The following is a 56,778-nucleotide window of genomic DNA, read 5'->3' as shown; positions in this document are numbered from 1 at the left end:
CGGAAAAGCGGGCTATATAATGTGGGGAAGCTCGCATGTTGAAAAGTTTGGATCGCCAAAATACGTATCCAAAAACGACAGATCTCTCTCTATTATTCTAAACGGAGGGAGATATGATCCAGACCTTTCATTTGACAAAGTTATAAGGGATATGGGGCTAGAAGACCAAATGTTCGCATGGATACTGCCTTCCGGCACAAGAGACGCGGATGTAATAATTCATCTTCCCATAAACGGATCGGACCCCATAAATGCGGAACCGCCCCCTTCGTTTTTAGAACCGAAGGGGGCGATCACTTATTTGAGATAATAAATATTACCAGACTATAGGCGGTTCTGAATTAAGTTTTTCGAGCATCATTGCTTCAGCTTTTGCTTCAGGATCATTCAATCCATTTCTATTAATTTCACTAGGCACATTTTTACCTTTAACTCCATTATTATTATTTAGATATTGCTTGCCAACTTCTCCGCCAGCAGTTGAATTCCCGGGTTCACTCTTTTTACCGCCAAAAATCGCGTCTGCAGCTGCCTGTGCCAGTTCAGCTTCTTCTTTCACGGCTCTTGTATATGCTTCCTTCCAATCTTTTGGCGCATTTGGTCCGGGCTTATCCCTTAATAAGGCGGTCCTGACATCTGCGGGCATATATCCGGGTTTCCCGTTCCACTCGGCATGATGCACAAATACTGGATCTGCGGACGGTTTTGCGCGCAATGCACCATTCTCAATTGCCTTTCTAACAAATGGATTAGATTTTTTCGGTCCTTGTACTGCTCCTGGTTCTGACATATTTATTACCTCCATATTGTGGGCATTGATGCCTCACACTTATTAATCGGAATGGCGGCCGAAAAACTTGCATAAGAAATATTGAAAAAAATATAATGAAATTTCCTTATTTTCCATCCGATAACAATTCAAGAGGTAAACCACTATGTCATGTTGGGCAATGCGGGCGAGAGAAGCAATTGGGCAGGCGATAGTTAAGAATTATTCCGATAGGACAAGAACAGATGGCCTGCGCAAGTTAGTTGGCCAAACAAAATTCGTTTCACCTTCGGCAAATACATCTTCGCGCCATGCTCTTTCTTTCGTAAAAAGTGAGCAAAGAACTGAAGGAGCAATACTGATCGGAAGAATTGACAGCGCCTTATCAAACCTGAGCGTTTCGCTCACACGTCCTCTTGATGATTTTGTCGATGAAGGATTGAAAAATTTAATAGGGATATCAACAGATATAACCACGGCCTTCCAAAGTGAAGCGCGACTAAATTCCGATATCCAAACTGCCGTCATCAATTCTCATGATTTCGGCGAAGGGGTAGTTTTCGGGTTTTTGGAAGTTGTCGACGGGACGGCAAGGGATTGGGATTTTACGGCCGGAATGCCGGTGCTTAAAAGATCGATCGTTGACGGCCTTTTTACGCGCGAAGTTTTTCTCGATGAAGACAGGCAAGAAGTCGAAAAAATGCTCGGTACGGTCAGGGTAAATGGACGGTCCGTCCTGGAAATACTTGAAACCTGGTGGAGAAAATATTCCACGATCGACGAAATATTGACTGGAACTGAAGCCCCGGAACAACAGCCAACTTTTGTTCCGATACAGGCGCCGGAAATTACAATACAAGGAAGAAAATAATTGTTAGACGGTTTGCATTCTGAATTTAGAAGAGTAACAGGGCAACCTCGAATATTTTCGGGGAGGCACGCAATTTGGAACCATGTAATAAGCCAGGCCAATCCCGGAGGAGGATCAACCGACCGCCCAAATTTTTTAAAAAACCTGCGCGCAACAATTGCGGATATCCCATACACTTCGGCAATAGAACGCGAACCTGAACTAGCAAAGATCGTCAATATCCTCGGGCGACCGGACAAGAACAGCGTTGTCCTTGTGGGGCCGCCAGGGGTTGGAAAATCATCGCTCATGTACGAACTGGCAAGGCGGATCACAAGGGGAGATTTCCCCCAATTTGCCAACCGCGAACTTCTTTTATTGGATATACCGGCGCTGACTACAGGACTAGGGCCGATCGAAGAAAAAATAATAAAGCTCAAAGCTTACCTTTCGTCTTCGCCGAATAAAGCGATAATTTTTGTCGATGAGATCCAGCGGTTATTCACCCTTCAAGGCGTCGCGGGAAGAGTATTGGATTCCTTAAAAGAAGACCTGGCGACTGACCGACTGACATTGTTCGGCACAACGACAAAAAAGGATTTCTTGAAGTCTACCCAAGCGGATTCCGCCCTCCAGCGGCGCACAAATATTGTCGATGTCGAGGAAATGTCCGAAGGCTCATCTATTGTGGCGCTTTCAAGCATTTGCCCGTCATTTGAAAAAGACTTTTCCGCAAAAGCGGAAAAGCAAGTGATAATACCCGAAGCATTATTCGCCCTTGCCGTTAAACTGGCGGCTGAATATTTAAAGAACAAAGCTTTTCCCGACAAAGCGCTTGATGTAATAAAGCAGGCTTGTTCTATGCGGGTCATGGCCCTCCAAAACGCAAAAGGGGAACTTTTGGCGCTCCAAAACAAGATCAGGGTCGAAGTAAATATGGCATTAAGGGTTTTGAGGGACCAGGACGACAAAGGGATAGTAGGGTCAAAAAAGAGCTTGGTCGACCTTTGCGCGCAATACGCGGCGCTCCAGTCAAAAATAAAAGAGCTTGCCGCGAAAAAAGAGATAAAAATTTCAAAAGACGATATTTATGCTTCAATATCGGAACTCGCGAAAGTCCCCGCGGCAAAATTAAAGGAAGATGAAGCATCCAAGCTGCAAAGGTTGGAACAGCTTTTAGGCGAGAGGGTCATCGGCCAAGACGAGGCAAAATCAAGGATCGCTTCGACTGTCAGGCAAAGCAGGATTTTGCGCAGGCCGGGAAAGCCCCAAGGCGTTTTTTTTTTCGCGGGGCCGACAGGATGCGGAAAAACAGAGATCGCAAAAGCGCTTGCTGAAGCTCTTGGCGGGGACGAAAAAGGCCTTGTCAGGATAGATATGGCCGAATACGCTGAACCGCACAGCGTCGCACGGCTTATCGGATCCCCTCCAGGATATGTAGGCTATGATGAAGGAGGACAACTCACAAAAGCTATCGCCGACAGGCCTAACTCGATTATTTTGCTTGATGAATTCGAGAAATCAAACCCCGCCGTTTGGCAGGTTTTTTTAAATATCTTCGACGACGGGAGATTGACCGACGGCAAAGGAAAAACTACCGATTTTTCCAGTACTATCATTATTATGACCTCAAACCTTGCAGCCCTGCATATACGCGAAGCTACAAGGGATCTCGAGCCAGAAGAAAAAAGAAAGAGCGCGCACAGGATATTTGAAGCCGCCTTGCGCGAAGCATTCTCCCCGGAATTTATTGCGCGCATAAACGATATACTTTTCTTTGACGCCCTAAATCCGGACCAACTTCGCCAAGTCTTTGATATACAAATAAAGAAACTTTCCGCGCAGATAAGCGACAAGGGCTACGAGATCCAAGTTGATGATTCCGCAAAAGACCTTATAATTGAAAAAGGATACAGCGACGAATTCGGCGCGAGGCCGCTATCAAATACTTTAAATAGATTGCTGATCAACCCTATGGTAAATTTGATCATAGCGGAAACATTTCCGGAAAGGTCCGTAATTTCCGCCACAAGGAATGGGGACGAACTGGCCTTTGAGAAAACAGGCGATATCCCCCGCCCTACCTTTGATATCCCGAATATTGGAGGGCATGTCGGCTTGCTTGTTCTCCGCTTATTGTCTTTTGTAGACTTGCAGGCTGGACAAAGCAAAACACAAGTCCCGCAAGATGAGATTGACGGGGTACTTATGCCAAACGACGAAAAGATCATGGAGGCTTTGAATAAGGTCGTTGCGGAAGGGCTTTTGCCTACGGGAAGAGAAACATTAAGGATGCAGGACCCCAAAAAAAAGGACCCTGCAGTTGCGGCATGGGCGGAAAAAGTTTCACAATTGTCCAACACTGCGGGATATAATTTTAAAGTCCAGGAGACCGTGTCTGATTTTATATTTTTTATGAGCTCGCATGCCAGGACAGCATCCTTGGAATCGGGCACCGATTTGCTGCCGGTATTAACTTGGAATTTTAACGGGGAGGCTTTGACGCTCTCGTTTACCATGCCGATCATCCCCCAAAAATCGAAACTCCGTGAAAAGATCGAAAAGAATTTCGTAAAAGCCGAACCTGCAAGTAAAGATGAAGCCCAAACTATATTTGAAAGCTTGGGAGAGCTTGGCGATTCCACCTTTCTTGAGTTAAAAAGAAAAGCAAAAGAGGCGAATGTACAGGTCGGAATGGACGATTCGAACGGATCGACAGTGATGTACCTGCGCGTTAAGCTTTTTGCCGATACAAAAAATCCATCTCCTCCAGAACCGTCGCCGGCAGCCGCATATCTCTACGCCCCGCATCCGCTCTATGCCAATTTACGCAATGACGCCCATTTGACCGATGCTGAAGAAATATCATTGGTCGAACATATCAATAAAGACCCGTCAAGGGCCTGGTATCTGAATGATCTTGTGAAGATCATCGATTCAGATGAGATCGGGTTTTCAATAAAAATCTATGCCGCCGCAATATTTGCCGCACTTATAGGCGCCAAGGATGCGGTCCCGCAGATAAAAAAATTACTTAGAATGTTCCCGATCGACGGGAATTTCCCAAGATTCATCGGTAGAATGGTCATAGCCCGTGAAGCAAGGACCGAATTCGGAAAGGCGGTAATTATAGCCATTTTTTCAATGATAAATGAAGTTCCGGAAATGTTCAAAGGCGCGCTTTATGCCTGCCGCGACTCCAAGCTTTTCGGGCTCATCTTGAATTTATTCTCGGATGGGGCCGATGTATTCCCGACTTTTGCGTATGACGCGCTTGAGGCTGCAGCGGAAAATATTATATCCGAAAATGAGCCGCTTCCGCTAAAAAGGCTTATCCTATGGGCTTATGCGGTGCCCGCAAAAACCGCCAGGATGGAACTTATAAAAAAAAGGATCAAAGATAAGCTGGATTATAATTTCTTGACATTGGATACACTTAAAGAACTTGCGGCATCGCAGGGATATTGGAAAGGAGACAATGCTCCAATAAATCTAATGCCATTTGTGATAAATGGGACGAAAATCACCGGAGACAATTTGCTTGCGGAGCCGAAAAGGAGCAGTATCCGGAAAAAGTTATCCGATCCTATTTCGGATTTCCGCAGATATATCCAATTATTCAGCTATATAATCGATGCGAGAGGGACTTTACATTTCGCCTATACATTAAACGACATTGAAAGAGCTTTCTCTTATATTGAAACCCTGGCTAAAGAAATAGAAAATGAAATCGACAAAAGAGATTGCGAGAGAGAAACACAAGCCCTCCTTGATAAGATGGTAGATCACCTTAAAATTGCGTCAGAAATACCCGCCGAAACATATATCAATCTTTTCAATATACTGCTCGATGTGAAGATCAAGCTTTTAGGGCCGGAACGTGCTGGAAAAAAATTTGCCGATCTTATGGCCATGTTAAAAGCGATCCAATACAAACCCTCTCTAATAACAGAAGTGGGAAATGAACTTATGGATTCATTAAGGTTTCGAAGGGATCTGGCAGTCAGGCAAGCGAAACAATAAAAAAATAATCCCAATCTGATATAATAGCTTCAAATGCCAAACCTGTTTCAAGCATTAAAAAAACGCATCCTCATCATGGACGGCGCCATGGGGACACTTCTCATGGACGCTGGCGTTAAGCCCGAAGAAGGTTTCGACCTCCAAAACCTTAAACACCCTGATATCGTAAAATCCATCCACAAAAAATATATCGACGCGGGCGCCGATATAATAGAAACAAATACTTTTGGCGCGAACAAGATCAAGCTTGAGGATTATAAATCCCAAGATAAAATATTTGAAATAAACAAAGCCGCAGTAACAATTGCGCGCCAAGCCGCGGGTCCTGGTCGTTTTGTCGCAGGATCTATTGGCCCTCTTGGAAAATTCATACAACCTTTAGGCGCTCTACCCTTCAATACCGCAGTTTCAGTTTATGCAGAACAAGCTGAAGCTTTGGAACTAGCCGGTGCTGATGTTTTAAGTATTGAAACAATATCTGATCTCCAAGAAATGAGAGCGGCCATTATTGGCACCAGATCGAAAGTGAAAATTCCAATAATTGCCAGCATGACATATGATGAAAACGGATTGACCGTATTTGGCACCTCCCCCGAAGCAGCAGTTGTTGTACTCGAAGCTTTGGGCGCCGATATAATTTCTGCGAACTGCTCAACCGGTCCTGAAGGCGTCTTAAAGACAGCCAAAAGGCTGTTAGCTGTTAGCCGTTTGCCTATCATGGTAATGCCAAACGCCGGGATGCCTGTTATGGAAAATGATGTGCCGGTCTATAAAATGACACCGGAGAAATTTGCGGGATACGCCAAAAAATTCGCTGCGATCGGGGTTTCTATTATAGGGGGTTGCTGTGGAACGTCGCCACAGCACATAAGTGCTGTGAAATCCGGAATCCGACCCCCACTGTCCTCCGGACATCTCCCCCTTGCTAAGGGGGAGAAAGAGAGGGGGTTAAAATTCGCCTCAAGAACTAGAGTTGTTGAAGTGAAGAAGGGAAAGTTTTTTGCGGTTGGGGAGAGAATAAATCCTACGGGCAGAAAAGCGCTTAGAGACGAAATAAAAGCTGGGATTTTTAGCATTGTGCGCGATGAAGCGGTCAACCAGAAAAATGCGGACTTATTGGATGTGAATGTTTCCGTTGTTGAGGGAAACGATGTCCTAAATATGACAACAGCTGTACACCTGATCGAAAAAGCAACAGACATTCCACTTTGCATCGATTCACCAAAAGTTGAAGCGCTTGAAGCCGGGCTTGCCGAGTTCTGCGGAAGAGCTTTGGTTAATTCAGTAAATGGAAAACAAACAACTCTAGACAAGATACTCCCAATTGCCAAAAAATATGGCGCGGCAGTCATTGGACTTACTCTTGATGAAGTAGGCATACCAAAGACGGCCGAAGAACGCGCAAAAATCGCCGAAAAGATAATCATAGCCGCGAAAAAAGCCGGCATCCCTGAAGAAGAAATATTTATCGATAATTTGGTAATGACAGCGGGCGTAAGCCTGACCGACCCCCTTGAAGCGCTGAAAGCGATCGAGATCATAAAAAAGTCCGCCTTTGGCGGAAAAGTTAAAACCATCCTTGGTGTCAGCAATGTTTCGCATGGCCTGCCGAATAGATCTAAAATAAACGCTATTTATCTTCAGCTTGCGATCTTGCACGGCTTGGATGCGGGAATTGTGGATTCAACGGATACTGAAACCATAAAAGCGCTAAAATCCATATCTAAGATCAAGAATACAAAAGCCGAGAAAAACAAGCTGATTGAAAAATTAAAACTTGAAGTCGACAAGTCTAGAACGGCTGGGCCGCAAGTTGAAATAGTTAAGAGATCAAAGCAAATAATTTTCAAAGATCTTCCCGATATAAAAAACGCGGTCATCGACGGCGATACAAATAGGACAAGATCATTCGTTGCCGCCGCATTGGAACAAGGGTTTAAACCACAGAATATAATAGATCAGGCACTAACTCCTGGAATGGAAATTGTAGGCGCAAGATTCAGCAAAAAACAAATTTTCCTTCCACAAGTTCTATCTTCGGCCGAATCGATGACTGCCGGGTTTGAACTTTGCAAAGCCCGTATTCCTAAAGAAGAAATAGTTACTATTGGAAAGATCCTTGTCGCGACAGTTTTTGGCGACATTCATGATATTGGAAAGAATATTGTTAAGATGATGCTTGAAAATCATGGTTTTGAGGTTATTGATTTGGGCAAAGATGTCCCAGCCGACAATATTATAGAAGCCGCAAAGAAACACAAGCCCGATGCGATCGCCCTATCCGCACTGCTCACTACTACAATGCTTGAAATGAGATATGTGAAAGAAAGCCTAAAAGCAGTTGGCCTTGATATACCTATTATAGTAGGCGGAGCCGTTGTCACCGCCGAATACGCCGATAAGATCGATGCATCTTATGGCGCCGATGCCGCATGCGCCGTAAACCTCGCAAAACAAATCCTTAAAGCTTCGAAATCAAAAGGTTGATTTTCTTCCCGATTTTCTATAGAATAGAGTTCTCACCCACCGTGGATGATGATAGAAAGGTTAACTAATGCTTGAGCTTGTAATTTTTTTCCTTGTAGGCGTAGGGTTTGTATTAGGCGGGTTTGCCATGGCCTTCTTTTTTGCCCCCCATCACCCATCAGCCAAAAAACTTTCCTGCTACGAATGCGGAGAAGAACCAATATCAGGATCTCACATTCAGTATAATGTTAGATATTACCTATTCGGTCTCGCGTTTGTTATTTTTGACGTTGAAGTCGTATTTTTAGCCCCTTGTGTCTTGGTCCTCAAATATTTTGGAATGACAGGTTTTATTGAGATATTGATCTTTGTATTCATCTTATTAATGGGCCTGGCTTATGCATGGAAGAAAGGGGATCTAGAATGGATCTAGCTCGCGACGTATTTGAATATGTAGAAAAGATCCCCGGCGGGAACATTATCATTACATCAACCGACAAACTTTTTAACTGGGGCAGAGCCAATTCACTATGGTATCTCCTATTCGGGCTAAAATGCTGCGCGATCGAGATGATGGCGGCGGGTGCTTCGAGATTCGATCTGGATCGATTAGGCCTAATATTCCGAGCTTCCCCTCGCCAAACAGATCTAATGATAGTAGCCGGTACTGTTACCGAAAAAATGGCGCCTCGCATAAAAACACTCTGGGAGCAAATGGCTGAACCTCGCTATGTAATCGCAATGGGAAGCTGTGCGATAACGGGCGGAGCTTTCTTTTATGATTCGTACACAACAATCAAAGGCGTAGACGAAATAATTCCTGTCGATGTTTATGTCCCAGGCTGTCCTCCAAGGCCGGAAGCCCTTTATGACGGAATAATTAAACTCCAAGAAAAGATCGCTAAAGAAAGCATCTTAAAACGATGAAAGAGGCCATGTCTGCCGACAGGCAGGAAAAATTCATATCTAAAGAAGAGCTGGTTTCTTTTTGCGAAAAGATCAAAGACACTTATAACTACCTCTTATTTGTTACAGCAGTTGATTATCCCGAAAAAAATCAGCTTCAAATGGTCTATTACATCCAGTCTTTTGAAAACAAAGATGTTCTAATATTAAAAATAGACATATCACGTGAAAAACCGGAGATCGCATCTGTTGTTCCTTTTTGGCCGGCGGCCGATTGGCACGAGAGAGAAGCCTATGATATGTTCGGTATCAATTTTATAGGCCACCCGGATCTAAGACGAATACTTCTTCCACCTGAATGGGTTGGAGCTCCACTACTTAAAGATTATGTAAAGGCGTCGGTTGTAAAAAAACCGGAAACCGTCAAATGAGCAATTTAAAAACCGAAGAATATTTTTTGAGCATGGGTCCCCAGCATCCGTCAACGCACGGAGTGCTAAGGCTGATACTTAAGCTTGACGGCGAAGTCGTAACGCAAGCTGTTGCCGATATGGGTTATATCCATCGAGGACTTGAGAAGATGGCCGAAAACAGGCTTTACATCCAGATATATCCTTTCACGGACCGCATGGATTATCTGTCTTCGATGACAAATAATTTATCACTGGCTCTATCAGTTGAAAAGTTAGCGGGCATCACCCCACCGCCTCGTGCCGATTATTTAAGAGTAATCATGGCTGAACTTAACCGTTTGGCTTCCCACCTTATTGCAATTGGAACTTTTTCGTTAGACATTGGTGCGTTTACGCCTTTCCTTTATTGCTTCCGCGAGCGCGAAAGGATAATCGATCTTTTTGAATCGGCCTCCGGGTCGCGCTTAACATATAATTATATAAGGCACGGCGGAGTTGCCAGAGATATCCCAGAAAATTTCATCAAAGACACAAAAGCCTTCCTAAAATATTTCAAGCCATGCATCGACGAATATGAAGCATTGCTTACAGAAAATCCTATATTCCTTGAAAGAACAAAAAATGTCGGGATCATCACAAAAGAACAATGCATCAAATACTCTCTAAGCGGCCCGGTCCTTCGAGGCTCGAGTATCAAATACGATCTTAGAAAAGAAAATCCTTATTCCGGATACGATAAGTTTGATTTTGATATTCCAGTAGGGGCCGTTGGCGACAGCTGGGATAGATATATAGTCCGCGTGCAAGAAATGAGGGAATCGGTCAAGATATTGGAACAAGCTTTGGATCAGATACCTGCAGGCGATATAAAAGTCAAAGTTCCATTAAACCTAAAACCCGCGGCCGGCGAATCTTATGTAGGGATCGAAACGCCAAGAGGCGAACTGGGATTTTATCTTGTGAGCCAAGGCTTGAATAGGCCATATAGAATGAAGATTCGTCCCCCATCCTTCTGCAACTTAAGCATAATAGGCGAAATATTAAAAGGCTGGAAGATGGCAGATGTTGTAGTAATTTTGGGAACAATAGATGTCGTACTTGGAGAAATTGATCGATGAACATGTACCTAATAATCTCACTCATAATATTTCTAATCAAATCCGCGGTTGTACTCGGCTTTATCGCTATAACTTGCATGTTCCTTGTTTATCTTGAAAGAAAAGTTTCCGCACATATTCAATCGCGTTACGGCCCAATGAAAGTTGGATATCACGGAAGCTTACAGCTAATAGCCGACGCGCTAAAGCTTATGATGAAAGAAGATATTATCCCTACAGGCACCGATAAAATAGTTTTTTTCTTGGCGCCGGTCCTTGTATTTGTTTCGGCTTTTCTTGCATATTTAACGATACCTTTCGCTCCGGGGATCGTCGTCAAGAACTTAAACGTTGGATTGCTTTATGTTTTTGGCGTAACAAGTCTTACAGTTTTGGCTATTCTTATGGCCGGATGGTCATCGAACAATAAATATGCGCTTTTGGGCGGATTCAGATCGGTTGCTCAAATTATTAGTTATGAAATCCCATTGCTTATATCCATCCTTCCAATACTTATGATCACTGGGTCTCTAAACATTGTAAAGATAGTTGAAGCTCAAAGCGCGATCCCATTCTTTCTTATTCAACCAATTGGCTTTTTAATTTATTTTATTGCGGCAACCGCGGAAGTAAATAGAACACCATTCGATATTCCTGAAGCCGAATCGGAACTTGTAGCCGGATACAACGTTGAATATTCCGGAATGAAATTCGTCATGTTTTTCTTTGCCGAATATGTGAATATGTATACAGTTTGCGCGTTGGCCACGCTTCTTTTCTTGGGCGGATGGAATGGCCCTATCCTTCCACCGATAATTTGGTTCTTGATCAAATCTTATATAATGGTACTGGTGCTTATGTGGTTTAGATGGACATTCCCAAGATTGCGAGTTGACCAATTGATGGCATTTTCATGGAAGTTCTTACTTCCGCTTTCTTTTATTAATTTACTCGCAACAGCATTATGGATGGCGGTTATAAAATGACAAATGACAAATTAAAAATGTCAAATTGCAAGAGATTGTTCGAACCAGCGGCTAAACGCCGCGGTTATGATATTGTTAACCGCGAGCCGTGCCTGCCGGCAGGCAGGGTTTACTCGCAGGTTAACACAATAATGGTGAGGAAATGACATATAACAAAATAGAAATGAAAAACGGTTATCAAGAACAAAACTTATTCACCAAAACATTCTTGGGTATTTATAATTTATTAATAGGCCTCAAAGTTACCCTGCTTGAATCATTCAAAAAACCGATAACGATCCAATATCCCGATGAAAAAAGGACTCCATCGGAGAGATTTCGAGGAAATCTTAAACTGCACCGCGAAAAATGCACATCATGTATGATCTGCGCAAACTATTGCCCTAATTATTGCATTTATATCAATTACGAGATCGGCGAAGACAAAAAACGAAAGCTCAAAGATTATACTGTCGATATGGGACTTTGCATGTACTGCAATATTTGCGTTGAAGTATGCCCATTCCAAGCTAATTATTGGGATCAGACATACGAGAGAAGCGTATACGATCGCAAGAAACTGATCGAAAGGAAAGACGAAGCATAATGTTTTACTTTTTGGCTGGAATTTTAATAATATCGGCAATAATGACAGTAACTCTAAAGAACCTGTTCCATTGCGCATTGTCGCTAATAACAGCTCTACTGGCTATATCGGCGTTATATTTCACGCTAGGCGCGCCTTTTGTCGGAGTATTTCAACTCATAATATATGTAGGCGCAATAATGATACTTATGATATTCGCTATCATGTTAACCACAAGATTATCCGATAAAATGTTGAAAACAGAGAATAAGCAAGTTCTTCCATCTGTTCTTACGATCTTAGTCTTCTTGTTCTTTACAATAACAGCTATCTTGCAGACAGAATTTATTGAGCATATCGGCAACGGATTTGATCCGCTTTTAGATCTTGGCCGAGCACTACTTACAACATATATTCTTCCATTCGAAGTAATATCGCTTGTGCTTCTCGCGGCTTTGATCGGCGCTATCGTCATCGGGAGGGATAACTAAATGGAATATATAATTTTAAGCATTATATTGTTCTCGATCGGGTTATTCGGCGTTCTCACAAGAAAGAATGTTATCGCAATACTTATGTCAATCGAACTCATGCTTAATTCGATCAATCTTAATTTCGTTTATTTTTCAAGAAATCTTGTGGATATCTCGGGACAAATATTTTCATTGTTCGTAATTGCTATGGCCGCAGCCGAGGTTACTATCGGTTTGGCAATTGTTATCAATATTTATCGTGAATTTAAAAATGTCGATATAGAAGGGATAAATTTACTGAAATGGTAGCATTAATTCCATTATTGCCGGTCCTTGGTTTTGTAATATTGATTTTCTTTGGGTTCAAATTAAAAGAAAAAGCACCTATCATCTCGGCATCAGCTTTAGGCATTTCTTTTATTTTATCAGTTATAACTGCGACTCATGTATTTTCAGGACAAATTGTAGAAATAAGCTACCCGTGGCTGCCGATCGCCGCATTTAATCTTAGAGCCGATCTAATTACTGCTTGGATGTTGTTACTAGTATCTGGCGTAGGATTCCTAATTCAAATATACTCGATCGGCTACATGAAAGGCGATCCTAGATTTTCAAGGTTCTTCGCCTACTTATCGCTTTTCTGCGCCGCAATGCTCGGATTAGTCCTTTCAAACAATCTATTATTAATGTATATCTGCTGGGAGCTAGTCGGTCTCTGCTCTTATTTCTTGATCGGTTTCTGGTTTGAAAAGCCGTCGGCAGCTGCCGCCGCGAAAAAAGCCTTTATATTTACAAGGGCTGGCGACATCGGGTTCTTTTTAGGATTACTCTTAATATTCTTTTCTGTCGGCTCTATCGATTTTGCTACGATATTTAGCAAGGCGCCAAGTTTAACGCCACAGATATTGACTGCATGCACTTTACTATTGTTTTGCGGAGCGATCGGTAAATCGGCGCAATTCCCATTGCATGTTTGGCTTCCCGACGCTATGGAAGGGCCAACACCAGTTTCTGCTTTGATCCATGCCGCAACCATGGTTACAGCCGGCGTCTATATGGTAGCCAGAATGTTCCCATTATTTTTATTAGCCCCATATACTTTGACAATTATCGGATATCTTGGAGTATTTACGGCGCTTATGGCCGGGCTTATCGCAGTTACTCAAAGCGATATTAAAAAAGTCCTAGCCTATTCAACCATCTCGCAACTTGGTTTCATGATGCTAGGCCTTGGAAGCCGAAGTTATGAAGCAGGCGTCTTCCATTTATTAAGCCACGGATTTTTTAAAGCATTATTATTCTTGGGTGCCGGCTCAATTATTCATGCGGTTCATTCAAACGAAATAGCTGACATGGGCGGCATATTAAAAGCTATGCCTATAACAGCAATAACTTTTATATTGGGGACTTTAGCTCTTGCAGGAATTCCTCCACTATCCGGATTCTTTAGTAAAGATGAAATATTAGTTGCAGCTTATCATCATTTGCCGATAGCTTATTATTTGTCAATAATTGCCGTATTCTTAACGGCATTTTACATGTTCAGATTAATTTTCAAAGTATTCCCCGGGACTGTTAAGGGCCATCCTCATGAATCGCCATATGTAATGACTGTGCCGCTAATCATACTTTCTGTCATGGCGGTATGTTTTGGCTTCTTCAATCCTTTTGTTCACGGCGAACACGAACCTTTAAATCTTGTTGTTGCGGGATCGTCCCTTGGGGTCGCCCTATTTGGAATTTTGTGCGCATGGATTGTTTATGGGTTGAAAGCTGTTAACCTCCAAGGCCTGAAAAATACATTTATTTATAAATTTATCGCCGCCAAATTCTATTTGGACGAGTTCTATACCTATGTTATCGGGGTTCCGGTAACTTTCGTAAGCAATATGATTTCTATATTCGACGGCAAATTTATCGACGCGATAGTCAATTTCGCGGGAACATTCACATTGTGGTTCTCGTATGTGAACAAATTATTCGATGTCTACATAGTCGACGGCTTGGTCAATTTGTCAGGGATCACGATGGCCTTTTTTGGAAACCTGTTCAAAAAAGCCCAAACAGGTCTCGTTCAGAATTATTTATTGTTCGTGGTGCTCGGAATAATTGTTTTGGCTCTATTACACAGACAGTAATCCTACAAAGCTCCGAAGGAGCGAAGTGGGAAGGAGGTAAGAAATGTTATCCAGTATTATTTTTGCGCCGATCATAGGGATCTTGGTCTTACTTTTTACGCCAAAGGATAAAGTCAATTTTATTAAAATATTCGCGACGATAATATCGCTTATACCGTTCGCAATCTTGGGATATCTTGCGCTTAATTTCAATAATGCGCTACATGGCTTCCAATTCCAAGAAGTTTACCAATGGATACCATCTCTTGGCATTAAATACCACATAGGCATCGATGGATTAAGCTTGCCTTTGCTCCTATTGACCGCCCTGCTCACAACATTATCGCTTATTTATTCTTGGATCATAAAAGATCGGACAAAAGAATATTTCATTCTTTTCTTGCTCCTTGAAGTCGGCATGCTTGGCGTTTTCTCATCGCTCGACCTATTCTTGTTCTATATGTTCTGGGAAATAAGCTTGGTTCCTATGTACTTCTTGATCGGAATTTGGGGTGGCGCTAGGCGCGAATATGCGGCAATTAAGTTCTTCCTATATACTTTGATCGGAAGCTTGGCAATGTTACTTTCAATATTAGTTCTTTATTTCAATTCCAATCCTCACACTTTTGATATTTTGGAACTAGCTAGGATCGCCGATCCACGTCTTGCGGCTTTGGTTTTTATCGGCTTCTTTTTGGCTTTTGCGATCAAGGTCCCGATGTTCCCGTTCCACACGTGGCTGCCTGACGCGCACGTTGAAGCGCCAACCGCGGGATCAGTTATCCTTGCAGGAGTCCTTCTTAAAATGGGAAGCTACGGATTTTTAAGGTTCTCTCTCCCATTACTTCCTGAATCATGTAAATTCTTCGCTGTTCCGATCGCGATCCTTGCACTTATTAGTATAATTTACGGGGCATTGGTCGCTATGGCGCAAACAGACCTTAAAAAATTGATCGCGTATAGTTCTGTAAACCATATGGGTTATGTAATGCTAGGGATCTCTGTTGCCATGCTTGGCACTTTTGATACGGCCGCAAAAGCAGCCGCAATAAACGGCGCCATGCTTCAGATGGTAAGCCACGGTTTGATCACAGGCGGCTTGTTCTTGCTCGTAGGTGTAATATATGAAAGGACCCACACAAGACAACTTGCCGACTTCGGAGGACTTGGAGCCAAGATCCCTATTTTTGCGGGACTCTTCACATTCTTCGCGTTCGGATCATTGGGCCTTCCTGGCCTATCCGGCTTCATATCCGAATTCTTGATATTTGTCGGAGCTTTCCCGATATTCCCGGTTATTACCGCCATGTCATTGATAGGAGTACTTGCAACTGCGGCCCTATTCCTGATGGCTATAGAGAAAATGCTTTTTGGGAAATTGCTGCCGAAGAACAATCTTTTGGCTGACGCGGACGGCCGTGAAATATTCTGCTTGTCTGTATTGGGAATACTAACTTTATTTTTTGGCTTATACCCAATTCCTTTACTTGCAGTTATGGAGACTACTGTCAAAGCGCTGGTTGGAGGAATATAAGTGCGTCTTTTTCTCCCGGAATTAATATTACTGGCTACAGCTTTTTTGGTGCTGATATTTGACCTTATAAAGATCGGTCCAAAAAGGAAAAGCCTTCTTATTATATCTTTAGCCGGGATCACCTTGAGCTTTGTATCTCTTTTTGTCCCCTATTTTTCAACTGTAACGCTCCCAATGGTTCTATTTTCTTCATTTTGTGTTGTTGATATATTCTCGATATTCTTTAAAGGCTTATTTTTAGTCATTGGATCCCTTGTTCTCCTTATGAATTTTGATTTCTTCGCGAGTCAGGTCAAGAAGAACGAAGGGGAATTCTACTTCTTATTAATATCCTCCCTTTTAGGCTTGATGATAACAGCAAGCTCCACAAACCTCTTGCAGATCTATTTGGGGCTTGAGCTTATTGGACTTACATCATACGCATTGGCCGGGTTCCAAAAAACAGTCAAAAGATCGGCGGAAGCATCTATCAAATATTTTCTTTTTGGCGCTGTATCATCCGCGATCTTTCTATATGGCGTATCACTATTTTATGGTTTAACAGGATCTATTAATTTAATCCATCTTTTTGAACTAAGTTCCGCTCAACCATTGACATTTCTTGCGATAATATTCATGTTCTTGGGATTTGGTTTTAAGATCGCGATGTTCCCTGTGCAGTTCTGGTGCCCGGATGTTTACGAAGGCGCTCCCGCGTCAGTTACCACATATCTATCTGTAGGTCCTAAAGCCGCAGGGTTCGCGGTTCTTGTTCGTTTCGCGTCTATGCTTAATATGGATTTTATCCAAATTTTTGCGATTATGTCAGTCTTTACCATGACATGGGGAAACCTTGTCGCACTTAAACAGAAAAACGTCAAAAGGCTTATGGCTTATTCAAGCATCGCCCAAGCCGGTTACATATTAATCGGTTTGGTCTCAAGAGAATTAGGATATGGAGCTATAGCGTTTTATCTATTGGCCTATTCTTTTGCTAATATCGGAGTATTTGCCGTGATCACATATCTGTCAGATGCGATCGGGACTGAAACGATCGATAATTATAAGGGCTTTGCAAAACGCTCGCCCGCAATTGCCGCGGCCTTATCTATTCTCTTGCTCTCTCTCATAGGAATTCCGCCTCTTGCTGGTTTTATAGGAAAGTTCTTACTATTTAAAGCCGCGATCGATGCCGGATTCTTATGGCTAGCTTTAGTCGCCGTGGTAAACAGCGTTGTCTCGGTGTTCTATTATCTGGGCTTTGTCCGCGCGATGTACTTCGAAGGTGCAGAAGATGAATCACAAATTAAGGTGTCTCTTCTTATCTCATTGGTAGTTCTTGTATGCGTTGGAATGACTTTGCTGTTTGGAATACTTCCAAATATAGCGAATGGTTTCTTCTTGGGGATTTGACCCAGCTCTTATTGATTTCGCTTGACACCCTATTTTTATGAGTGCTAATATTAGCTGAATGAAAAAGCTAAAAGCAATATAATTAAAGGCTTTGTCGGATTTTGCAAATATGGTTTCCGCTGCATGGTTTACGGCGGGCATAATTTCTCCTTTTTTCACAAAACCATCATCACTTGTTGAATTACTGACTTTTGTTTTCACCGGATTACTCATGACTTGGGCGACTCTTAGATGGTCTTTGTTCCTTTTGGAGGACAATTAAATGATCGAATGGAACTTTGCGAATACATATTATTTTGCCGCGATAATAACCAGTTTGCTTATTATTTTTTTGTTTTTATACGGAAGGAGATTGAAATGACACAGATATTGGCAACTGTAGCTATTATTTTAGCGTTGATTTCGATTGGCATCAGCTATTCTTTTGGCCATCGATAATATTCATCTTCTTGGAGATATAATTTTATAAATAAACCATTTCCCATCCATTTGATTTCATATAAGCTTCTATTGATAATAATTCGAGTGAATTTCATGATTTTTTGATGTAAAATAATCAATATGGATAAGGTTCGTTTTGGTGTGAAATTTGTTATTTCTTTGTATCTTGTATCTTGTATCTTGTGTCTTGCCGTCAACGGCTTAACCCTTAAAGAAAGCATAAATATAGCCCTAAAAAACAATCCTGCCGTAATTGCAATGGACAAGAAGAACGAAGCCGCGAAAGCAAAATTGGCACAAGCGGTAGGCGCATTTTTCCCGACGTTAAAGATCGACGGCAACATTAGCCGGGACTATTCACAGCCCGCAACAGCGCAAATAACATCGCAGACATCTACAGGCGCCGTAACCCAAACTTTGTCGTTCGGCACCGATGCAACGGCCCAAACAAAAGCGATATCGGTAGCTCTGTCCCAGCCTATTTTTGTCCCTGCCCTTTTCCCGGGCTATAAGATCGCCCAAAGGAATGCTGATATCTCGAATGAAGAGTTAAAAAAGACAATACAAGCAACTTCATATGATGTAACTGTCGCTTATTACGGCATAATATCCGCGAAAAAACTTGTAGCGCTATCGGAAGATTCGCTTACTATGGCGAGGTCGCATTTGGACCAGGTAAAAACCATGCTTAGCACCGGCTCCGCAACGAGGACAGACACTTTGCGATCCGAGGTCCAGCTTGCAAATGCGGAGGCAGCCCTTACAAAAGCAAAGAACACCTATGAGGTAGCAAAAGCCTCTTTCAACAATGTATTGGGCAAGAGTTTGGACGAAACGATCGAGCTTACGGAGGATACTTTGGCCTTCACCGGGAATATCCCCGATTATAATTCATTATTAAAGGCAGGGTTTGTCAACAAGCCAGAATATAAACAGTTCTTATTTTCAAAAGATATTGCGGAATCAACCCTTCAAGCTGCACAAACCGGATATCTGCCGACAGTCTTTTTATCGGGAAATTCAGCGAACCGAATAACCGATTATCCGACATTTACGACCGACGTTAGGTCATGGCAAATCGTTGGAGCGGCATCGTGGACCTTGTTTGACGGATTAGGACTGCAAAATAGGATCCGTGAAGCCGCCGCTAATTTGGATTCGCAGAAAGCCTCCGAAGAACAGATAAAGAACGGGATCGCCCTTGAGGTCAGATCCGCATATTTAAACCTAAAAAGCGATATGGAGCTTATAGTTTCTGCCAAGAAAGCGGTCGACTACGCCGAAGAGAACTATAAATTGTCGAACTTCCGATACACATCGGGCGTTGGAACAAATCTAGAAGTTTTGGACGCGCAAGTAGCTCTTACACAAGCTAAGACAAATTATCTTAAGGCGACTTTTGACCTTGAGATCGACAGGGCAAAATTAAATAAAATATTAGGAACGGAGGTTTTATGAAAATCCAAAATTTGGGGAGGCCATGGATCATTGCAGCGATCGTAATTACGCTGGTCTCCGGCTTTATATTTATCAGATGGTGGAACCGGGATATTGTTCCTATCAAGACTGCGGTCATTGCCATAGGCCCTATCGAATCGGTAGTTTCCGCAAGCGGCGTTGTAGATGCCCCGGTTTACGATCTTGGGCCAAAACTTGGGGGGAAAATAGTATCTTTGTATGTCAAAGAAGGAAGCCGCGTATTTTCGGGCATGACCCTTGCGGAATTTGACGATACAACAAGGCTTGTCGCCCCGAACAACGGCATAGTCGCAAAAATAAATTTTCTTGAAGGCGAAACAGTTGTCCCCGGGTCTCCTGCGATAGTAGTTGTAAACTATGATAAATCGTGGGTCGAAGCGCAAATAGACGAGATCGATATCGGCAGCGTCAAAGTCGGCGAAAAAGTAAAAATAACAACGGATGTTTATCCCGATAAAGTTTTTGAAGGTGAAATATATTGGATATCGCCTCTCGCCGAATTAAGGAAAGTCGGAGGAAGGATCAAGCTCGATGAAGAATCTTATGTATTCCCATGCAAAATAAAGTTTTTGGGCGACCATAAGGACTTAAAAGTGAATATGTCGGTCAACGTCGATATTGTTACCAAAACAAGCATGGAAGCATTGCTTGTGCCGCGCGAAGCGCTTGTAAGCCGGGATGATTCAACCTACGTTTTTGCCGTAAAAGAAAACAGGGTTTACGAAAAAAAGATCGATGTCGGGATCCGGTCCTTTGGCAGTGTCGAAGCAATATCCGGATTGACGCATGGAGATGCCATTGCAATTACAAATATCTCAAAGCTAAAGAACAAAGGCAGGGTAAAAATTGAACAATAACGCGGTCGTACGCGTAAACGAAGTAAAGAAGATATACCGCATGGGCGCGGTGGAGGTCCAAGCGCTTAAAGGGATAAGCCTTACTGTCTCAAAAGGCGAGTTTTTGTCGATAATGGGCCCTTCCGGATGCGGAAAATCGACCCTTATGCATATTTTAGGATGCCTGGACAAGCCAACTTCTGGCCATGTTCTTTTAGATGGCGTTAATATCGACGAATTGAACGACAATAATTTGGCGGAAATACGAAATAAAAAAGTGGGATTTGTTTTCCAGACGTTCAACCTCCTGCCAAAGCTCAACGCGATCGAAAATGTCGAGCTCCCGCTCATTTATGCGGGAGTAGGTTTTGACGAAAGAAGGAAAAAGGCTCTCGACCTTCTCCAAATTGTAGGCCTTAAAGACAGGGCAGAACATAAGCCAACGGAATTATCCGGCGGCCAAAGCCAAAGGGTAGCTATTGCGCGCGCACTGATAAACAACCCCTCAATAGTATTGGCCGATGAACCGACGGGAAACCTCGATTCCAAGAGCGGAGAAGAAATTATCGATCTTTTTTCTGAATTAAACGGCAGGGGGATCACTCTTATCATCGTCACCCACGACCAGGAAATAGCCGACCACAGCAAAAGGATATTAAGATTAAAGGACGGCTTGGTTATATCTGATGAGCAAGTAAGAAAATGAACCTTGCCGAACCATTTAAGCTTGCGGTATTTTCACTCCTTTCAAACAAGCTTCGATCGATCTTAACTACTCTAGGGGTCATAATCGGCGTCGCAACAGTTATAACGTTAGTATCTATGGGTGAAGGTGCAAAAAGCTATATCCTCTCCCAAATAAGTGGCTGGGGTGTCGGGGCAAACACTTTGATGATACATCCCGGCGATGGGGATATGGGCGTGCCCACCCTTTCCATAACATATCAAGATTCGATAGCACTTCGCGAAAAACTTAAGAATTTGGATTATCTGATGCCGGAGTTCGTCGGGCGCGGAAAAATAAAATACGGGAAAAAAGAATATACGCCGTCTTTCACAATGGGGGTCTCCGCCGATTATCCCTTTGCCTACAAGCAGAAAGCAACCGAAGGCAGATTTTTTTCTAAGGCTGACGAAAACGGAAGAAAACCATACGTGGTCATTGGCAAAACTATAGCCAGAAAATTATTTGGCGGATCGACCCCGATCAATGAAAGAATAAAGATCAATGGAATAGGTTTTATTGTAGTAGGAGTTCTCGAAGAAAAAGGAGCCATGATGACGTTTGATATGGATGACATGGCACTCATCCCAACAACTCTCTCCGAATCAACGCTTGGGATCTCAAAGATCTGGGAAATATTTCTGGTCTTCAATTCGGAAAAAGATATCCTGCCCGCGATAAAAGATGTAAACAAGATATTGTTTGCGCGGCACAAAAGAATTGATTTCCATGCGCATACCCAGGCGGGAGTTATAGATATATACAACAACGTCTTAAATGCGCTAACCGGGATCATAAGCGCTATCGCCGGAATATCCCTTCTTGTTGGCGGAATTGGGATCATGAATATAATGCTCGTGTCGGTAACTGAACGAACGCGAGAAATAGGCATAAGAAAAGCGATCGGCGCCAAACAAAACGACATCTTCCTGCAATTTCTTATAGAATCGATAATAATTACAATGACAGGTGCGTTAATTGGCGTGAGCCTTGGAACTCTTGCTTCATGGGGAATAATGAGCGCACTTCGCCTTCAGGCCGTTATAGCTTATGGAGCGGGGCTTATAGCATGTTTTGGAGCCCTGCTTGTCGGCATATTTTTTGGAGTATACCCCGCGATGATGGCGGCTAGACTTGATCCTGTAGAGGCTTTGAGGCATGAAGCATGAGTGAGATAATGACCCTCACCCTATTATCCCTCTCCCGGAGGGAGAGGGATGAGAAAATTATTAATATAATTGGAAATAATTAGATGAGAATATTTTATTTATTAAGTTAAAAAGCATGCTTTCCCCTCTCCCCCTGGGAGAGGGGAATAAAAGGGGTGAGGGCCAATGACCTTCTTCATTTATGAGAGCTTAAAGCAAGCACTCAGAGCTCTTGCATCAAATAAAGTCAGGTCGTTTCTTACGATGTTAGGCGTTGTAATTGGAATATTCTCGGTCATTACTTTAGTCACGATCGGCGAAGGGGCAAAATCGTATATAACAGACCAGATTCAAAATCTTGGCGCGGGGTATGATTCATTTATTATAACAGCCGGCAAAGACAATGCATCACCCCCAAATCCAAAATTCCTGTATTCCGATATAAATTATTTAAAAAGCAGGATCCCGGAAATAAAAGATATAGTGCCTTTTAATCCCGCATCGGGCGACATATACTACGGGAAGAAAAAATATAAAGCGCCCCTCATCCTTGGAACGACCCCGAACGTATCGGAACTCATGAGCAGGAAGATCCAATCGGGGAGATATTTTACTTGGGCCGAAGTAGATTCCAGGCGAAAAGTGGCATTGATAGGTCCAAAGATCGCGAGGCAAATATTCGGAGAAGCAACACCTCTTGGCGAAAAAATAAAGATCCGCGGGAATAACTACTTGATAATAGGGATCACCTACGCGGTCGGAAGTATTGGCCCTATGGATATGGATAGGCGAGTAATTGTTCCGATAACTACCGCTCAAAATATGATGGGAACGAATAACATTTTGAGGTTCAATATTTTTCCAAAAGATATAAAGAAATTGGACGAAGTCCAAGAAAAAGTCAGGCTAGCTTTTATAAAACGTCTTGGAAACGATGATTTTAGGTTCATTACATCAAAAGGATTATTAAATATTGTAGATGGGATCCTTAATGCTCTGACCGGTTTTGTTGCTGGCATTGCCGCAATATCACTTGTGGTTGGCGGAATAGGGATCATGAACATCATGCTTGTGGCGGTTAACGAAAGAGTTCGCGAGATAGGGATCAGAAAGGCCATTGGCGCTAAAAACCGCAATATAGTTCTACAGTTCCTTGTTGAATCAATGCTTATTAGTTTTATCGGTGGGATAATCGGGATATTGCTGGGAATAACCGGCGCGTTCTTAATAATGTATTTCATTAAGGGAACTCTTGTCATTGCCTATTGGGCAATAATCCTTGCGACAACTGTTTCCGCGATTGTAGGTATTTTTTTTGGGGTATACCCAGCTGTCAGGGCCGCGAGATTGGATCCTGTGGTTGCTTTGAGATATGAGTGAGTCCCCAAGCCCTCACTCATCATTATAGTTTTCAAAAAAGCAAAAGATGGATGAGGGCTATTTACTTACTTCCAAAGATACAAACTTTCTGATAGCCTGATCGACATTTTCATCAAAATCGACGAAAATATCGGCTATGAGCCCATTTTTGCCAATAACGATGGTTGTTGGAAGTATCAAGATAGCGTATTTATCGATCGACTTGAGCTTCCTGTCAAGCAACAGGCTGAATTCTATCTTGTTCTCGTAAGAAAAACTCTCAAGGTCATTGATATTCTTATCGAAAGAAACCCCAAGAATATTGATACCCGATGCTTTATTTTCTTTAATTATCTCATTTAAGGCCTTGATCTGATGTTTGCAGGATTTGCTCCACGACGCGAAGAAGGCCAAAATCGTGGGTTTTCCGCGGAAATCAGATAAATTCACCGTTTTATTTTGCAGGTTTGGCAAAGACAATGCCGGCGGGGGCGCACCAATAGATGGCGCTGCGGCCGCAATACATGGATTGGCGACCATAAGCATGATCGCCATTGCAACCAAACAAGGGAACCTCATTACAATATTTAGTATATTATGGGGCAAAAATAAAGTCAAGAAAAGATTAAGCTGTCTAGGTGTTCGGGAACAACAGATTTTGCTTGATAGACTTAATATCGATATTGTCTTCACCGAGGTTTATTGCATGTGTGACCGCCGCGTCGCAGAATTTTATTCATTCCCCCATGACCAAGAATCAATCCCAAGGATCTTGCTCAATCGCATTAAAGTCCCAAGTGTGATGTTTTTTGTCCCAAGCTCGATATCCGAAATATCCGGCTGTTTCATCCCCGCACGCCTCGCCAGGTCTGACTGGCTCCAGCCCAATCTTATCCTTTTGTCTTTTAATATTTTCCCCAGCTTTATAAGGTTTTCTGAAGATCTCCCTAACGGCCGGGTTTTTCCGGACAATTGCTCATAAACGGTTTCCCACCACGCCCTAAAATCAGGTGACTGTTTTTTCTTTATCCAATATTGCCGTATTTTGGGCCAAGCTCTGACAAATCGTTCCTTGCCGACCAGGGCAAATAATTCTTTCGGCGAATCGCATCTGGAGAGCAAAACAAATATTCGTTCAACATATTTTGGATGCTCGGGATCCTTGATTATTTTGGCGATTTCTTTGAGCGCTTGCGGATTCAATCCCCAGAAATATTTTTTTATGTTCATTTATACTACCTCCGCCATGAACGACCTGATCTCTTTATCTAAATAATCGATCATCTTCGCGGCATCAAAATGCTTGTCATAAATCGCAAGATCCAAAACACCCAGCTTAGTTTCCTGCCTCGAATAACTGCGGAACCATTGGATCATTCCTCTCTGGTAATTTTTATACAGCTTTCTTAAGAATTTATGCAAGGGGAGGATATTTTTTGAAAGGTAATAAATATCAAAAACATCCCTTGCTTCCATCCTGCCGGCAACAGCTTCCCTCCCTATTTCATCGGCCAAAAGCCTCGTTCCCGTTAAAGCGACAACTTTTTGGAAATATATCTCTTTTACGGCATAAACTGGGACTTTTTTAAAGAGTTCGATCTGCGGTTTGGAAAACAATACGTCTTCTACAAAATCTATTTTTAACGGGACCGCCGTTCCCTTTATTTTAACAGTATAAAAACGGACTCTTGCCCGGCCGGCTGCGGCAAAATCATTTTCAAGCTTTACCCGCGAGCCGACAGTTTTGCTGAATTCGGCAATTATTTCGTCGATCTCTTTTAGTCCGTATTTTGGTGAGAAAAAATCCAGGTCGCGAGAGAATCTATGCTTGAGATAAAACAATTCTAAAGCTGTCCCGCCAGCCAGCGCGAAGGTTTTTGACGTTTTGGCAAAGGAACGCAGCAACTTCAGCTGCGCATCGCGAATCTGCGTATCGATCTCCATTATGCCTTCCTTTGCTTATAGCTTTTAACCTATAATTAATATAGATTATAAGCTATATAGACGCGATGTCAAGTGCAGAATATTATGCGAAAAGCTTAGCCTGCTCGGCGAGCCTTTTTGTCGCGGCTTTCACATATTCACGGAAGACCGGATGCGGCAGATTGGGGCGGGACTTGAATTCCGGATGGTATTGGGTCGCTAAAAAGAATGGATGCGAGGGTATCTCTATTACCTCGACCAAATCGCATTTTTCATAAATTCCGGAAAATACCATTCCCTTCTTTTCAAATTCGTTCTTGTACTTGTTATTGAACTCATAACGGTGCCTGTGGCGTTCGGAAATCAATTCCTCGCCATATATCTTATAGAGCAATGTATCTTTTATTATTTTGCATGGATAAGCTCCAAGCCTCATCGTCCCCCCCTTCTCGGAAACGCCGACCTGGCCTTCCATCAAGTCAATTATAGGATATTTGTTCTCGAGGTCGAATTCGGAAGAATTCGCATTCTCCATTTTGCATACGTTACGCGCGAATTCGATGACCGAGGCCTGCATCCCGAGGCAAAGGCCTAAATAGGGGATGTTATTTTCCCTGGCATATTGGATGGCTTTTATTTTTCCTTCTATCCCGCGTATCCCGAACCCGCCGGGGACCAATATGCCGTGAACATCGCGGAAAAGCGGCTCCATATTCACTTCATGTTCTATCTCTTCGGCATTTATCCATTTGATCTCAATAGCCGCTTTGTTGCTTATCCCCCCATGTTTCAATGATTCAACAATACTGATATACGAATCCCTTAATTGGGTATATTTTCCGACGATCGCGATGTTTACGGTATGCTCGGGCGACTTGTAATCATTGGCCATTTTTTCCCATTCTTCAAGATCTGCGCGTTCCGACATCAGATCGAGATATTTAACCACTATCTCATCGAGCCTTTCTTTTTCGAGCGCGAGAGGGACATCGTAGAGCGACCCGATATCCGGAAGGCCGATCACAGCGTCGCGGGCAACGTCGCAGAATAGGGATATTTTATCTTTTAATTCCTGCGTCAAAGGCTCTTTCGACCTGCAGATAATAATATCAGGATGGATGCCTATTGCCCTCAATTCTTTGACAGAATGCTGTGTGGGCTTTGTCTTGAACTCTTCGGTAGTGTCTAGGAATGGGACAAGCGTCACATGGATGTTGATGCAGTTATCGCGGCCGACATCTTTCCGAAACTGCCTTATCGCTTCTAGGAACGGAAGCCCTTCGATGTCACCGACTGTCCCGCCTATTTCGCAAATTACCACGTCAAAATGTTCGTCGCGCGTTACGCGTTTTATGCGTTCTTTGATCTCATTTGTAATATGCGGGACAACCTGCACTGTCCCACCCAAATAATCGCCTCGGCGCTCTTTTGAAAGGACCGACCAATAAACCATTCCGGTCGTGATATTGTTCGCTTTTCCCAAATTTTCGTCGATAAATCTTTCGTAGTGGCCGAGGTCAAGGTCTGTTTCGGCCCCGTCTTCGGTCACAAATACCTCTCCATGCTGATATGGGTTCATAGTTCCCGGATCGACATTAATATAAGGATCAAGTTTTTGGATAGTGACGGTTATCCCTCTGGATTTCAAGAGGCGGCCTAGCGATGCCGCGGTTATCCCCTTCCCAAGAGACGAAACAACGCCTCCGGTTATGAAAATATATTTTGGATGCTTAGTTTCCTGCAAAATTCATCCTCCCACCGCATTTTCGTCCAGATTTTTTTCAAGCTTGATAATTTTGAGCCGCGTTATCCTGCGGCGCAAAACTTTTTCAACGCTTATCTCGACGTCGTCATATTTTATCACATCTCCGACCGATGGCATCTTATCCAATGTTTCAAAAACAAAACCGGCGATCCTGTCGTACTTTTCCGAAACAGGAATATCGATCGAAAGTTCCGAGTTGACGTCCTCGATCAGCATTTTACCGTCGATAAGATAAGTGTTTTCGGAGATCTTTTCAAGGTTCTTTTCGGCCCTTTCGAACTCGTCGTGTATCTCGCCGACGATCTCCTCGATCAAGTCTTCCATTGTAACGATCCCCGATGTAACCCCGTACTCGTCGACAACAACAGCGATATGCGTCCTATTGGCCTGCATCTGATGGAGCAGTTCATGTATCATCTTGCCTTCGGGAATAAAAATAACGGACCTCATAAAATCGCGCAAGGATTGGTCTCTCGATATCTCGAGCAGGTCTTTTGAATATATAACACCAACGATGTTATCAATATTATTTTCGTAGACCGGGATCCTGGAGTGGCCCGTTTCTTTTATTTTTTTGAAAACATCCTCTATCGGGACCGAATCTTCGACAGCCGCGATATCGGGTCTTGGGGTCATCACCTCTTTGACGCTTGTCTCTCCGAATTCAAAGATCGACGAGATCATTTCGCGCTCTTCCCGCTCGATGACTCCTTCTTTTTCGGAAGCGGATATCATAAACCTAAGGTCCTCTTCGGTTATAAATGCCCCATACTCGGGCATTTTGCCGCCCAAAATACGCACAAAAGGAAAGGCTATCCATTTAAGGATTATTTCGAGAGGGGTTAATATGATAGAAATAATATATATCGGCCATGAAAATACGAGCACAAGGGTTTCCGCCCTGCGGATCGCAACTGTTTTAGGGACAACATCGCAGAACATCAAAAGGATCAAAGTTAGTATCGCCGTTGCAGCCCCCAACACCAGCCCAACATTTTTTGCGCCCGCGTCCTCAAAGAGCCTGATCACAATATCTGCTCCAAGGACCGTTGCCCCGGTATTTACAATATTATTTCCAACAAGGATTATGGATATCAGCTTGCTTGGTTCGTTTTTTAACTTTTGGGCGAGCTTTGCTGCCGGTAGATTTCTTTCGACAAACTGCGAGAACTTGATCCGGGGGAGCGAAATGAAAGCAGTTTCAGTCGCCGAAAAGAAAGCCGACGCCAGGACACAAACAAAAAACATTAATATTTCAATTACCATATATTCCCATTTCCTTATGAGTATAACCTAAAACGTGCAAAGCGCCATGCATAGCAAGCCTTATCAATTCATTTTCTATTGGGACATTATACTCTTTCGCCTGTCTTAAAGCATCCGGGATCGATATATAAATATCACCAACGATTTTTTTATCATCTCCGAACTCGAAAGATAATACATCGGTCGATTCATTTTTATGCCTGTACCTATTATTTATTTTTTTCATATATTTATCATCGCAAAAAGTGATGCTTAATTCTCCTTGCGGAACCTGCGAGTAAACCCTGCCTGCCGGCAGGCACGGCTCGCGGTTCCGTGGTTTAGAGAATAATTGTTTAACTTTTCTCTTAATAACCCTGCCAATCCTTACTAATCCCTCTTGTCCCTCTTGATCCTTCCCTTCCCTGTAATTAAGATATATCTTCATCGTACTCCGAAATGTTCTTTAATTCCCTTATGTCCGCTCCAAGCTTCCTCAACTTGATGTCAAGCCCCTCATAACCTCTTATGATAAATCTTTCAAGGTCGTCGATCAAAGTTTCGCCATCCGCCGAAAGTCCTGCTATTATCAAAGCCGCTCCCGCCCGCAGGTCCCTGCTCTTGACCGGAGCTCCTGAAAGTTTTGGTACGCCCGTAATTATAGCGCTCTGGCCTTCAAGCCTTATATTGGCGCCCATCCTGTTCAATTCCTGCGCATGCATGAACCTGTTCTCAAAAACTGTTTCCGTTACGACCGAAGTGCCGGTGGATCTGCAAAGCAATGCAGACATTTGCGCTTGAAGATCCGTTGGAAATCCGGGATATGGGAGAGTTTTTATATCCGTAGGATGTATCCCGTCAGGAACAGTTACCCGAACGGAATTACCTTCTTCTTTTATATCGATCCCTGCTTGTTTAAGCTTGATGATCGCCGAATCAAGATGCGCGGCGTTTATGCCTTTTAATAAAATATTCCCTTTTGTCGCTGCTGCGGCAATTATCAATGTCCCGGCTTCTATCCTATCGGGGATAACGTCATGCCCAACTGCATTAAGGGACCTTACCCCGATGATCTTTATTTCCTCCGTTCCGGCGCCCATTATTTGCGCTCCGGCTTTGTTCAGAAAATCCGCCAGATCGACGATCTCGGGTTCGCGCGCGGCATTTTCAATAATAGTTTCACCGTTAGCAAGGGACGCCGCCATCATAATTGTTTCTGTAGCGCCGACGGAGGGAAAATCAAGATATATCTTGTCTCCTTTCAGCTTATTTGCGGAAACTATTACAAAACCATGCTCCATGGCGATCTTGGCCCCAAGAGCTTTTAATCCTTTCAAATGGATGTCAACGGGGCGAGAGCCTATGGCGCAGCCGCCGGGCAGGGGTATTTTTGCAAAACCTGTTTTTGCTAGAAGCGAACCGATAATAAAAAATGAAGCCCTCATTTTGGTAACAAGCTCATAGGGCGCTACATGTTTAATGTTATGGTTGACCCATGTGCGGACAATATTCGGGTGGGAATATTCGGCCCTTATTCCAAGAGATCTTAATACCCTGATCATTGTCTGGATATCTAATAGGTTCGGGACGCGGTTGATTTTGCTTTCGCCGTTCGTCAAGATCGCTGCGGCAAGGATGGGCAAGGCGGAATTTTTAGAACCTGATACCGCGACTTCTCCGTTTAATTTATTCCCGCCGCGTACAAGTATCCTTCTCATGCTGATTTGAACTCCCCTAATCTTTCATCGATAAAACCGAAATAATGCAGAATAGCCGAAAGAGTGCGCTCCGATGCATGCCCATCCCCGTAAGGGTTGACCGATTTTTGCATGCTTTTGTAAACCGCCTTGTCGCATAAAAGCTTTTCGGATTCTTCGAAAACAGCTCCTTCAGAAACGCCTATCAGTTTTACGGTTCCCGCTTCGATCGCCTCTGGGCGTTCTGTTTTTTCGCGCAATACAAGGACCGGCTTCCCAAGCGATGGAGCTTCTTCCTGGACGCCGCCGGAATCGGTCAGTATAAAATACGATCCTTTCATAAGATGCACGAACGGCTCATAATCCAAGGATTCGATAAGCTTGATATTTTTGACGCCGTTCAATATTTCTCTAGCGGCAATATTGACCGCCGGATTTTTATGGACAGGAAGGACCACATTTATCTCATTTTCATATTTTTCCGCAAGCCTTCGTATCGCTTGGAATATCCCGCGCATCGGATGACCGAACGATTCTCTCCTATGCGCCGTGACCAAGATTGTTTTCTTGTCGGGTCCAAGGTTCAGCCCCAATTTGCCGATATCGTATTTTCTTTTAGCTACCGCAAGCAAAGCGTCGATCACGGTATTTCCCGTGCAATAGACTGTTTGTCTTGGTATCCCCTCGGAGAGCAAATGCGTGACGGATGTTGCCGTAGGAGCGAAGTGGAGGTCCGCAACGACCGAAATAAGCCTGCGGTTCGCTTCTTCCGGATAAGGTCTTGTCTTGTCGCCCGTCCTAAGGCCCGCCTCGACATGGCAAACAGGGACTTTGTTGTAAAAAGCGCAAAGCCCGGCCGCAAATGCGGTACTAGTATCGCCCTGGACCAAAAGCATATCTGGTTTTTCGCGCAAAATTATATTTTCAAGGCCCACGACCGTCTTTGAAACTATTTGCGATAAAGTTTGGGCATCCTGCATAATGCTTAGGTCATAGTCAGGATTGATATTGAATATCCGGAGTACCTGTGCGAGCATCTCCCTATGCTGTCCCGTCGAAACGATTATCGGCGACAAAATATCCTTGTGTTTTCTAATCTCAAGGATGAGAGGGGCCATCTTAATCGCTTCCGGCCTTGTCCCGAAAACGAACATGATCCTTTTTTCCTGCGCCATTATTATCTCCTAGCCCCGAGCTTTGTCGAGGGGCTTATCTTTGCAAAGCCATTAAGATCGCAAAAATGCTCAACAGAAAACACGCGACATAAATTGAAAGCACCGCTTCTCTTTGGGTGAACCCCGCCCTCAAAAGCATGTGGTGTATGTGCTTGTTATCGGCCTTAAAAGGGTTCGCCCCGGAACTCAATCTTCTTCCTATAGCGAACATCATATCAAAGATCGGTACGCCCAAAATGAGCAAAGGGATGATCAATGCTACGACAAGTGTAGTCTTAAATACGCCGATTATCGCGGCGCTTGCAATAATAAACCCTAAAAGATAGCTTCCCGAATCACCAAGGAATATCCTTGCAGGGAAAAAATTGAATTTTAAGAACCCAAGGCAAACACCTGCGAGGGAAAGGAGGATCAATGCGGCGCCGATCTCGTGTGTGCGGAGGGCTACAATGAAAAGAGTTCCTGCTGAAATGGCCGTAACGCCGGCCGCCAAGCCGTCAAGCCCATCGATCAAATTGATGGCGTTTGTGACGCCGGTGATCCAAAGCAAAGTCAACGGGATCGAAATAAAAGCGGAAAATAGGATAATGCCGTTGAATGGATTCGATATAAAGTTGATCTCAACGCCAAAAAGTACCATGAGCGATGCGGCTATGACCTGCCAAATAAATTTTGCGCTTGACCTTAAATTGTAAATATCATCGAAAAGCCCCATTAAAAATATGATAGTTGAAGAAATAAGCAAGCCGAAGATCGGCTGTATATTGATCTGTATCTCGAAATGCTCCAATAGCACAAGCGCCGCAACTATCGAAAGCAAAAAACCTATATAGATCGCGATCCCTCCGAGCCTAGGGACCGGGCTTGTATGTATCTTCCTTTCATTGGGCCGGTCGACAAAACCTTTTTTTGAGGCAAAATCGATGACCATTGGGGTCAACAAAATGGTTGCAAAAAACGCTATAAAGAAGGTCGTAAGATATAAGATCATTACGGGAATACATTATAACAGAAATTTTCCTTTTATGCTATAATCAATAAAATATGAAAACCTATTTCAAAATTTGTATTCCGCGTTCAATGTCAAACCAAGGCTAGTACTAAAGCCGAATTTGCCTATGAGATCGCCAAATTTGCGCCCAAATTCAACGCCAACGCCTATAGCTGTGCCTTTTTCAATAGTGTCCGCAAGGCCGAGTATGCCGCGGACCCTGTTTGAATAACTCGCAAGATCAAGGCTTGCCCTATCATGGCCGGCGCTGACAACAATTTGCTTATTTTAGCCTTGCTCTTTCCCTTTGTTTTCGACAACTTCGCCTTTAATTGCTTTATATTGCTTTCAACTTTGGCTATTTTTGATTTATAAAACCCGATCTTTGTGTTCGAAAGTTCTTCTGCGTAAAGAGCGGCCATAGAAAAGAAAGAGAGCAACAATACCAAAATCAATATTTTCCAATTGAACATTAACGCACCTCCGATAAATTTATCACTGCCGCTCCCATAGCTGCTATTATAAAATAAATATTATTAATGTCGAGCGATATTAATTTAATGGTATAATAAATAAAAATATGGGAGTAAAAATGAAATTCGATATTGAAGAACAGCATTTTGCGGTGTTTAATTTATTGCTGATGCTCATGGTCTGGGCAAATGTTTGTTACTTTTTGGTTATATTCTTACGCACTGTCCTACCGATGCTTATTACGACCTTGCTTATAATAACTGGAGCGGCGCTTACGATCATAATGTCTATAATTACGATTTACATATCAATAAAATGGATCCGGCATCACAACCTCGGATGGTGGCTTTTGGTCGGGCTTATAGTCGTATTTATTATTTCAATAAGCCTTGAAGCGACCGTTAAGTCCATTTTCATCCGCCAACAGCTCTTCGAGCAACAAGAGTTTAGATAAGGCCCTATAGTCTAATGGCTAGGACACGACCCTCTCAAGGTCGGGATACGGGTTCGATCCCCGTTAGGGCTAATTAAAGGGATAATGTCGAACTTCTTGTCAGGGTGCTTGCCCAGGGAAGTTTTGACTATGTAATCGAAGGGCTTTTCGAGTTCGACTTTGGCGATCTTCTTGTCGTTGACCTCGATCCGCTTGAATATCGTCTGTAATAGCAGCTTTTTGTTGGTCGCCGTGTCCGTATAACCGATACGCCGATGTAAATCGCCATCGGTTCCAAACGCAATTCGTCGAGTATATTTACTTCGTGAATATTGCCCGGGGTAATGATAACTGTCGTCGGTATACTGCCCCGTAAATCTAAAAGAGTATGCAGTTTTACTGCGGCTTTGGTCTTGTGAAATTTGGCCCAGGGAAACAAGGAAAGACACAAATCGATCACCGTGGCGTCCAGAGCGTAGGCCACGTGTTTGAGTTCCACACCGAAGTCTTCGTCTGCGTATAACCTTCTCGCTTTCCGGATCAGTATCTGGGCAAAGTCCGCGTAGATTCTCCAATTGCGAACGCTGTTGGCATTGGCCAAAGTGTTTCTTGCTATTCCGCCATGCAATCCGACATGGTGTAATTTCGGCTTCATTGTTCGCAGGCAAGTTTCTATATCCCGAAGGCTTGCCCAATAGGTCAACTGAGCAAAAGCCATACTTAAATATTGATCCCAACAGAAAAAACTTTTTACCTTGTAATTGCCATGATAGCGTTTCACGCATTGTCGTACCGCGGAATGAAATCCATAACTTGAGCGAATAAAGTTAGCCCAGTATTCATATGTCATTACCTCCAGGTGTTTACCCCTGAAAGCATGCCCTTTATTGCCTTTTGAGTTCAAATCCGTTTCAACTATAATCCTGCTCTACCCCTTAATTATCAAGCCTTTCCGCGTTTTTGCACCTTCAACGTTGGGACAGTAGTGATAATATCTATATTGGATATTCCATCTTCCCGGAAACACTACCATCGATTCATAAGAAGTCTAGCATTCTCATTGTGAGCCGAGGCTTGCTTTGTATTACTATTAACCAGCCATTCAAATGTCTCAAGTGTACCAGTCCCCTGCCTGCCAGCCTTTTCAACAATGTAACTAACAAAAAAGTTTTTATCTTTCTCTTTTACATCCCAGCCCTTTTCAATAATCGGCACCCCAAGTGATTTTGTCAAAGTGAGTAGAGATTTTAAGGCTGTTTCTATTTTAGTCCCTTTGTCAGTTATTCCCTTCTTAACAACGGCGAGCGAATCATCCGCCAGCGGAGGAATTGTCTTTTCATTATTTAACTTTAGCTTGGCGACAATCCCGGCAAATCTCCTGGTATTTCTTAAAAGAGCATAAACTTCTTGTGCTTCCGGGCTGGCATTTAACGCCCCGCCCCACGCAGAATAGGCCTCATCATATAAACCAAGCTTTTCATAGCTTTTGCCAAGCTCTATCCAAGAAGTATAAGAATCTGGCTTCAGATCTAAAACCTTTTGATAGGCAGCAACTGCCGCTGCATAGTTTTCAGAATTAAATTCGTTTCTGGCAGTATCAAGATATTTATCCGCCAGTACCTGAGCGAATAATTTATATGACTCATTACGCTCGTTTATCTTCATAGCTTCCATAATCGAACTGTAAGAATTCTCAAAGTCTTCTAAACTTAGATAACTTTCCGCTAACCATAAATAACCATCGGCAAAAGACGGATCAATGGCAATTATTCTTTTATAAGAATCAACAGCAGTTTCATAGCTTCCAGCCATATAAGCTCCATAACCCAACCTAATATATTCAATGAGGGGTTCTTCAACGTTACCGGCAGGGACCAAAACTTCCCGGCTGTTTTCTAAAACCGCCTTATACACGGGGATTCTGGAAAATCCTGTCAGCTTTTGTCCTACATTAAGGCGACAAGGTTTTCCCTCGACTATAACCGTAGTTGAAGAAGTAACTGTTAGAAGGAAACCTTCCTGTGACGAGACGGCTACAATTCCTTTTGCTAAAGGAGCGCTCAAAAATAGCAAGACAATAAATAATGCTATTTTCTTCATTGCCGCGCTTTGTTCCACAAGTTAACTATGTCAAATGGTTCCGAAACCAGATCGGCAAAAGAAGAAAGATAATGGTGGGTTTGTTTATAGATTTTAATTTGTTTTGCTATGCGATTTCGTTCCTTGGTTTGCCAACGTCGAGTGAAGTAAAGATTAGATAATTTTGTGACTGCTAAAGCCGCCAAAAGTCCTATCAGAGCAAGAAGAAAGACCTGGGAATACTTAATTAATTTGGCCATAGACTGGCCCATCGCTAAAATTTCGTGAAAATCAGGCCTGATATTATTTTCCAAAACTATAGGATATAAAAGATAACCCCAGAAACCCAGGAGCAAAGCAATAATAATGATTTTATAAAGATTTTCTCGCAACTTCATGTGATAATTATAAGGAGGCAAGGAATGATCCCTTGCCCCCTCCTCATCAAAAAATCAAACTTTATCCAAAGAATTTATCCAAAAGCTCTGAAGCCTTATCTTTAGCTCCCAGGCCAAAAGCAATCGCAAAAGATAGAGCAATCGCACCCACCACCAATTGGATGGAGGATACGATCCAATTTGCTGGAATGCCAAGCTGGCCTATCGCCGCCAGGAAAGCAAAAATAACAATCGCGTATTGCACGATCTTTGCTATGGTGTTCGCATTCGACAAGCCAATATTATTTAAAATGATTAAAACTATTGCGGCAATTAAAATCGCCACAAAAACACCCACGCCTAAAATATAGGCGGCAGAAAATACCGCTGGCAAATAGGCAAGCAATCCTTCCAGCAAAGCCTTTGCTGAAGCTAATCCTAGAAGATTTGCCGTTGTTGTTACGGTCACATAAATTGACAGCCAATAAATTAAATCCCCCAAAAGTTCAGTAGGACTTTTTTTGGTCCCGCCTTTGGTTAAAAGTTCAGTAAAACCAATTTGCTTCGATCCTTTGTCGAGTTGGAGAGCTTCAAATATTGTTATTACTAACCATTGCAACCCCTTGGCGATCAAAATACCGACAAGCAATAAAATCAGCGCATACAGCAAGTTCAAAAGCATGGGAGAAACGATCAATAATACTTCTTTAACTGGACTTAAGAAACCCAAATTAACTTGCAAATTCATATCTTGCCTCCTCCTAATAAAATAAAAAAGCCAATTCACTGATTCCGTGCCACCTCCTTTATTTTTCAATCTTCACGGCTTTTGCTTTGATCTTCCGAACAGCATTTGCAATAACCGCCATAACTCCGCTAAAATAAACCACACAAATTTAAAGGGCCAAAGCAAATCCCTGCCCCGTTTTTCATCAAACTGCCGATAGGCTTCACCTTGATATCTGGTAAGATAAAGCCCCAGCAATTGTTTCCCAACATCTTTATTATCTTCCTTTTCACTCATTTTTAAACTTCAACTCTGGAAGTAAGATATTTGCTCAATTCCTCAAACCTCTTCTTTTTTTTATTACAAAAAGGGAGGAGTTGATGGTATTCTCTAATTTTATCAGCATCTTTTATCTCCGTAATTCTAATATCTTTCGGTAAGCGACATTTAAGGTTATGGTAGGCGCCAATAAAAAGGACGCCCCTCTCATCCGGGCCCAAAGTTTTGTCTATTCTCCCGGCAATATATTCATTTCTTTGTTTTAAAAGCCGATCTTTAACCATTTTGTATTTTAAAAAGGCAATCAATTTTTGGATAAGAGACTTATCCTCGGTTATAGAAAGCAATTTATCTCTTTCGTCTTTAACCAGTTTATAATCTTCGGTCTTAACCAATAAAGCTCCCCGGTTCATAAGATTCAGCACTAATTCGTGGTTTTTACTTCCCGCCAGAGCGCCGGATTCAACCATTAACTTTCCAACATCATCTTCCCCTACCATGCCATCCTGATAAATTTTCATGTCTTTCACTTCTATTCCTTCAAAATAATCCACTATCGTCCTCCAAAAAGCATCAACCGTAATTAGATGCTCTTCCCAAACCTTTTCGCCCAATTCCTTTATTCCCATTTTACTTACATTTTTAGACAAAGATCCCAGATCAGCGCTGGTATGGATAATCGGAACGTAAATAAGAGTTCTCATTTAGCCTCTAAACGCTCCAATTTTTTCTTCAATGCCTCATTTTCTTTGACAATGGCTTTGTCCTTGGCTTTGGTTGATAAATAAGTATCCTGCTGCCACCAGTTGATTCCCATCTCCATTGCTTTGTCTACGGAAGCGATTAAGAGCCTTATCTTAATATTAAGCAAATCGATATCAGCCAGTTGAATTTTGATATCCCCGGCAATAACAATTCCCTTATCTAAAACCCGCTCTAAAATATCAGCCAGATTAGTAGCCTGCATGGGATGCATCATCGTTCTTTGTTCAATCATAAAATCCCCCTTAACTTAATTTTCTTGCGTGTCTAATAAGCGCGGCTGTTTGCTTGCGCAAGCTAGCTATGAACTCACAATTTCTGCAATCCAGCTTTTCGCCGTCGTAATCCGGACAGGAAAGAAGCACCTCTATTTCTTTTTCTAGCTCCTCTGCAAGGGCAGCTTTTCCCTTAATTCCTTTAGCCGTATTAATTTTATCCGTAATATCTTTTATTGCTGTTTCTTGTCTTTTAAATATTGGACAGCTTATTTTTGGATATTCCTCATGTCTCACATCAAATCTCCTAAAGGACCTAGATTCAAATTCAAATCCTCATCTTTTAGCCCGAAGATCTCTTTTAATTCTCCCATTTTAGTTTCCAACTTCATCAAAGCTTCGCCCACATTTTCAATTTCAGAATCAGAAAGAGAGCCGCCGTCAATGCGCCGCATAGCTTGTTTTTCAAGCAATTTCCTGATTAACTCAACCAGAGTTAAAACAAGTTTAGCTAACCCTTTTTCTACATTCTTAGGATCTATATTAAGCCGGTTGGGTAGGGATCCTTTTAATTTTCGTTCTTCTTTTTCTAAAACTTCCGTTTCCATTTTAGTTTGATTCCTGCATGGGGCCAGCCATAGGAGCGCCTCTCAATTGCTCCATGGTTTCCACGGAACTTAACAAGGCGCGAAGACCCAAATAAACAAGATCTATATCAGCCACGGATATTACAATATCTCCGGAGATAACTACGCCTGCTTCTAATACCCGGTCTAAAACTTCCAATAAAGAAACATCCTTTGATTTATGATAAATATTATTCATTTTGGACCTTCTTATTCATGGGCTGACCTCGATCGGATCGGGGCAGGCAAAAATTATAAGGCGGCCAGGGACCGCTTAAATCAAAGTTAACCCCTTTTTCTTTGCCATCAGAATTAAGGCAATCAACTTCTTGGCTAAAATAGGGAACTTTATTCCTGGCAACTAAAAAGGCGGCGTTTAGAATCATGTCTTCATGCTTTCCGGTAGCCTCTCTGGGCAATAAACGATTAAGGCATCCTTCTTGGCAATGTTTACACAATTGATTAAAACTATCTTGAATATAAATGTTGAGAGTTTTACTCAAGACGATATTCAGCAATTCCTCCTTTTTTTTCTTTAAGATAAAAGCCTTGCCGGGTGAAGCCATATTGATTTCATCGTCAATTCCTTTCATCTCTTCATTTTCCACCTTGAGATTTTGTATTAATTTTTCTTTATCGCAATAGGTCTTTATACCCCATTCTTCTTTATCCGCAAGCCGGTCTAAATCAGACTTGAATTCCTCGCCATGTTCAATCAGCATAGTTTTCAGATTTTGTTCATTATTGAACAGGGTTCCAAACTTAAAGGGAATCACGCCGACTTGTTCCATAATTTGTTCAATCACTTTTTCATGCAGAGCGGCCTTTTGCTTGATCCATTCCAGATTAGAGAGGTTCTTCTCCAGATTTTCCTGGCCATATTCTTCTTCCTTTTCTCCGCTTACCACAGCGTAAAGTCCCTGCTCACTGATAAAATAAAGACTGTTTACCAGTTCTTTGGAACCGTTTAGATTTGGCTCTATATTGGTTATGCAATACACATAGATAAGCATTGGCGACTATTCGCTTCCTTCCTTAATTCTCCCGTAAGATTCCACTTCCAATCCGGCATCCAGTTTGACGCTGTAAAAGTTGCGGTCCTGAGTTTTGGTCGGAAGCCCCAGTGATTTTATAAAGGAGCTCTCTTCATATACCTCGGCCTCGCATTCCCAACTGTTATCAATTTTAGCAACTTTGACAACCTTCACGTCTTTAACGTTCAAGGCCTTCTTTAAAAATTCTGAAACTGTTTTCCCGACCGTTTCAATATTCGCCATTTTTTACTCCTCCTTTTCCGATATAATTTGATTCAAGCGCTCTAAAAGGTTTTTTTCTTGTCTTTCATATTCTTCCTGGCTGATCTGGTTCATATCCAGTTTAAGCTGCAAATTCATTAGATTCTCCTTGATGCGATCCTCGTCGTACAGTTCTTTTTGAACCATCTCATCGATCTTTTCTGCCACCATCAATACTGGCTGCAAAGGCAAAAGCAATATGTCATCGATTATGAACATGAGTACTTCCCTGTTGGACACTGAGCGAAAGTCGAAGTGTCAATTATTAAGTTAACGAAATTAAAAGGCGGCAGGTTGCCGGTATATTTAAATCTCATGAATCTGCCATATTTATCATCCAGCTCGTTAACTTTTGCATCGAACTCCGCCTCTTTTTCCTTTTTTACCAAAAAGGCAGCATTGATAATCATGATCTCGCCATAGCGATTATTTTCCTTTACCTCCTCGGCTAAAGGAATTAAAGATTCTAAAATAAGCTCCTTATAAGTCTCATTTTCTTCGCGCAGGGCAGTTTCCACCATTCTTCCGATCTCCATGCGCTGATGATAAGTTTTGAGCGGCGGCAACATTTCAATCTCCTTTTTTAACCGCTTTATATCTTGATATTTTTCTAAAACTTCCGCATAGATCGCTTCTTCTTTAAAATGCGCCATTAATCCCAACTCTCTTTTACCTTCCACCTTATTAAAAAGAGGCGTAAGTTTATCCTTCTCATGTTCTAAAATCTTCCTGACCACGTTTTCATTTTCCGCAATAGTGCAAAAGCGCACCGGCAAAACCGTGTATTCCTTCATCACTTCTTCTATGGCCTTTTCATGCGCCAGGGTATTATCCCTGGAAACAGCATACTTTTTAATCGGAGCGTTGCTGACCACAGCTGACACGCCATCGGAACAAATTGTGTACGGCTGATCCCCCCGGCCGCCAATCCCCAGCACGCCAAATTTTTTTGGTTTGCTTTCCTTTATTATGCAATAAATATACTTGCCTTCTTTAACTGCTTGTTCCATCAATATTATCTTTTCTTTTTTCTGCCTGGTTTCCTTTTCTTCCTTATCTTTCTTAAAACACCAACTTTCCTTCGCCTTGCACCGGGAAGAAAATATCTTCCCTTGTTGTAGAGTAAACGTCCCTTCCTGCGCAGATAATTTAACAAATAATCCACATACTCTATTGAAATTCCTAAAGCCCTGCAGATCTGCCTCCTATCCGGGAACTTTAAGCGCGCAATCACATCCAAGACCTTTGCTTCTGTTCCACCGCTTGCCATTTTTATCACCTCCTCGTTTCATCCGCGCTGGCGGCAACCAAGGCTCCTTTGGCTGCGGAACGCAGAGGTTGAGCAGCCATTCTTACCTTGCCAACCGGCAGTGGCAATTTTAACTGTTCTAAAATTTGTCTAAATCTTTGATCAAACCCCTTGGGTAGGGAAGTACCGCCGGACAAAACGATGGTTATCGGGTTATCAATCTGCGGCATTCTTTTGGTTTTGTCCAGCTCTTGCTTTATATTCTCTATCACGTATTCAATCAAGTGGTTATAGTAAATCGACAAGGCGGTTTCTATTTTACTTAAACCGTCTTTCTTAGTTAGATCCAGAGATGCTTCTTTTATAGCTGAGACGCGGCTGGCCGTTTCATCCACCGCCATAGCAGTCTGATAATCTATCCAATCACCCGCTTTGGTCACTGAAAATTTGAAGATCGGCACCGACATAAAACTAAAGCAAACATTGACCATTCCGCCACCAAAGGAAAGACCAATACCGGTAAAGTCCTCTTCGGCAAGCTCAGAGAGCACGATGGCATGAGCTTCATTAATTGATTTCGGCGTGTAGCCAAGGGTATGCAAAAATCCTTCGAGAACCTTGCAATGATAAATAATATTAAACTCCGCATCCAGAGGTTCACCCGGCACCGAAAAATAAACGATTTCTCCTTGATGATTGGGTTGGCCAACCGCGCTTTTTATAAGCAATTCCACCATGGGCAAAGCTTCCTTTTCCGAAGGGCTGATAACCCCTTTAGCTAAGGGTCTTCTAACCTCGCGATTGAACATGTTGGCAAACTGCATCGCCTCATCGCCTACCACGTAAAGCTTGTTTTCCTTGACAATGTAGCGCACATTAGAATTGTCGAGAATCTTTTTGGTAAAATCGTTATGCTCTATTTCAAAGAAGGAATTGCGCTGAGAGCGGAAAACAATTTTGTCTTCCTCCTTTTGCGCGCATTTAACAAACATGGTCCCAATATCGACTCCCTTGCCTCTTTGTATTTCGCCCTTAAGCTCTTTTACCTTGCTTTCTTCACTGCTTGCCGCCATTTTATCTACCTCCTTTTCGCACCCTGGTTAACGATTCAATTAATTCATCAATATCATCCTTTTCTTTTTCCGGCTTTGCGCCGACTTTATTAATATTGCTTTCTAATCCCACACTTTCGTCTTTAATTGGAACATCAAAGTCAGTTTTTATTTTTACTCTCTCTTCCCGCCTTTCCTCCAACCTCTCACCGCGACTTATTCCTATTCTCTTGGCTACTTCATCGGCAATCTCACTGGCAAAGCTTTTATCCACTTTTGGTTGTCTTTTGGGTAAAAGCTCAAGCGGCGTGCCGGCCGGATAATAGCGGCCGCTGAAATAGATCAGATGTCCCTTCCTGACCAAATAACTGCAAATATAGCCGATGTAGTCCAAAGTCAAGCTGATTTCCTGATTGATCTCACTTTTACTTGCTCCATTTAATTTAGTAATAACATTTACAACTTCAGCTTCGGTACCAATTAAAACCATTTTTACGCCTCCCATTTTCCCGGATAAATTGTGATATTTACAAAATTATATGGCGGCAAAGGCCCCGCATACATAAATTTAGCCCGATTTTTATATTTTCGATCCAAGTCGGCCATAATATTATCAAACTCTTTTTCCCTGCCCTTATCCACCAGAAAGGCGGCGTTAATAAACATTTCATCGCTAATGGTTTTATTAAGCTTGTAATCAAGGGAGGTTTTTTTTAATTTTTCAATTATCACCCCGCTTTCTTTTTCTTTTTTTGCTTGCAGCGCGTCTTCAATCATTTTTCCAACCGCCATCTTGGCTTGGATGTTTTTTTTGTCTTTTTGCTTTTCTATTTCCGCCTTCAGTCCCTTAATTTCTCTATTTTCTGCCACAATTTCATTAAATATTTCATCCATATTTTTCCATATTCCCTTGACGCCTAATTCTATCTTATGGTCCATTGCCATAAGCAGGTTCTTAAATTCCCGATATCTTCTATCCAGAAGCCCCCTTATTTCATCGGCGGAAGAGGCGACGGTTCCAAACCTGACCGGCAGCGCCGCGTCAAATTCTTCCATAACTTTCTCTATTACCTTCTCATGCGCCAGCATATTTTCACGATTGACAATCAGTTTGCCCAAGGGATGACTGCTTACCACCATGCTCAAATCATCATAGCCAATAGTTAAAACTTCATTCCCCCTTTCTCCTGTGCCAATAGGGCCAAAGTTCCTCTCCTGCTTTGTGCCGATAATGCAATAGATATATTTGCCTTCTTCCATTAACTTTCCCTTACTTTGACCAGCAAAGCGTCATTTCCCGCCCGGGAATAGTTTTTCAAAAGCTTATAGGCCTTGGTTATCTCCTCGAACTCCGCATCTCCGCCTTCCTTTACATCGGGATGAGATAATTTTGCGAACTTCTTATACGCTCTTTTTACTTCATCTTCGCCGATCTGCCCGCTTCGCAGCCTTAATTTCTTTTTTGCCCATTCTATTTCATCAAATTTCAGCTCCAAGACTTCAAGAGTATAAAAGCTGTAGGATGGAAGCGGCCCGACACAGCGAAAATTTAGTTTGTCCGCATATTTAGCATTCAGCTCCTCTATTTTTTGATCAAATTCTTCTCGGTTTACAATATTAATCAGAAAAGCAGCATTCATTACCATTTGATCATTCATGGCCGCATGCGTTTTAACATCCAGGCTGACAGGTTTTAACGCCGTTTGTATTTCAGAAGCGATGCTTTCCTTTTTTGCATCCAAGGCTTTTTTAACCAAAGCTCCAATTTTCAACTGGTCTTCAAGGGTAATCCCTTTTGCCTCGGTTATTATTTTTTCTTTAAACTCCTTAATTTCCGGTTCATTTCCGACTTCTTTGAGTATCTGTTCAAAATTATTCCGAGTCGCGACGACATCGATTTCAACAGTATCAGCCGCTCGGTTTAATATGTCTTTTATTAATGGATACCCTTTTGCCAATATCCGCCTGACTTCTTCTTCATCCGTCGCGTAAGTTCCCATGCGCATAGGAATAATCGTAAAGTTCCTCATAACCTTCTCAATCACTTGTTGGTGTTTGACAAGGCATCTGGCCAAGGTCTCTCGGGGCAAATTGCGATAGTCAACTTTTTCCGCATCGCTCACTACCGCGGAAATGCCATCGCAAGAAATTACATAGGCATTCTCGTTTTCGATATTAATAGATTTCTCTTCGTTTGAATTTATAATGCCGTAAATATATTTTTCCAACATAATTTATTTCTCCTGCAAGCAAGGGATAAACCCTTGCCCTACAGTTTGATTTTCTGCCAATAAAAGAGCATCTTCAAAATGCTTCAGCTTTATTACCGGGCCATCCATCTGCGGACATTTATGCCCGATAAATTCTCTTATGGCAAGCATTGCCGCCCGGCGGCAGAGGAATTCAATGTCAGCGCCTGCTTTACCTTCGGTTCTTTTCGCCAGGTCTTTCAAGTTAATATCCTTTTCTAACGGCTTATTCCTGGAATGAATGCGAAATATTTCCAAGCGCGCCTTGGTATCAGGCCGAGGCAATTCGAGTAAGAGATCGAATCTACCGCTGCGTAGAAGGGCAGGGTCGATCAAATCCAATCGGTTAGTCGCGGCTAAAACTACCACCCCTTTAAGCTCTTCGATCCCGTCCATTTCCGTTAAAAACTGGCTGATCACCCGCTCCGTCACATGAGCATCCGTTGAACTTGACCCTCTTTTAGGCACTAGACTGTCAATTTCATCTAAAAAAAGAACAGTCGGCGCCGCTTGTTTTGCTTTCTTAAATATCTCTCTTACTCCCCGCTCTGATTCACCCACATACTGGCTAATCAGCTGCGGCCCTTTGATCGAGATAAAATTCACGCCGCTTTCGTGCGCCACGGCTTTGGCTAAAAGGGTCTTGCCGGTTCCTGGTTCTCCATAGAGTAAAATCCCCTTGGGCGGGTTGGTGCTTGCTTGCTTAAAAACATCCGCATATTTAAGTGGCCACTCAACCGCTTCTTTCAATTCTTCCTTGATATTATCCAATCCTCCAACATCTTCCCATTTGACGTCCGGCACCTCTACAAAAACTTCTCGAATAGCAGAGGGTTCAACTTCCTTCATCGCTTCTCTAAAATTATCCATGGTTACTTCCAGTTTAAGCAGGGTCTCATATGGGATTTCCATCATTTCAAAATCTATTTTGGGAAGGATTTTTCTTAAGGCGGACATTGCCGCTTCCCGGCCTAAGGCCTGAATGTCCGCCCCGACAAAACCATGGGTAATTTCAGCTAATTTCTCAAGACTGACATCTTTTGAGAGAGGCATGCCGCGGGTATGGATCTGCAAAATTTCCAGCCGCCCATTTTTATCCGGAATGGGGACGGATATTTCCCGGTCAAATCGGCCGGGCCTTCTCAAGGCGGGATCTAAAGTATTAGGAATATTAGTAGCGCCAATTACAATGATCTGACCGCGAGATTCCAAACCATCCAACAGAGAGAGGAGTTGCGCCACCACCCGCCGCTCCACCTGTTTTTCGCCCCCCATCTCTTCTCTTTTGGGAGCAATGGCGTCTATTTCATCAATAAAAATAATAGCCGGAGCATGTTTTTGAGCATCTTCAAAAACGGAGCGCAACCTGCCTTCGGATTCACCATAAAATTTCCCCATCACTTCCGGACCGGAAATGCTTACAAAATAAGCGTCAGTCTCATTTACTACCGCCCGCGCAATTAATGTTTTGCCGGTTCCCGGAGGACCATAAAGTAAAACCCCCTTGGGCGCATCAATCCCCAGCCGGTCAAAGACTTGAGGATAACGGAGAGGGAGTTCGATCATCTCCCTGATCCTTTGTATCTGTGTAGAAAGCCCGCCGATATCTTCATATGAAAGTTTTACGGGACAGGGCTCTTTTCCTCCCTTGCTCTCCATTCTTAATAAGGCAGCAGGGCTCATCAAAACAAAACCATCGGGAATAGTATCCAACACTTTAAAATCACACGATCTTGAACCAAAAAGTATCGCCCTGATCCTGTCCCCCTTGACGACAGGCAGTCCTTCCATCAGGGACCCTATATATTTAGCATCTGTTTCCCCTCGAAGTAAACTGGATACGGTTAAAGGAGCAAGGGTGATTTTAGAAGAGGGCTTGCAGTCGATTTTCCGAAGTTTTACCTTTTCATCAAGACCAACCTGCGCGTTCTCTCGTGAAATTCCATCCATTTGGACAAGCTTTTTCCTTCTCTCTTCAGCATAACAAGGCATTATCTTCACCGCCGTTTTTCTTTTCCCTTCAACCTGCGCGATACTGCCCACTTCTAAGCTAAGTTCCTTCATGTCTTCGGGATCAATCCGGGCAATCGCCCTGCCGACATCCTTAGATAGTGCCTCTTTTACCTTTAGGGTTAAGAAATCTTTCACTTTTTAATCTTAACCTCCAAAATACCATTCTTATAACTAAAAATTAAATTTTCTACCTTTAATTTCAGAGGCAGTAAAACCTCTTTATGATATTTCCTGTCCCTGCTTTTGGCTGAAATATCAAGAATATCATCTTTTAAATCTAATTTAATATCAGTCTTATTTACTCCCGGCATTTCGGCATAGACGCGAATTTCGTCTGTTTCATCAAAGACATCGGTGATGGGTTCCCTCTCGGCCTCAACGCTTGGCCCTTGAGGCGTCTTTTTGATGTTGCCAAAGGGCTCAACTACCGGCTTGCCGCCCTCCGCAGTTCTGATTGTAACCCCGAAGACCCCCTTCATCCCTTCCTTAAGATGGCTAAGATCGATCTCTCCTTCCTTTTTTATTTCTCCGCCAGCCTCTTTTACTTTTGCCGCGAGATCGATCAACGTTTCAAGACCTTTAAAAAGCCCGCCCAAGCCAAATTCTCCTCGTTCTTTAACCATAATGTATCGCCATCCTTTTCATCGGCTTGGAAGCGGGCGGACGAGACCTTCCCCTTTGTTTTTCAATCCCCTCACCTTGTAATTTATCAATGTTTTTATTGATGATGGTTAATTGCTTTCTGGCAATATTCCTCCTTACTTCTAAGATTGAAATTTCTTTTTCCAGCCGCCGCCTCTTTTCTGTCATGAGGTACAAATCCAGATAGCTTGATCTCTGTACCCGGGGAATAGAACGGGCGCTAATGGATTGCATGGATTTAACGTCTCTCAAACCTAACCTTTGGGTTCTCCTTTTCACGATCCTACCTCCTTTCTAATAAGTCCGGGCTAAGCGCACTTTTTAACCAATCCCTTAACTATTTCTTTAACCTTGGTCTGATTGGTTTTTGATCCCACCCTGCTGGTTTCTGAAGCCAAGACATCCTGACAAATATTCAAAAAGCTGCCATTGGAGCTTACCAGATTTAAATCTTGGATTTTGAGCGCTTTGGCGATCATGATGCAGCCGCGAATGGTGGGCGCAAATTCACACTTTTCAGATTCCCTTAATCCCCTGACAATATTTACAATTATCTCCGCTTCTTTTCTGGGGATCTTGGATTTTGCCTTAGTTATCGCGACTTCTGTCTCATAATCAAAATGGTCCAGATCCATGGTAACCATGCGGTCGCGCAGAGCATCCTGACTGCGGTGCACTCCGGCATATTCTTCCGGATTAGAAGTAAAAATGGCAGTAAATTCCGGATGAACTTTTAGATAGGGCTCATCACCTCTCCCTACCGGCAGATCCATGATCTTTTCCGCTAAAATAGAAAGAAGGATATTGTTGGCTTCCGGCCGGGAGCGGGTAAACTCATCATATATTAATGTAAACCCGTACTTGCAAGCCACCGTCAAGCGATTATCAACCCAGCGCTTTACCATATCCTCTTCCGTTTTACATACTCTGGAGATAAAACGATCAACCACCTTGCGTATGCGATAGCCATATTCACCGCCCACCAGATCAGAAGTAGTAAACTCCTCATCCCCATGCAGCAGCACCATGGGCCTTTTAAGTTTACCGGCAATATGCATAGCAAGAGTAGTCTTGCCGGTGCCGGAAGCCCCTCTGAAATGCACGGGAAAACCCGCTTTTACATAATTAAGAGCGCGAGCGGTAATATCTTTGATATAAGGCGTTTCCACAAAATCCGGCATCGGGGTTGGCTCAAGAACCGTGTTTATTTCATCTGTGTTTGTATACATTTTATTTTTCACCTCCTCTACGGGTAAAATCTCCCTTCCCTCGGCAAAAAGAACAGGTCAGCCGACTATGCGGGTAAACGCCTGTTCCTTTGCAAAAGGGACACTCTGTTATCGGTTCATAAACTTCTACTTCCCCTTTTCCGCCACAGACCTGACAAGAAGCAAGTCGGGAAAGAAGATCAAAGGGATCTTTCCCCGTTCCTTTACAAAAAGCACAGGTTAAAAGTTTTTTCTCCGGCATCTCTGCCCCCTCGAAGAGTTTTTTACTCTTCTTTCCTATCGGCCGATCACTTCTTCTACGGATTTTACACTGGCGCCGGCTTTAACTTTGGATTTGGCTCCTTTTTTCTTGGCCAGACCTTTAGTCCCCTCCTGCCAATTGGCAGCCATTTTCTTTAATTCAGCGGCAAGTTCTTTTCTGTCTTTAGCGTAGCCACCCAGGAGTTTTTTGATGTCTGAAGCAATGCCTGCGACATACTTATCAAGCTCTTTTTTGAGTTCGTCACTCATTGCCGCGTGGCTATCGGAAAACTCTTTTAGCTTTTTTGCCACATAGGTCTCAATGTCTTTGACTGCTTTTGCCAGTGTTTCTTTTAACTCGCCTGCCATGGCTTTACGATCTTTTGTAAATCCCTTGATTAAACTGCCCACGTTTTTAGCTAACTCGGCTACAAAATCTGTCAGGTCTTTAGCTTGCTCGGCGCTCATCTTTTTTCTGTCCGAAGCAAAACCCTTAAGGGTTTTATGCACATCGGTTACTATATCACCGACAGCTTTTACCCGCAGATCATGGGCCACCACAATATCTTCCGCAATCTTTTTCATCTCATCTGCTAATCCCATGTTTATTTCCCTCCTCTTTTATATTTGTGCGCGGAAGCCAAAATCTCGCGCACTTCTTCTTTTCGTTCTTCCTGACGGGCCAATCTCGCATCTTTTTGGCTTCCTAATTCTTGAAGCATTATTTTGAAATCTTTAGCGCGAAGATCCCGTCCCTTGGCTAAAAGCTCTTTCAGTTTTCCTGACATCACCTCCTGTTCTTTTTGAAATTTCTTCAATTTCATGGTTGTTTCTTCTTTGCGTTGTTCCTGCTTTGAAAGAATGTCTTTAATAAAAGCCTGAAACTCTTGAACTCTTTGAGAATCTCCCCGGGCAAGGGATTCTTTAAACTCTTCCAACTTTTCTTTTAAGGTTTGGGTAATCTGTTTTTGCTCATTAAAATAATCATTGACCAAGGTTTTTATTTCTCTTTCCTTTTTATCCTGGCCTGAAAGAACCCCCTGCATCATGCTATCGAAATCTTTTCTGCGCACAGAGCCATTACGGGCAAGATTTTCGCGAAGTTCCACATAATCCTGCATTAGATTTTCAAATGGGTATCCAACTTCAATTTCTTTAGTTTCCATAATTTTTTATTTCAGGGGATTCCTGGCGAGGCATGCTTTAAAAGGATGCTTCGGCAGGCCCCTTATGACTGACCGAGCCTTAAGCTGCGGTCGCCGTCAAGCCGATTGCTTCAGCATACTTTAGATAAGTTTCTACTGATGCGGCGACCACTCTGGCTTCAATCGCCAGAATTTCGATACCAACCAATGAAACTCTAACCCAAGCATCAATCACTAATCCCTTATCAAGGATGCGATCAACCACTTCTACCAAGCTGGAGCTTCCAATCGCTTTTTCAACTGCCATGTTTTTTCACCTCCTTTTTACATAAAATAAACAAAAAGCCGAGTTATAAAAACTCGGCTTCCATTTCAACTTTTATTATTTTAGATTCTAAAACAGATTCTGAATTCGCTTTTACATAATTATTTATTCGACATAATTTCTGGGGGGGGGGGGGGGGGGGGAAAAGCTCCTGCAGTTCTCTGCGGAAAGAAACATCTATGGGGGAATATTCGTTATTAATCTTCATGTTTTTTGCTTCCTTGTCCATAATCTTTTTTCTCAAACAATCGACATTGAGACTAAGTATAGCCAGCCAAGCAAATGGCCGCAATAGGCATTTCTTAACATATTGTAAATTCCATTTATTTGACAAAACGCTATGCCCCCCCCTCAACAACAAAATGTAAAACACCCCAACTTGATTGACATGCTTATTAACATTGTGTTAATGTTAAGTTTAAGCAAATAAAGAGGTGGGCATAGTGACTATTTATGAAAGAGTTGGCAGCCGCATTAAAGAGGCCTGCTTAAGAAAAAACATTACCGCCAAACAATTGGCGGGCCTCCTGGGTTATAGCGTAGCTTCTATCTCAAATTATGAAAGGGCAAAACGTTGGATTTCCCTGGTAGATCTGGAAAGAATCGCGGAGTTTTTAGGGGAACCCCTCTCATACTTCATAGAAGAAACACCCTCTAAAAAGGGAGGCAAAGCCCCCCAACCATTAGCTGAAAGAAAAATTTTGAAAGCTCTAAAAAGCCTAAGGGAAGTCGATCTCAAAAAACTGGCTGAAAAAGTGACTTCGCTTTCCCGAAAAACCCTGGAAGCTAAATACACCGTTCTGTTCTTAATGAATAATAGAAAAGAATTTGAATTTGGATGTGCAAGCGGAATCAAAAGCGGCCTGCACAAAAAATTAGAAGACTTATTCTCCACGAGCACAGCCAACGTGCGATTTTGTTTAGGGAACAAGCTTAAAATAATCTTTAAAAGCAATAAAAATTATTTTACTTCAGATGTCGCCGCCTTGATTTCGGAAAATGGCGTTAAACGATTGTCACTGCTGACCCCATCCCTTTTAAGTTTAGCTAAATTTGAAACAGTTATGTTAATGCCTTTAAAAACCAATTATTCCTTGGCGGGACTTTTGATTGCTTGTTTTGAGAAAACCGGAGAAGCTGAACGCTGGATGAATTCAGAGCTCTTGTTTCTTTTTAAAGAGTATATTGCTCAGCTATTAGGAACTGCCCGGCTCTTAGAAGAAGTAAAAAGAAAAACGCAAAAGATTCGCACCTCTTATAAAATTGAAGTTGAAGAATCCCCTAGAGTATCTGCGGGACAAACGCCTCGAGCGCCCTTGGCGCAGGCCTCTAAAAAAACTTAGTTCAGTCCCTCGAAAGATGGTCATGACTTCGGAGGACAAGCCACCATCTATTAATGTATAAATATTATTATCAAAAAGATAGAAATTGGTTTTTTCATGGTCTATTTTAACCTCTTAATCGATGAGCTGTCCAATAACGATCTCATCTGGCTTATGGCAATTTCATTAAGCCTCTCCAGCCGCTCCCCTTGAGAGAGTTCCAGCCTGATAAATTCAGCATTCATACTTTCAAGGTTTGAGAGAACTACCAGCTGTTCAACAGTTGAATGATCTCTGATATTCCCCTCTTTGCCGGCATTGCGGTCTCGCCATTCTTTGGCGCTTAGGCCAAATAAGGCCACGTTTAAAACATCAGCTTCGCTGGCATAAACCAGATTCACCGCCTGTTTGGAAACCAGCGGCGGGACCAAATGCTCCTTGATCGCGTCAGTATGAATCTTGTAATTGATTTTTGCCAGCGTCCTTTTCATGTCCCAGCCAAGGGCCAGACGATTGTCTTCTTCTGTTTTCAACCGCTGGAATTCCTTGATCAGATAAAGCTTAAACTCCGCGCTAAGCCATGAGCCGAATTCAAAGGCAATATCTTTATGCGCATATGTGCCGCCGCCATACCTTCCAGCTTTGGAGATAAGGCCGATAGCATTGGTAGCCTTAACCCACTTCTGTGGTGTGAGGGAAAAATTATTCATTCCAGCCTATTTTTTAAAGGTCTCGAATTCGAGACCTTTAAACGCAGGATTATGAATCTGCTCCCATATCCCAAGGAATTTGACCGTATTGCGATTGCTGATCTTCTTTTTTCATAATTCCCCTTCTAATTGACCCCCATTTTCCTTATATTGTTATCACTGTCTTAAGTAAACCTCACCCGAAAATACAAACTTCCGTGCTTTCATCTTAATCTTAATCTCCTCTATTTTAACACTTATCTCGTCAAACTGACTCTTTAATTCGGCAAGCTGAACCCGCTGTTTTTCTGCTTCCTCTTTATTGAGCAGTAATTGCTTGCCAAGAGGGGTTAAGCCATTGCCGGACTCAATCTCATTGATCTGGGATTGCACCTTTTCAGCTCGAGCATTTAAGCCCGAAAGCTCGGTCTGATCCTTTTTCTTTTGCAAATCGAAATACTCGGTTAGGGCCAACTTCTCGATCTGATCCTTTGAGGCAAAGGATAGGATCAAGTCATTTCCTTTCTGTTCCTAGGAATGGTCGTTTTTTTAACCCTGACATGAGAGGCAAAAATATCCGCGGAAAGCTCATCTTTTGAGCCGGATTCCGACCTGAATTTAGGATTTCTCGGGATTACATCTCTGCCCGGATCAGGCCAGAACATTTTCGAGCCGCGGCGATTAAATATGTCGAGTATCAGATGAGAAAAGTAGCTGATTGAAAAGGCCGCGATCCAGCGGATCGGCAGATCGCCCATGCGCTTAATCCCTGAGCCGATTCTCTCTGCCAAGTCGGCTCGATAAAACAAATCAGCGATCAAGGGATTGCGAGTTCGGCTCTTCGTGCCAAGATTTTTGATTGTTATTCCCTTGACCAGCCCGCCAGGAGAACAAAAGATCGATCCTATAGGTTTCATCTCCGACTCTAAGGGAATACTCCTCGCCTACAAAGGTAAAATTCCTGCCAAATTCCAGAAAAAAATCTCTTAAGTTGGCCAAAATCGATTTTCTCATTTCTTCTTCGGAATAGGCCTTCTTCAGACCCAGAAAATCAAGGACATAATGGTCTTTAAATGGGGCAAGAGAATCTTTTGTTTTGGCCGGCAAGGTTTTTCTTGAAGCTTTAACGCTCATATAGCGTACGAATAAATCAGTATCAATTTGCCGCTGCAATTCTCTATAGCTCCATCGCTCCTTTAAACATATTTTGAGATAAAATTCTCGTTCTTTGTGATCTTTTATTTGATTGATTATTAGGATATTATTGGACCAGCCAATTTCTGCAGACAGTGTCTGCAGTTTTCGATTTTGCTTGGATGCGTAATCTTCTGAACTTCATAGCAATTATCATGCCAACTAATTCAGAAAAATATGATAAATTTGCAGTGTTTTTCGTCAAATCCCAAAATCGCATTTCTTGCATACGTGAATCGTATTAGGGTAAAATCAATATAGATGATATCTCAACATAAACCGGAATTACTGATCCCAGCCGGAAACCTCGAAAAACTTGAAACAGCTGTCAGGTTTGGGGCTGATGCCGTATATGTTGGGGCCGGCGTTTATTCCCTCCGAGCTGATCAGACTGCGTTTTCACTTAAAGATTTAGAACTCGGGATAAATCTTGCACATAAAAAAGATGTTCGAGTTTATCTTGCCATGAATATCTTCTCCTACGACTCAGACCTGCCTAAAATGACGAAATATTTAAAAGAAGCGATAAAGATCGGAATAGATGCCGTCATCATCTCCGATCCAGGCCTTATTTATTTGATAAAGAAAAATAATTTAAAAGTTAAGATCCATTTGAGTACGCAAACAAGCACTCTTAATTCCGAAGCCGTTAAGTTTTGGAATAGTTTAGGAGTTTCAAGAATTGTTTTGGGCCGTGAGCTCTCTTTGGCGCAGATAAAGAATATTAAAAATGCGAATCCGTCGGTCGAGATCGAAGCCTTTGTCCATGGCGCAATGTGCATGGCATATTCGGGAAGATGCTTTCTGTCAAAGCACATGACGGGTCGATCCGCTAATCGCGGGGAGTGCGCCCACACATGCCGATGGGAATACAAGATAATAGAAGAAAAAAGGCCGAAAGAAGAGATCGAGGTTATCGAAGACCCTCGAGGAACGTATCTTATGAGCCCAAAAGATCTTTGTATGATCGAGCATATAAAAGAACTGAAAAGATCCGGCATCGATTCGTTCAAGATCGAAGGCAGAATGAAATCAGCGTACTACGTTGCCCAAGTCGCAAGGATATACAGGCGCGCGATCGATTCAAACAAATACGACCCGGAATTTCTATCTGAATTAATAAAGATATCGCATAGAAGCTACACCATCGGGTTCTATTTTAGCGATAACGATTACAACAATACTAAGGGCGAATATGTTAGAGGTTATGATTTTACGGGTGTCGTTAGAAGTTTCGATAAAGGAACAAATACCGTAGAAGTATTAGGTAGGAATTATTTCAAGAAAGGCGATATTTTGGAAATAATTGATCCTGCATATTTTAATTTTAGAAAATTAAAAGTAAAAAAGTTAGTGGATCAAAAAGGGCATGAGCTTGAAACCGCGCATAACGGATATCACGTTTTTATTGAAACCGAAAAATTGGATCGAATATCTCCCAATTCTATTTTAAGAAGAAAAAGATCGTAACTTTTTACCAGCCTCCTCCTCCTCCTCCGCCGCCACCACCACCACCGCCGCTTCGGCCCCCGCCGAAACCCTCAAAAGATGAAGCGTTGAAGGTCTTGCCGGATTGATCGGTAAAAGACGAATGGTGCCAAAGAGGCGCCATTATCGCCAAACCTTTGAACCTGTTCAGCCATTTATTATCGATCCCGAATGCTATAGCGTATGGGAGATATTTTTCATATGGTGCAATTATACTGCAAATGATCTTCATTTTCGAGGTTCTGTGCCACTATTGTCGCTTTGGTACTTAGCCTTATTATCTTATTATTGGCTTCTTGATGAAGAGGTATTTGCCGGGTTGGAGGTTTCGCATGTCGATAAGGCCTATTTTAACACGGACCAGACGCAAACATGGGTGGCCTACCGCCGCGGTCATGCGCTTTACTTGGTGATATTTGCCTTCAACAATTGATAGTTTTATCCACGTAGTCGGAACACTTTTTCTGAATCTGATAGGTTTTTCTCGCGGCCAAAGTTCAGGTTCTTCGTCCAATACTTCAACTTTTGCCGCTTTTGTCTTTCTTCCTTCAATAAAGACACCATGCCTTAGCTCATACAATTCTTCTTCGGTTGGAACTCCTTCTATTTGGACAAGATAGGTCTTTGGCAGTTTAAACCTCGGGTTGCTCAATTGCTGGTTAAGTTCACCATCGTTTGTAAGAAAAACTAGGCCTTCACTATCAAAATCAAGCCGACCGACAGGATATATACCCTGGATCGGAATAAAGTTCTTTAGGGTCTTCCGTCCAAGCTCGTCTGTAAATTGGCAGAGCACTCCATATGGTTTATTGAATATTAAATATACCTTCTGGGGATTATAGATCATGAGATCAGAGCCATTTTCTTCTTCGGAAAATATAAGCCATTATTCCGGCTATGATAAACATTACGATCCAAACCATCAAATAGCCGTATTTCCAATCAAGTTCAGGAAAATGTTTAAAGTTCATCCCGTAAACCCCGACCAAGAATGTTAAAGGCATAAAAATCGTCGATATCATAGTTAATACTTTCATGACCTCATTTAATTTATTGCTGATGCTTGATAAATAGATATCCAGGAGATACGACAAAGTATCCCTAGTAGTTTCAATTGCGTCAATTATTTGCACCGTATGGTCGTATAGGTCCCTTAGGTACTTACGGGTCTCGTCAGAGACTAAAATAGACTCGCCCCTTTGGAGTGAATTCAATATTTCCCTGACCGGCCAAATTGATTTTCGAAGATAAAGAATCTCCTTCCTGATCTTCTGCATGATGTGAAGGGTCTTTTGGCAGGGGTTGCGCAATGTTTCATCTTCGTTCTTTTCTATCTCATCGCCCAATATTTCAACTATGAAAAAGTAATTATCGACTATCGAATCGATCAGGCGATAGGCAAGATAGTCTGTCCCCGAACGCCTGATCTTGGTCCCCGAAGTCCTGATCCTCTTTCTTACAGGATCAAATACATCTTCTTTTTGGCCGCGCTCTTGGAATGTTATTACCCATGATCTGCCAATGACCATGCTTACCTGCTCGGATATGATCTTTGAGGTATCCTTATTATAGAGGAACATTTTGAGTATTATGAATATCTGGCCGCCAAGGTCCTCGATCTTCGGCCGCCCGGTTGTATCCAATATTTGCTCTTGAATAGCCTTGCTTAACCCGTAGCAATCCCCTATTTTTTCGATTATCTTCGGGTCATATATACCATCGACATTGATCCATGTGATCGTAGGTTTTTCTTTGAAGCTGACGCATTCTTCACTTGTGATATCCCTTTCGGTGAATTGATCGCCATCATAATCAAAAACAGAAATTTTGACTTTTTTGCTTTGCCTTTCGGCTGTGGTGGTTAATAAGTTCTTTTTGGACATATCAGAATGATATCATAAAAGAAATCTGGCCGCATTTGAAAATATCCGAACAGATTTATTCATTTGAAATGGTTCCGACGATACGTCAGGACGTCCAATCGCCGCCCAATTTCCGGGCCTGGCCGCCTTTGGAGGCCGACCTTTTCGGACCCGCCTGCCGGACGGGCAGGTAAACGTCGCGGTTTCCTCGTAGATTTTAGGAACCGCGAGCCGTGCCTGCCGGCAGGCAGGGTTCACTCGCAGGTTCCTAACCAGTCTCATTGTGAGACCGGTTAAGAAGCGAATATTTTCCGAAGGGTTTTTAAAACGATCGATTTTTTGAGTAGTTTTGATAACGGTAGAATCAGCTCCGCCCAAGCAATCTTTGAGAAAGCCCTTTTCTTGGGCATAGAGGACGATTTTATGGAAAGCTTTGTC

General features: G+C 42.6%; 69 protein-coding genes, 1 tRNA gene and 1 pseudogene (1 of these 71 only partly in view). 26 read left to right on the top strand and 45 right to left on the bottom strand.

Going from position 1 to position 56,778, the window contains the following annotated elements:
• A protein-coding gene (locus tag HZC34_04320; protein MBI5701057.1) for a hypothetical protein crosses the window boundary here: on the top strand, positions 1-310 show its 3' portion. It extends 842 nt beyond the left edge of the window; 310 of the gene's 1,152 nt are visible here — the last part of the coding sequence; the start codon falls outside the window, past its left edge; its stop codon occupies positions 308-310.
• 6 nt (positions 311-316) lie between these two features.
• On the opposite strand, the gene HZC34_04315 is transcribed toward HZC34_04320, so the two are convergent.
• Positions 317-790 (bottom strand): hypothetical protein, encoded by a 474-nt coding sequence (locus HZC34_04315; protein MBI5701056.1) that lies wholly within the window; start codon positions 788-790, stop codon positions 317-319.
• 145 nt (positions 791-935) lie between these two features.
• Here HZC34_04315 and HZC34_04310 point away from each other — a divergent pair, with 145 nt between their 5' ends.
• From HZC34_04310 to HZC34_04210, 21 genes are all read left to right on the top strand, one after another.
• Positions 936-1,640, top strand: coding sequence for a hypothetical protein (locus HZC34_04310; GenBank protein ID MBI5701055.1), 705 nt, complete (start codon positions 936-938; stop codon positions 1,638-1,640).
• Positions 1,641-5,642, top strand: a complete 4,002-nt coding sequence (locus HZC34_04305) for an ATP-dependent Clp protease ATP-binding subunit (protein ID MBI5701054.1) — start codon at positions 1,641-1,643, stop codon at positions 5,640-5,642.
• Positions 5,643-5,675: 33 nt separating this feature from the next.
• Complete coding sequence (locus HZC34_04300) at positions 5,676-8,129, top strand: homocysteine S-methyltransferase family protein (protein MBI5701053.1); 2,454 nt, start codon at positions 5,676-5,678, stop codon at positions 8,127-8,129.
• Positions 8,130-8,196: 67 nt separating this feature from the next.
• A complete protein-coding gene (locus tag HZC34_04295; protein ID MBI5701052.1) occupies positions 8,197-8,541 on the top strand; it encodes an NADH-quinone oxidoreductase subunit A in 345 nt (114 codons plus the stop codon).
• Positions 8,532-9,035, top strand: a complete 504-nt coding sequence (locus tag HZC34_04290; GenBank protein MBI5701051.1) for an NADH-quinone oxidoreductase subunit B — start codon at positions 8,532-8,534, stop codon at positions 9,033-9,035. Before HZC34_04295 ends, HZC34_04290 begins: the two co-directional genes overlap by 10 nt.
• Positions 9,032-9,445 carry an NADH-quinone oxidoreductase subunit C gene (locus HZC34_04285; GenBank protein MBI5701050.1) on the top strand — a complete coding sequence of 138 codons (414 nt, stop codon included), beginning with the start codon at positions 9,032-9,034 and terminating at the stop codon, positions 9,443-9,445. The genes HZC34_04290 and HZC34_04285 overlap by 4 nt, the downstream gene beginning before the upstream one ends.
• On the top strand, positions 9,442-10,545 hold the full coding sequence (locus tag HZC34_04280; GenBank protein ID MBI5701049.1) for an NADH-quinone oxidoreductase subunit D: 1,104 nt from the start codon (positions 9,442-9,444) through the stop codon (positions 10,543-10,545). The genes HZC34_04285 and HZC34_04280 overlap by 4 nt, the downstream gene beginning before the upstream one ends.
• Positions 10,546-10,547: 2 nt before the next feature.
• Positions 10,548-11,510, top strand: coding sequence for an NADH-quinone oxidoreductase subunit NuoH (gene nuoH / locus HZC34_04275; GenBank protein ID MBI5701048.1), 963 nt, complete (start codon positions 10,548-10,550; stop codon positions 11,508-11,510).
• Positions 11,507-11,656 (top strand): hypothetical protein, encoded by a 150-nt coding sequence (locus HZC34_04270; protein ID MBI5701047.1) that lies wholly within the window; start codon positions 11,507-11,509, stop codon positions 11,654-11,656. Before nuoH ends, HZC34_04270 begins: the two co-directional genes overlap by 4 nt.
• A gap of 17 nt (positions 11,657-11,673) precedes the next feature.
• Positions 11,674-12,096: an NADH-quinone oxidoreductase subunit I gene (locus HZC34_04265; protein MBI5701046.1), complete on the top strand. Its 423-nt coding sequence runs from the start codon at positions 11,674-11,676 to the stop codon at positions 12,094-12,096.
• 41 nt (positions 12,097-12,137) lie between these two features.
• On the top strand, positions 12,138-12,566 hold the full coding sequence (locus tag HZC34_04260) for an NADH-quinone oxidoreductase subunit J (protein ID MBI5701045.1): 429 nt from the start codon (positions 12,138-12,140) through the stop codon (positions 12,564-12,566).
• Positions 12,567-12,857: an NADH-quinone oxidoreductase subunit NuoK gene (nuoK, locus tag HZC34_04255; protein ID MBI5701044.1), complete on the top strand. Its 291-nt coding sequence runs from the start codon at positions 12,567-12,569 to the stop codon at positions 12,855-12,857.
• Complete coding sequence (gene nuoL, locus HZC34_04250) at positions 12,851-14,686, top strand: NADH-quinone oxidoreductase subunit L (protein MBI5701043.1); 1,836 nt, start codon at positions 12,851-12,853, stop codon at positions 14,684-14,686. Before nuoK ends, nuoL begins: the two co-directional genes overlap by 7 nt.
• Positions 14,687-14,729: 43 nt before the next feature.
• On the top strand, positions 14,730-16,199 hold the full coding sequence (locus HZC34_04245; GenBank protein ID MBI5701042.1) for an NADH-quinone oxidoreductase subunit M: 1,470 nt from the start codon (positions 14,730-14,732) through the stop codon (positions 16,197-16,199).
• Complete coding sequence (locus HZC34_04240) at positions 16,200-17,591, top strand: NADH-quinone oxidoreductase subunit N (GenBank protein ID MBI5701041.1); 1,392 nt, start codon at positions 16,200-16,202, stop codon at positions 17,589-17,591.
• 91 nt (positions 17,592-17,682) lie between these two features.
• Positions 17,683-17,853: a hypothetical protein gene (locus HZC34_04235; GenBank protein ID MBI5701040.1), complete on the top strand. Its 171-nt coding sequence runs from the start codon at positions 17,683-17,685 to the stop codon at positions 17,851-17,853.
• Between the two features lie 299 nt (positions 17,854-18,152).
• The gene (locus HZC34_04230) at positions 18,153-19,490 is read left to right on the top strand and encodes a TolC family protein (GenBank protein ID MBI5701039.1); all 1,338 of its coding nucleotides are present in this window, start codon (positions 18,153-18,155) and stop codon (positions 19,488-19,490) included.
• The gene (locus tag HZC34_04225; GenBank protein ID MBI5701038.1) at positions 19,487-20,368 is read left to right on the top strand and encodes an efflux RND transporter periplasmic adaptor subunit; all 882 of its coding nucleotides are present in this window, start codon (positions 19,487-19,489) and stop codon (positions 20,366-20,368) included. The genes HZC34_04230 and HZC34_04225 overlap by 4 nt, the downstream gene beginning before the upstream one ends.
• 40 nt (positions 20,369-20,408) lie before the next feature.
• Complete coding sequence (locus HZC34_04220) at positions 20,409-21,053, top strand: ABC transporter ATP-binding protein (GenBank protein MBI5701037.1); 645 nt, start codon at positions 20,409-20,411, stop codon at positions 21,051-21,053.
• Positions 21,050-22,240: an ABC transporter permease gene (locus tag HZC34_04215; protein MBI5701036.1), complete on the top strand. Its 1,191-nt coding sequence runs from the start codon at positions 21,050-21,052 to the stop codon at positions 22,238-22,240. The genes HZC34_04220 and HZC34_04215 overlap by 4 nt, the downstream gene beginning before the upstream one ends.
• A 165-nt stretch (positions 22,241-22,405) precedes the next feature.
• Positions 22,406-23,599 (top strand): ABC transporter permease, encoded by a 1,194-nt coding sequence (locus HZC34_04210; GenBank protein ID MBI5701035.1) that lies wholly within the window; start codon positions 22,406-22,408, stop codon positions 23,597-23,599.
• A 57-nt stretch (positions 23,600-23,656) separates the two neighbouring features.
• On the opposite strand, the gene HZC34_04205 is transcribed toward HZC34_04210, so the two are convergent.
• From HZC34_04205 to HZC34_04160, 10 genes are all read right to left on the bottom strand, one after another.
• The gene (locus HZC34_04205; GenBank protein MBI5701034.1) at positions 23,657-24,157 is read right to left on the bottom strand and encodes a TlpA family protein disulfide reductase; all 501 of its coding nucleotides are present in this window, start codon (positions 24,155-24,157) and stop codon (positions 23,657-23,659) included.
• Positions 24,158-24,310: 153 nt separating this feature from the next.
• On the bottom strand, positions 24,311-24,808 hold the full coding sequence (locus tag HZC34_04200; protein ID MBI5701033.1) for a helix-turn-helix transcriptional regulator: 498 nt from the start codon (positions 24,806-24,808) through the stop codon (positions 24,311-24,313).
• Positions 24,809-25,522, bottom strand: a complete 714-nt coding sequence (locus HZC34_04195) for a nucleotidyl transferase AbiEii/AbiGii toxin family protein (GenBank protein ID MBI5701032.1) — start codon at positions 25,520-25,522, stop codon at positions 24,809-24,811.
• An 82-nt stretch (positions 25,523-25,604) separates the two neighbouring features.
• Entirely contained in the window at positions 25,605-27,245 is a 1,641-nt protein-coding gene (locus HZC34_04190; protein ID MBI5701031.1) for a CTP synthase, read from the bottom strand.
• A gap of 3 nt (positions 27,246-27,248) precedes the next feature.
• A complete protein-coding gene (locus tag HZC34_04185) occupies positions 27,249-28,532 on the bottom strand; it encodes an HlyC/CorC family transporter (GenBank protein MBI5701030.1) in 1,284 nt (427 codons plus the stop codon).
• Complete coding sequence (gene ybeY, locus HZC34_04180; protein MBI5701029.1) at positions 28,522-28,959, bottom strand: rRNA maturation RNase YbeY; 438 nt, start codon at positions 28,957-28,959, stop codon at positions 28,522-28,524. The genes HZC34_04185 and ybeY overlap by 11 nt, the downstream gene beginning before the upstream one ends.
• A complete protein-coding gene (murA, locus tag HZC34_04175) occupies positions 28,943-30,229 on the bottom strand; it encodes a UDP-N-acetylglucosamine 1-carboxyvinyltransferase (protein ID MBI5701028.1) in 1,287 nt (428 codons plus the stop codon). The genes ybeY and murA overlap by 17 nt, the downstream gene beginning before the upstream one ends.
• Positions 30,226-31,383 carry a UDP-N-acetylglucosamine 2-epimerase (non-hydrolyzing) gene (wecB, locus tag HZC34_04170; GenBank protein MBI5701027.1) on the bottom strand — a complete coding sequence of 386 codons (1,158 nt, stop codon included), beginning with the start codon at positions 31,381-31,383 and terminating at the stop codon, positions 30,226-30,228. The genes murA and wecB overlap by 4 nt, the downstream gene beginning before the upstream one ends.
• Before the next feature lie 34 nt (positions 31,384-31,417).
• Positions 31,418-32,374, bottom strand: coding sequence for an undecaprenyl/decaprenyl-phosphate alpha-N-acetylglucosaminyl 1-phosphate transferase (locus tag HZC34_04165; protein MBI5701026.1), 957 nt, complete (start codon positions 32,372-32,374; stop codon positions 31,418-31,420).
• 167 nt (positions 32,375-32,541) lie between these two features.
• Positions 32,542-32,847 carry a hypothetical protein gene (locus tag HZC34_04160; protein MBI5701025.1) on the bottom strand — a complete coding sequence of 102 codons (306 nt, stop codon included), beginning with the start codon at positions 32,845-32,847 and terminating at the stop codon, positions 32,542-32,544.
• A gap of 107 nt (positions 32,848-32,954) precedes the next feature.
• Between HZC34_04160 and HZC34_04155 the strand changes: the two genes are divergently transcribed.
• On the top strand, positions 32,955-33,302 hold the full coding sequence (locus HZC34_04155; protein ID MBI5701024.1) for a hypothetical protein: 348 nt from the start codon (positions 32,955-32,957) through the stop codon (positions 33,300-33,302).
• A tRNA-Glu gene (locus HZC34_04150) sits at positions 33,303-33,374 on the top strand.
• Positions 33,375-33,429: 55 nt separating this feature from the next.
• Here HZC34_04150 and HZC34_04145 read toward each other — a convergent pair.
• The 27 genes from HZC34_04145 to HZC34_04015 all read right to left on the bottom strand — a co-directional run bounded on the left by HZC34_04145 (position 33,430) and on the right by HZC34_04015 (position 50,119).
• On the bottom strand, positions 33,430-34,131 hold the full coding sequence (locus tag HZC34_04145; protein ID MBI5701023.1) for a DUF4372 domain-containing protein: 702 nt from the start codon (positions 34,129-34,131) through the stop codon (positions 33,430-33,432).
• 176 nt (positions 34,132-34,307) lie between these two features.
• Entirely contained in the window at positions 34,308-35,381 is a 1,074-nt protein-coding gene (locus HZC34_04140) for a tetratricopeptide repeat protein (protein ID MBI5701022.1), read from the bottom strand.
• Positions 35,378-35,758, bottom strand: coding sequence for a hypothetical protein (locus tag HZC34_04135; GenBank protein MBI5701021.1), 381 nt, complete (start codon positions 35,756-35,758; stop codon positions 35,378-35,380). Before HZC34_04135 ends, HZC34_04140 begins: the two co-directional genes overlap by 4 nt.
• 61 nt (positions 35,759-35,819) lie before the next feature.
• Complete coding sequence (locus tag HZC34_04130) at positions 35,820-36,485, bottom strand: hypothetical protein (protein ID MBI5701020.1); 666 nt, start codon at positions 36,483-36,485, stop codon at positions 35,820-35,822.
• A gap of 72 nt (positions 36,486-36,557) precedes the next feature.
• Positions 36,558-36,761, bottom strand: a complete 204-nt coding sequence (locus tag HZC34_04125) for a hypothetical protein (protein ID MBI5701019.1) — start codon at positions 36,759-36,761, stop codon at positions 36,558-36,560.
• 2 nt (positions 36,762-36,763) lie between these two features.
• On the bottom strand, positions 36,764-37,447 hold the full coding sequence (locus HZC34_04120) for a hypothetical protein (GenBank protein MBI5701018.1): 684 nt from the start codon (positions 37,445-37,447) through the stop codon (positions 36,764-36,766).
• Positions 37,444-37,740: a gas vesicle protein gene (locus HZC34_04115; protein MBI5701017.1), complete on the bottom strand. Its 297-nt coding sequence runs from the start codon at positions 37,738-37,740 to the stop codon at positions 37,444-37,446. The genes HZC34_04120 and HZC34_04115 overlap by 4 nt, the downstream gene beginning before the upstream one ends.
• A 10-nt stretch (positions 37,741-37,750) precedes the next feature.
• Complete coding sequence (locus HZC34_04110) at positions 37,751-38,017, bottom strand: hypothetical protein (protein ID MBI5701016.1); 267 nt, start codon at positions 38,015-38,017, stop codon at positions 37,751-37,753.
• Entirely contained in the window at positions 38,014-38,328 is a 315-nt protein-coding gene (locus HZC34_04105; protein ID MBI5701015.1) for a gas vesicle protein K, read from the bottom strand. Before HZC34_04105 ends, HZC34_04110 begins: the two co-directional genes overlap by 4 nt.
• A 1-nt stretch (position 38,329) precedes the next feature.
• Positions 38,330-38,545 (bottom strand): gas vesicle protein, encoded by a 216-nt coding sequence (locus tag HZC34_04100; protein ID MBI5701014.1) that lies wholly within the window; start codon positions 38,543-38,545, stop codon positions 38,330-38,332.
• Entirely contained in the window at positions 38,538-39,359 is an 822-nt protein-coding gene (locus HZC34_04095; GenBank protein ID MBI5701013.1) for a GvpL/GvpF family gas vesicle protein, read from the bottom strand. Before HZC34_04095 ends, HZC34_04100 begins: the two co-directional genes overlap by 8 nt.
• 6 nt (positions 39,360-39,365) lie before the next feature.
• Positions 39,366-39,623 carry a hypothetical protein gene (locus tag HZC34_04090; GenBank protein ID MBI5701012.1) on the bottom strand — a complete coding sequence of 86 codons (258 nt, stop codon included), beginning with the start codon at positions 39,621-39,623 and terminating at the stop codon, positions 39,366-39,368.
• A 3-nt stretch (positions 39,624-39,626) separates the two neighbouring features.
• Positions 39,627-39,860, bottom strand: a complete 234-nt coding sequence (locus HZC34_04085) for a gas vesicle protein GvpG (protein ID MBI5701011.1) — start codon at positions 39,858-39,860, stop codon at positions 39,627-39,629.
• Positions 39,851-40,651, bottom strand: coding sequence for a GvpL/GvpF family gas vesicle protein (locus HZC34_04080; protein ID MBI5701010.1), 801 nt, complete (start codon positions 40,649-40,651; stop codon positions 39,851-39,853). The genes HZC34_04085 and HZC34_04080 overlap by 10 nt, the downstream gene beginning before the upstream one ends.
• A 5-nt stretch (positions 40,652-40,656) precedes the next feature.
• Positions 40,657-40,911 (bottom strand): hypothetical protein, encoded by a 255-nt coding sequence (locus HZC34_04075; GenBank protein MBI5701009.1) that lies wholly within the window; start codon positions 40,909-40,911, stop codon positions 40,657-40,659.
• 5 nt (positions 40,912-40,916) lie between these two features.
• On the bottom strand, positions 40,917-41,963 hold the full coding sequence (locus tag HZC34_04070) for a hypothetical protein (GenBank protein ID MBI5701008.1): 1,047 nt from the start codon (positions 41,961-41,963) through the stop codon (positions 40,917-40,919).
• A 1-nt stretch (position 41,964) separates the two neighbouring features.
• Positions 41,965-42,432, bottom strand: a complete 468-nt coding sequence (locus tag HZC34_04065; protein ID MBI5701007.1) for a hypothetical protein — start codon at positions 42,430-42,432, stop codon at positions 41,965-41,967.
• Between the two features lie 2 nt (positions 42,433-42,434).
• Complete coding sequence (locus HZC34_04060; protein MBI5701006.1) at positions 42,435-43,202, bottom strand: GvpL/GvpF family gas vesicle protein; 768 nt, start codon at positions 43,200-43,202, stop codon at positions 42,435-42,437.
• The gene (locus tag HZC34_04055; GenBank protein MBI5701005.1) at positions 43,202-44,173 is read right to left on the bottom strand and encodes a GvpL/GvpF family gas vesicle protein; all 972 of its coding nucleotides are present in this window, start codon (positions 44,171-44,173) and stop codon (positions 43,202-43,204) included. The genes HZC34_04060 and HZC34_04055 overlap by 1 nt, the downstream gene beginning before the upstream one ends.
• A gap of 3 nt (positions 44,174-44,176) precedes the next feature.
• On the bottom strand, positions 44,177-46,339 hold the full coding sequence (locus tag HZC34_04050) for a CDC48 family AAA ATPase (protein ID MBI5701004.1): 2,163 nt from the start codon (positions 46,337-46,339) through the stop codon (positions 44,177-44,179).
• Positions 46,336-46,827, bottom strand: coding sequence for an Hsp20/alpha crystallin family protein (locus tag HZC34_04045; protein ID MBI5701003.1), 492 nt, complete (start codon positions 46,825-46,827; stop codon positions 46,336-46,338). The genes HZC34_04050 and HZC34_04045 overlap by 4 nt, the downstream gene beginning before the upstream one ends.
• On the bottom strand, positions 46,820-47,125 hold the full coding sequence (locus tag HZC34_04040; GenBank protein ID MBI5701002.1) for a hypothetical protein: 306 nt from the start codon (positions 47,123-47,125) through the stop codon (positions 46,820-46,822). The genes HZC34_04045 and HZC34_04040 overlap by 8 nt, the downstream gene beginning before the upstream one ends.
• Positions 47,126-47,154: 29 nt before the next feature.
• On the bottom strand, positions 47,155-48,075 hold the full coding sequence (gene gvpN, locus HZC34_04035) for a gas vesicle protein GvpN (GenBank protein MBI5701001.1): 921 nt from the start codon (positions 48,073-48,075) through the stop codon (positions 47,155-47,157).
• Between the two features lie 276 nt (positions 48,076-48,351).
• Positions 48,352-48,918, bottom strand: a complete 567-nt coding sequence (locus HZC34_04030) for a hypothetical protein (GenBank protein MBI5701000.1) — start codon at positions 48,916-48,918, stop codon at positions 48,352-48,354.
• A gap of 2 nt (positions 48,919-48,920) precedes the next feature.
• Positions 48,921-49,481, bottom strand: a complete 561-nt coding sequence (locus tag HZC34_04025) for a hypothetical protein (protein MBI5700999.1) — start codon at positions 49,479-49,481, stop codon at positions 48,921-48,923.
• Between the two features lie 79 nt (positions 49,482-49,560).
• A complete protein-coding gene (gene gvpA / locus HZC34_04020; GenBank protein ID MBI5700998.1) occupies positions 49,561-49,767 on the bottom strand; it encodes a gas vesicle structural protein GvpA in 207 nt (68 codons plus the stop codon).
• Positions 49,768-49,810: 43 nt separating this feature from the next.
• The gene (locus HZC34_04015; GenBank protein ID MBI5700997.1) at positions 49,811-50,119 is read right to left on the bottom strand and encodes a hypothetical protein; all 309 of its coding nucleotides are present in this window, start codon (positions 50,117-50,119) and stop codon (positions 49,811-49,813) included.
• A gap of 109 nt (positions 50,120-50,228) precedes the next feature.
• On the opposite strand from HZC34_04015, the gene HZC34_04010 reads away from it, so the two are divergent.
• Entirely contained in the window at positions 50,229-51,128 is a 900-nt protein-coding gene (locus HZC34_04010) for a helix-turn-helix transcriptional regulator (GenBank protein MBI5700996.1), read from the top strand.
• Positions 51,129-51,229: 101 nt separating this feature from the next.
• Here HZC34_04010 and HZC34_04005 read toward each other — a convergent pair.
• The 4 genes and pseudogenes from HZC34_04005 to HZC34_03990 form a co-directional block, all read right to left on the bottom strand.
• Positions 51,230-51,919 (bottom strand): annotated as a pseudogene (locus HZC34_04005) (KilA-N domain-containing protein).
• Between the two features lie 54 nt (positions 51,920-51,973).
• Positions 51,974-52,246, bottom strand: a complete 273-nt coding sequence (locus tag HZC34_04000; protein MBI5700995.1) for a hypothetical protein — start codon at positions 52,244-52,246, stop codon at positions 51,974-51,976.
• A gap of 59 nt (positions 52,247-52,305) precedes the next feature.
• Positions 52,306-52,713, bottom strand: coding sequence for a hypothetical protein (locus HZC34_03995; protein MBI5700994.1), 408 nt, complete (start codon positions 52,711-52,713; stop codon positions 52,306-52,308).
• Complete coding sequence (locus HZC34_03990; GenBank protein ID MBI5700993.1) at positions 52,607-52,969, bottom strand: DUF1016 family protein; 363 nt, start codon at positions 52,967-52,969, stop codon at positions 52,607-52,609. The genes HZC34_03995 and HZC34_03990 overlap by 107 nt, the downstream gene beginning before the upstream one ends.
• Before the next feature lie 282 nt (positions 52,970-53,251).
• On the opposite strand from HZC34_03990, the gene HZC34_03985 reads away from it, so the two are divergent.
• Positions 53,252-54,460, top strand: coding sequence for a U32 family peptidase (locus tag HZC34_03985; GenBank protein MBI5700992.1), 1,209 nt, complete (start codon positions 53,252-53,254; stop codon positions 54,458-54,460).
• Positions 54,461-54,464: 4 nt separating this feature from the next.
• Here HZC34_03985 and HZC34_03980 read toward each other — a convergent pair whose 3' ends face one another.
• From HZC34_03980 to corA, 3 genes are read right to left on the bottom strand one after another with little or no spacing between them, the layout of a single operon-like run.
• Complete coding sequence (locus HZC34_03980; GenBank protein ID MBI5700991.1) at positions 54,465-54,710, bottom strand: hypothetical protein; 246 nt, start codon at positions 54,708-54,710, stop codon at positions 54,465-54,467.
• A 45-nt stretch (positions 54,711-54,755) separates the two neighbouring features.
• Positions 54,756-55,325 carry a pseudouridine synthase gene (locus tag HZC34_03975; GenBank protein ID MBI5700990.1) on the bottom strand — a complete coding sequence of 190 codons (570 nt, stop codon included), beginning with the start codon at positions 55,323-55,325 and terminating at the stop codon, positions 54,756-54,758.
• A 4-nt stretch (positions 55,326-55,329) separates the two neighbouring features.
• Complete coding sequence (corA, locus tag HZC34_03970) at positions 55,330-56,361, bottom strand: magnesium/cobalt transporter CorA (GenBank protein MBI5700989.1); 1,032 nt, start codon at positions 56,359-56,361, stop codon at positions 55,330-55,332.
• Positions 56,362-56,778 lie beyond the last annotated feature (417 nt).

Source organism: Candidatus Saganbacteria bacterium (assembly GCA_016223245.1).
In the GTDB taxonomy this organism is placed as follows: Bacteria; Margulisbacteria; WOR-1; order XYC2-FULL-46-14; family XYC2-FULL-37-10; genus JACRPL01.
The sequence above is the reverse complement of the archived record's forward strand: the minus strand, read 5'-3'. Positions and strand labels throughout refer to the sequence as shown.

Coding starts and splice junctions, on each gene's coding strand:
- HZC34_04315 (MBI5701056.1), bottom strand. CDS start 790: ATGTCAGAACCAGGAGCAGTACAAGGACCGAAAAAATCTAATCCATTT.
- HZC34_04310 (MBI5701055.1), top strand. CDS start 936: ATGTCATGTTGGGCAATGCGGGCGAGAGAAGCAATTGGGCAGGCGATA.
- HZC34_04300 (MBI5701053.1), top strand. CDS start 5,676: ATGCCAAACCTGTTTCAAGCATTAAAAAAACGCATCCTCATCATGGAC.
- HZC34_04295 (MBI5701052.1), top strand. CDS start 8,197: ATGCTTGAGCTTGTAATTTTTTTCCTTGTAGGCGTAGGGTTTGTATTA.
- HZC34_04290 (MBI5701051.1), top strand. CDS start 8,532: ATGGATCTAGCTCGCGACGTATTTGAATATGTAGAAAAGATCCCCGGC.
- HZC34_04285 (MBI5701050.1), top strand. CDS start 9,032: ATGAAAGAGGCCATGTCTGCCGACAGGCAGGAAAAATTCATATCTAAA.
- HZC34_04280 (MBI5701049.1), top strand. CDS start 9,442: ATGAGCAATTTAAAAACCGAAGAATATTTTTTGAGCATGGGTCCCCAG.
- nuoH (MBI5701048.1), top strand. CDS start 10,548: ATGTACCTAATAATCTCACTCATAATATTTCTAATCAAATCCGCGGTT.
- HZC34_04270 (MBI5701047.1), top strand. CDS start 11,507: ATGACAAATGACAAATTAAAAATGTCAAATTGCAAGAGATTGTTCGAA.
- HZC34_04265 (MBI5701046.1), top strand. CDS start 11,674: ATGAAAAACGGTTATCAAGAACAAAACTTATTCACCAAAACATTCTTG.
- HZC34_04260 (MBI5701045.1), top strand. CDS start 12,138: ATGACAGTAACTCTAAAGAACCTGTTCCATTGCGCATTGTCGCTAATA.
- nuoK (MBI5701044.1), top strand. CDS start 12,567: ATGGAATATATAATTTTAAGCATTATATTGTTCTCGATCGGGTTATTC.
- nuoL (MBI5701043.1), top strand. CDS start 12,851: ATGGTAGCATTAATTCCATTATTGCCGGTCCTTGGTTTTGTAATATTG.
- HZC34_04245 (MBI5701042.1), top strand. CDS start 14,730: ATGTTATCCAGTATTATTTTTGCGCCGATCATAGGGATCTTGGTCTTA.
- HZC34_04230 (MBI5701039.1), top strand. CDS start 18,153: ATGGATAAGGTTCGTTTTGGTGTGAAATTTGTTATTTCTTTGTATCTT.
- HZC34_04225 (MBI5701038.1), top strand. CDS start 19,487: ATGAAAATCCAAAATTTGGGGAGGCCATGGATCATTGCAGCGATCGTA.
- HZC34_04220 (MBI5701037.1), top strand. CDS start 20,409: ATGGGCGCGGTGGAGGTCCAAGCGCTTAAAGGGATAAGCCTTACTGTC.
- HZC34_04215 (MBI5701036.1), top strand. CDS start 21,050: ATGAACCTTGCCGAACCATTTAAGCTTGCGGTATTTTCACTCCTTTCA.
- HZC34_04210 (MBI5701035.1), top strand. CDS start 22,406: ATGACCTTCTTCATTTATGAGAGCTTAAAGCAAGCACTCAGAGCTCTT.
- HZC34_04205 (MBI5701034.1), bottom strand. CDS start 24,157: ATGAGGTTCCCTTGTTTGGTTGCAATGGCGATCATGCTTATGGTCGCC.
- HZC34_04200 (MBI5701033.1), bottom strand. CDS start 24,808: ATGAACATAAAAAAATATTTCTGGGGATTGAATCCGCAAGCGCTCAAA.
- HZC34_04195 (MBI5701032.1), bottom strand. CDS start 25,522: ATGGAGATCGATACGCAGATTCGCGATGCGCAGCTGAAGTTGCTGCGT.
- HZC34_04185 (MBI5701030.1), bottom strand. CDS start 28,532: ATGGTAATTGAAATATTAATGTTTTTTGTTTGTGTCCTGGCGTCGGCT.
- ybeY (MBI5701029.1), bottom strand. CDS start 28,959: ATGAAGATATATCTTAATTACAGGGAAGGGAAGGATCAAGAGGGACAA.
- murA (MBI5701028.1), bottom strand. CDS start 30,229: ATGAGAAGGATACTTGTACGCGGCGGGAATAAATTAAACGGAGAAGTC.
- wecB (MBI5701027.1), bottom strand. CDS start 31,383: ATGGCGCAGGAAAAAAGGATCATGTTCGTTTTCGGGACAAGGCCGGAA.
- HZC34_04165 (MBI5701026.1), bottom strand. CDS start 32,374: ATGATCTTATATCTTACGACCTTCTTTATAGCGTTTTTTGCAACCATT.
- HZC34_04160 (MBI5701025.1), bottom strand. CDS start 32,847: ATGTTCAATTGGAAAATATTGATTTTGGTATTGTTGCTCTCTTTCTTT.
- HZC34_04155 (MBI5701024.1), top strand. CDS start 32,955: ATGGGAGTAAAAATGAAATTCGATATTGAAGAACAGCATTTTGCGGTG.
- HZC34_04145 (MBI5701023.1), bottom strand. CDS start 34,131: ATGACATATGAATACTGGGCTAACTTTATTCGCTCAAGTTATGGATTT.
- HZC34_04140 (MBI5701022.1), bottom strand. CDS start 35,381: ATGAAGAAAATAGCATTATTTATTGTCTTGCTATTTTTGAGCGCTCCT.
- HZC34_04135 (MBI5701021.1), bottom strand. CDS start 35,758: ATGAAGTTGCGAGAAAATCTTTATAAAATCATTATTATTGCTTTGCTC.
- HZC34_04130 (MBI5701020.1), bottom strand. CDS start 36,485: ATGAATTTGCAAGTTAATTTGGGTTTCTTAAGTCCAGTTAAAGAAGTA.
- HZC34_04125 (MBI5701019.1), bottom strand. CDS start 36,761: ATGAGTGAAAAGGAAGATAATAAAGATGTTGGGAAACAATTGCTGGGG.
- HZC34_04120 (MBI5701018.1), bottom strand. CDS start 37,447: ATGAGAACTCTTATTTACGTTCCGATTATCCATACCAGCGCTGATCTG.
- HZC34_04115 (MBI5701017.1), bottom strand. CDS start 37,740: ATGATTGAACAAAGAACGATGATGCATCCCATGCAGGCTACTAATCTG.
- HZC34_04105 (MBI5701015.1), bottom strand. CDS start 38,328: ATGGAAACGGAAGTTTTAGAAAAAGAAGAACGAAAATTAAAAGGATCC.
- HZC34_04100 (MBI5701014.1), bottom strand. CDS start 38,545: ATGAATAATATTTATCATAAATCAAAGGATGTTTCTTTATTGGAAGTT.
- HZC34_04095 (MBI5701013.1), bottom strand. CDS start 39,359: ATGCTTATCTATGTGTATTGCATAACCAATATAGAGCCAAATCTAAAC.
- HZC34_04090 (MBI5701012.1), bottom strand. CDS start 39,623: ATGGCGAATATTGAAACGGTCGGGAAAACAGTTTCAGAATTTTTAAAG.
- HZC34_04085 (MBI5701011.1), bottom strand. CDS start 39,860: ATGTTCATAATCGATGACATATTGCTTTTGCCTTTGCAGCCAGTATTG.
- HZC34_04080 (MBI5701010.1), bottom strand. CDS start 40,651: ATGGAACAAGCAGTTAAAGAAGGCAAGTATATTTATTGCATAATAAAG.
- HZC34_04075 (MBI5701009.1), bottom strand. CDS start 40,911: ATGGCAAGCGGTGGAACAGAAGCAAAGGTCTTGGATGTGATTGCGCGC.
- HZC34_04070 (MBI5701008.1), bottom strand. CDS start 41,963: ATGGCGGCAAGCAGTGAAGAAAGCAAGGTAAAAGAGCTTAAGGGCGAA.
- HZC34_04065 (MBI5701007.1), bottom strand. CDS start 42,432: ATGGTTTTAATTGGTACCGAAGCTGAAGTTGTAAATGTTATTACTAAA.
- HZC34_04060 (MBI5701006.1), bottom strand. CDS start 43,202: ATGGAAGAAGGCAAATATATCTATTGCATTATCGGCACAAAGCAGGAG.
- HZC34_04055 (MBI5701005.1), bottom strand. CDS start 44,173: ATGTTGGAAAAATATATTTACGGCATTATAAATTCAAACGAAGAGAAA.
- HZC34_04045 (MBI5701003.1), bottom strand. CDS start 46,827: ATGGTTAAAGAACGAGGAGAATTTGGCTTGGGCGGGCTTTTTAAAGGT.
- gvpN (MBI5701001.1), bottom strand. CDS start 48,075: ATGTATACAAACACAGATGAAATAAACACGGTTCTTGAGCCAACCCCG.
- HZC34_04030 (MBI5701000.1), bottom strand. CDS start 48,918: ATGGGATTAGCAGATGAGATGAAAAAGATTGCGGAAGATATTGTGGTG.
- HZC34_04025 (MBI5700999.1), bottom strand. CDS start 49,481: ATGGAAACTAAAGAAATTGAAGTTGGATACCCATTTGAAAATCTAATG.
- gvpA (MBI5700998.1), bottom strand. CDS start 49,767: ATGGCAGTTGAAAAAGCGATTGGAAGCTCCAGCTTGGTAGAAGTGGTT.
- HZC34_03995 (MBI5700994.1), bottom strand. CDS start 52,713: ATGAAACCTATAGGATCGATCTTTTGTTCTCCTGGCGGGCTGGTCAAG.
- HZC34_03985 (MBI5700992.1), top strand. CDS start 53,252: ATGATATCTCAACATAAACCGGAATTACTGATCCCAGCCGGAAACCTC.
- HZC34_03980 (MBI5700991.1), bottom strand. CDS start 54,710: ATGAAGATCATTTGCAGTATAATTGCACCATATGAAAAATATCTCCCA.
- HZC34_03975 (MBI5700990.1), bottom strand. CDS start 55,325: ATGATCTATAATCCCCAGAAGGTATATTTAATATTCAATAAACCATAT.
- corA (MBI5700989.1), bottom strand. CDS start 56,361: ATGTCCAAAAAGAACTTATTAACCACCACAGCCGAAAGGCAAAGCAAA.